This window comes from Aeromonas rivuli, from assembly GCF_000820045.1.
GTDB classification, from domain to species: Bacteria; Pseudomonadota; Gammaproteobacteria; order Enterobacterales; family Aeromonadaceae; genus Aeromonas; species Aeromonas rivuli.
On the sequence record NZ_CDBJ01000001.1, the window covers coordinates 3,438 to 61,108 of the forward strand.

Annotated in this window: 50 protein-coding genes and 2 pseudogenes (1 of these 52 only partly in view); 30 read left to right on the forward strand and 22 right to left on the reverse strand. The window is 56.3% G+C overall.

The features are described 5' to 3' along the window. Positions 1 to 668, forward strand: a 668-nt coding sequence (locus tag BN1130_RS22800) for a tetratricopeptide repeat protein (RefSeq protein WP_042039489.1), incomplete at its 5' end; no start/stop codon positions are given. 83 nt (positions 669 to 751) lie between these two features. Then, positions 752 to 1,576, forward strand: coding sequence for an MlaA family lipoprotein (locus BN1130_RS00025; protein WP_042039490.1), 825 nt, complete (start codon positions 752 to 754; stop codon positions 1,574 to 1,576). A gap of 102 nt (positions 1,577 to 1,678) precedes the next feature. On the opposite strand, the gene sodB is transcribed toward BN1130_RS00025, so the two are convergent. Then, positions 1,679 to 2,263: a superoxide dismutase [Fe] gene (gene sodB / locus BN1130_RS00030; RefSeq protein ID WP_042039491.1), complete on the reverse strand. Its 585-nt coding sequence runs from the start codon at positions 2,261 to 2,263 to the stop codon at positions 1,679 to 1,681. Positions 2,264 to 2,569: 306 nt separating this feature from the next. Between sodB and BN1130_RS00035 the strand changes: the two genes are divergently transcribed. Continuing rightward, positions 2,570 to 2,911 (forward strand): Grx4 family monothiol glutaredoxin, encoded by a 342-nt coding sequence (locus BN1130_RS00035; protein WP_042039492.1) that lies wholly within the window; start codon positions 2,570 to 2,572, stop codon positions 2,909 to 2,911. An 81-nt stretch (positions 2,912 to 2,992) separates the two neighbouring features. Here the strand turns inward: BN1130_RS00035 and BN1130_RS00040 are convergent, their stop codons facing one another. Beyond that, on the reverse strand, positions 2,993 to 4,204 hold the full coding sequence (locus BN1130_RS00040) for an RsmB/NOP family class I SAM-dependent RNA methyltransferase (RefSeq protein WP_042039493.1): 1,212 nt from the start codon (positions 4,202 to 4,204) through the stop codon (positions 2,993 to 2,995). Positions 4,205 to 4,431: 227 nt separating this feature from the next. Between BN1130_RS00040 and BN1130_RS00045 the strand changes: the two genes are divergently transcribed. The 5 genes from BN1130_RS00045 to BN1130_RS00065 all read left to right on the forward strand — a co-directional run bounded on the left by BN1130_RS00045 (position 4,432) and on the right by BN1130_RS00065 (position 9,349). Beyond that, positions 4,432 to 6,435 (forward strand): reprolysin-like metallopeptidase, encoded by a 2,004-nt coding sequence (locus BN1130_RS00045; protein WP_370736589.1) that lies wholly within the window; start codon positions 4,432 to 4,434, stop codon positions 6,433 to 6,435. Continuing rightward, on the forward strand, positions 6,432 to 6,791 hold the full coding sequence (locus BN1130_RS00050) for a hypothetical protein (protein ID WP_042039494.1): 360 nt from the start codon (positions 6,432 to 6,434) through the stop codon (positions 6,789 to 6,791). The genes BN1130_RS00045 and BN1130_RS00050 overlap by 4 nt, the downstream gene beginning before the upstream one ends. 184 nt (positions 6,792 to 6,975) lie before the next feature. After that, the gene (gene pdxH / locus BN1130_RS00055; protein WP_157013822.1) at positions 6,976 to 7,614 is read left to right on the forward strand and encodes a pyridoxamine 5'-phosphate oxidase; all 639 of its coding nucleotides are present in this window, start codon (positions 6,976 to 6,978) and stop codon (positions 7,612 to 7,614) included. A 68-nt stretch (positions 7,615 to 7,682) separates the two neighbouring features. Then, positions 7,683 to 8,666: a GNAT family N-acetyltransferase gene (locus tag BN1130_RS00060; RefSeq protein WP_052448150.1), complete on the forward strand. Its 984-nt coding sequence runs from the start codon at positions 7,683 to 7,685 to the stop codon at positions 8,664 to 8,666. 161 nt (positions 8,667 to 8,827) lie between these two features. Further along, on the forward strand, positions 8,828 to 9,349 hold the full coding sequence (locus BN1130_RS00065; RefSeq protein WP_042039495.1) for a GNAT family N-acetyltransferase: 522 nt from the start codon (positions 8,828 to 8,830) through the stop codon (positions 9,347 to 9,349). A gap of 78 nt (positions 9,350 to 9,427) precedes the next feature. Here BN1130_RS00065 and BN1130_RS00070 read toward each other — a convergent pair whose 3' ends face one another. The 10 genes from BN1130_RS00070 to BN1130_RS21415 form a co-directional block, all read right to left on the reverse strand. Next, positions 9,428 to 10,570 carry a ribosomal protein uL16 3-hydroxylase gene (locus BN1130_RS00070; protein WP_042039497.1) on the reverse strand — a complete coding sequence of 381 codons (1,143 nt, stop codon included), beginning with the start codon at positions 10,568 to 10,570 and terminating at the stop codon, positions 9,428 to 9,430. A 162-nt stretch (positions 10,571 to 10,732) separates the two neighbouring features. Further along, positions 10,733 to 12,103, reverse strand: coding sequence for an adenylosuccinate lyase (gene purB / locus BN1130_RS00075; protein WP_042039498.1), 1,371 nt, complete (start codon positions 12,101 to 12,103; stop codon positions 10,733 to 10,735). A gap of 26 nt (positions 12,104 to 12,129) precedes the next feature. Then, positions 12,130 to 12,741, reverse strand: coding sequence for a high frequency lysogenization protein HflD (hflD, locus tag BN1130_RS00080; RefSeq protein ID WP_042039499.1), 612 nt, complete (start codon positions 12,739 to 12,741; stop codon positions 12,130 to 12,132). 178 nt (positions 12,742 to 12,919) lie between these two features. Then, a complete protein-coding gene (gene mnmA, locus BN1130_RS00085) occupies positions 12,920 to 14,026 on the reverse strand; it encodes a tRNA 2-thiouridine(34) synthase MnmA (protein ID WP_042039501.1) in 1,107 nt (368 codons plus the stop codon). A gap of 166 nt (positions 14,027 to 14,192) precedes the next feature. Continuing rightward, a complete protein-coding gene (locus BN1130_RS00090; RefSeq protein ID WP_042039502.1) occupies positions 14,193 to 14,681 on the reverse strand; it encodes an NUDIX hydrolase in 489 nt (162 codons plus the stop codon). 259 nt (positions 14,682 to 14,940) lie between these two features. Then, entirely contained in the window at positions 14,941 to 15,759 is an 819-nt protein-coding gene (locus BN1130_RS00095; RefSeq protein WP_042039504.1) for a pseudouridine synthase, read from the reverse strand. A gap of 122 nt (positions 15,760 to 15,881) precedes the next feature. After that, on the reverse strand, positions 15,882 to 16,649 hold the full coding sequence (locus tag BN1130_RS00100) for a PTS sugar transporter subunit IIA (protein ID WP_042039505.1): 768 nt from the start codon (positions 16,647 to 16,649) through the stop codon (positions 15,882 to 15,884). Next, positions 16,649 to 16,945, reverse strand: a complete 297-nt coding sequence (locus BN1130_RS00105; RefSeq protein ID WP_042039506.1) for a PTS fructose transporter subunit IIB — start codon at positions 16,943 to 16,945, stop codon at positions 16,649 to 16,651. Before BN1130_RS00105 ends, BN1130_RS00100 begins: the two co-directional genes overlap by 1 nt. Positions 16,946 to 17,095: 150 nt before the next feature. Next, the gene (locus BN1130_RS00110) at positions 17,096 to 18,991 is read right to left on the reverse strand and encodes a fructose-specific PTS transporter subunit EIIC (RefSeq protein WP_042039507.1); all 1,896 of its coding nucleotides are present in this window, start codon (positions 18,989 to 18,991) and stop codon (positions 17,096 to 17,098) included. A 1,009-nt stretch (positions 18,992 to 20,000) separates the two neighbouring features. Beyond that, positions 20,001 to 20,414 carry a hypothetical protein gene (locus tag BN1130_RS21415; protein WP_084218076.1) on the reverse strand — a complete coding sequence of 138 codons (414 nt, stop codon included), beginning with the start codon at positions 20,412 to 20,414 and terminating at the stop codon, positions 20,001 to 20,003. A gap of 98 nt (positions 20,415 to 20,512) precedes the next feature. Between BN1130_RS21415 and BN1130_RS21420 the strand changes: the two genes are divergently transcribed. Further along, positions 20,513 to 21,391, forward strand: a complete 879-nt coding sequence (locus tag BN1130_RS21420) for a LysR substrate-binding domain-containing protein (RefSeq protein ID WP_084218077.1) — start codon at positions 20,513 to 20,515, stop codon at positions 21,389 to 21,391. A 542-nt stretch (positions 21,392 to 21,933) separates the two neighbouring features. Here BN1130_RS21420 and BN1130_RS00120 read toward each other — a convergent pair. Both BN1130_RS00120 and BN1130_RS00125 read right to left on the reverse strand, forming a co-directional pair. Then, the gene (locus BN1130_RS00120) at positions 21,934 to 22,203 is read right to left on the reverse strand and encodes a hypothetical protein (RefSeq protein ID WP_042039509.1); all 270 of its coding nucleotides are present in this window, start codon (positions 22,201 to 22,203) and stop codon (positions 21,934 to 21,936) included. Positions 22,204 to 22,379: 176 nt separating this feature from the next. Then, on the reverse strand, positions 22,380 to 23,417 hold the full coding sequence (locus tag BN1130_RS00125; protein ID WP_042039511.1) for a Mal regulon transcriptional regulator MalI: 1,038 nt from the start codon (positions 23,415 to 23,417) through the stop codon (positions 22,380 to 22,382). Positions 23,418 to 23,733: 316 nt separating this feature from the next. Between BN1130_RS00125 and malX the strand changes: the two genes are divergently transcribed. Together malX and BN1130_RS00135 are read left to right on the forward strand one after the other, a co-directional pair. Next, entirely contained in the window at positions 23,734 to 25,305 is a 1,572-nt protein-coding gene (gene malX / locus BN1130_RS00130; protein WP_042039513.1) for a maltose/glucose-specific PTS transporter subunit IIBC, read from the forward strand. Positions 25,306 to 25,395: 90 nt separating this feature from the next. Further along, positions 25,396 to 26,592, forward strand: a complete 1,197-nt coding sequence (locus BN1130_RS00135) for a MalY/PatB family protein (protein WP_042039559.1) — start codon at positions 25,396 to 25,398, stop codon at positions 26,590 to 26,592. 25 nt (positions 26,593 to 26,617) lie between these two features. Here the strand turns inward: BN1130_RS00135 and BN1130_RS00140 are convergent, their stop codons facing one another. The 4 genes from BN1130_RS00140 to manA all read right to left on the reverse strand — a co-directional run bounded on the left by BN1130_RS00140 (position 26,618) and on the right by manA (position 31,575). After that, positions 26,618 to 27,397: a hypothetical protein gene (locus BN1130_RS00140; protein ID WP_042039514.1), complete on the reverse strand. Its 780-nt coding sequence runs from the start codon at positions 27,395 to 27,397 to the stop codon at positions 26,618 to 26,620. Positions 27,398 to 27,436: 39 nt separating this feature from the next. Further along, positions 27,437 to 27,724 (reverse strand): hypothetical protein, encoded by a 288-nt coding sequence (locus BN1130_RS00145; RefSeq protein ID WP_052448151.1) that lies wholly within the window; start codon positions 27,722 to 27,724, stop codon positions 27,437 to 27,439. Between the two features lie 214 nt (positions 27,725 to 27,938). Then, on the reverse strand, positions 27,939 to 29,840 hold the full coding sequence (locus BN1130_RS00150) for a PTS fructose transporter subunit EIIC (RefSeq protein ID WP_042039515.1): 1,902 nt from the start codon (positions 29,838 to 29,840) through the stop codon (positions 27,939 to 27,941). 523 nt (positions 29,841 to 30,363) lie between these two features. Continuing rightward, positions 30,364 to 31,575, reverse strand: coding sequence for a mannose-6-phosphate isomerase, class I (gene manA, locus BN1130_RS00155; protein ID WP_042039516.1), 1,212 nt, complete (start codon positions 31,573 to 31,575; stop codon positions 30,364 to 30,366). Positions 31,576 to 31,704: 129 nt separating this feature from the next. Between manA and BN1130_RS00160 the strand changes: the two genes are divergently transcribed. Further along, positions 31,705 to 32,583, forward strand: coding sequence for a helix-turn-helix transcriptional regulator (locus BN1130_RS00160; protein ID WP_042039518.1), 879 nt, complete (start codon positions 31,705 to 31,707; stop codon positions 32,581 to 32,583). Positions 32,584 to 32,736: 153 nt separating this feature from the next. Here the strand turns inward: BN1130_RS00160 and BN1130_RS00165 are convergent, their stop codons facing one another. From BN1130_RS00165 to BN1130_RS00180, 4 genes are all read right to left on the reverse strand, one after another. Continuing rightward, entirely contained in the window at positions 32,737 to 33,966 is a 1,230-nt protein-coding gene (locus tag BN1130_RS00165) for an MFS transporter (protein ID WP_042039519.1), read from the reverse strand. Positions 33,967 to 34,027: 61 nt separating this feature from the next. Then, positions 34,028 to 34,798: an ABC transporter ATP-binding protein gene (locus tag BN1130_RS00170; protein WP_042039520.1), complete on the reverse strand. Its 771-nt coding sequence runs from the start codon at positions 34,796 to 34,798 to the stop codon at positions 34,028 to 34,030. Then, entirely contained in the window at positions 34,791 to 35,843 is a 1,053-nt protein-coding gene (locus BN1130_RS00175; RefSeq protein WP_042039521.1) for a FecCD family ABC transporter permease, read from the reverse strand. Before BN1130_RS00175 ends, BN1130_RS00170 begins: the two co-directional genes overlap by 8 nt. Before the next feature lie 119 nt (positions 35,844 to 35,962). Further along, the gene (locus BN1130_RS00180; protein ID WP_042039523.1) at positions 35,963 to 37,069 is read right to left on the reverse strand and encodes an ABC transporter substrate-binding protein; all 1,107 of its coding nucleotides are present in this window, start codon (positions 37,067 to 37,069) and stop codon (positions 35,963 to 35,965) included. Positions 37,070 to 37,479: 410 nt separating this feature from the next. Here BN1130_RS00180 and icd point away from each other — a divergent pair, with 410 nt between their 5' ends. From icd to rfbA, 18 genes and pseudogenes are all read left to right on the forward strand, one after another. Continuing rightward, positions 37,480 to 38,733 (forward strand): NADP-dependent isocitrate dehydrogenase, encoded by a 1,254-nt coding sequence (gene icd / locus BN1130_RS00185; RefSeq protein WP_042039561.1) that lies wholly within the window; start codon positions 37,480 to 37,482, stop codon positions 38,731 to 38,733. Positions 38,734 to 39,275: 542 nt separating this feature from the next. Beyond that, positions 39,276 to 40,322: pseudogene (gene rfbB, locus BN1130_RS00190) on the forward strand (dTDP-glucose 4,6-dehydratase); the annotation flags it as partial. 278 nt (positions 40,323 to 40,600) lie between these two features. Then, positions 40,601 to 41,899: a flippase gene (locus BN1130_RS00195; protein WP_042039525.1), complete on the forward strand. Its 1,299-nt coding sequence runs from the start codon at positions 40,601 to 40,603 to the stop codon at positions 41,897 to 41,899. A 7-nt stretch (positions 41,900 to 41,906) separates the two neighbouring features. Continuing rightward, positions 41,907 to 44,237, forward strand: coding sequence for a polysaccharide pyruvyl transferase family protein (locus tag BN1130_RS00205; RefSeq protein ID WP_198135203.1), 2,331 nt, complete (start codon positions 41,907 to 41,909; stop codon positions 44,235 to 44,237). Further along, positions 44,234 to 45,469 carry a glycosyltransferase gene (locus BN1130_RS00210; RefSeq protein ID WP_052448152.1) on the forward strand — a complete coding sequence of 412 codons (1,236 nt, stop codon included), beginning with the start codon at positions 44,234 to 44,236 and terminating at the stop codon, positions 45,467 to 45,469. Before BN1130_RS00205 ends, BN1130_RS00210 begins: the two co-directional genes overlap by 4 nt. Continuing rightward, complete coding sequence (locus BN1130_RS21990; RefSeq protein ID WP_157013824.1) at positions 45,453 to 46,655, forward strand: hypothetical protein; 1,203 nt, start codon at positions 45,453 to 45,455, stop codon at positions 46,653 to 46,655. Before BN1130_RS00210 ends, BN1130_RS21990 begins: the two co-directional genes overlap by 17 nt. 26 nt (positions 46,656 to 46,681) lie before the next feature. After that, the gene (locus BN1130_RS21425) at positions 46,682 to 47,428 is read left to right on the forward strand and encodes a glycosyltransferase family 2 protein (protein ID WP_084218079.1); all 747 of its coding nucleotides are present in this window, start codon (positions 46,682 to 46,684) and stop codon (positions 47,426 to 47,428) included. A 1-nt stretch (position 47,429) separates the two neighbouring features. After that, a complete protein-coding gene (locus BN1130_RS21995; RefSeq protein WP_157013825.1) occupies positions 47,430 to 48,308 on the forward strand; it encodes a hypothetical protein in 879 nt (292 codons plus the stop codon). Next, positions 48,308 to 49,414 (forward strand): GDP-mannose 4,6-dehydratase, encoded by a 1,107-nt coding sequence (gene gmd, locus BN1130_RS00215; RefSeq protein ID WP_042039528.1) that lies wholly within the window; start codon positions 48,308 to 48,310, stop codon positions 49,412 to 49,414. The genes BN1130_RS21995 and gmd overlap by 1 nt, the downstream gene beginning before the upstream one ends. 3 nt (positions 49,415 to 49,417) lie before the next feature. Continuing rightward, positions 49,418 to 50,398, forward strand: a complete 981-nt coding sequence (gene fcl, locus BN1130_RS00220; protein ID WP_042039529.1) for a GDP-L-fucose synthase — start codon at positions 49,418 to 49,420, stop codon at positions 50,396 to 50,398. After that, on the forward strand, positions 50,382 to 50,864 hold the full coding sequence (locus BN1130_RS00225; RefSeq protein WP_042039531.1) for a GDP-mannose mannosyl hydrolase: 483 nt from the start codon (positions 50,382 to 50,384) through the stop codon (positions 50,862 to 50,864). Before fcl ends, BN1130_RS00225 begins: the two co-directional genes overlap by 17 nt. A gap of 4 nt (positions 50,865 to 50,868) precedes the next feature. Beyond that, complete coding sequence (locus BN1130_RS00230) at positions 50,869 to 52,275, forward strand: mannose-1-phosphate guanylyltransferase/mannose-6-phosphate isomerase (RefSeq protein WP_042039532.1); 1,407 nt, start codon at positions 50,869 to 50,871, stop codon at positions 52,273 to 52,275. Further along, positions 52,275 to 53,018 carry a glycosyltransferase family 2 protein gene (locus BN1130_RS21430; RefSeq protein WP_084218080.1) on the forward strand — a complete coding sequence of 248 codons (744 nt, stop codon included), beginning with the start codon at positions 52,275 to 52,277 and terminating at the stop codon, positions 53,016 to 53,018. Before BN1130_RS00230 ends, BN1130_RS21430 begins: the two co-directional genes overlap by 1 nt. A 20-nt stretch (positions 53,019 to 53,038) precedes the next feature. Further along, positions 53,039 to 54,454 carry a phosphomannomutase gene (locus BN1130_RS21435; protein ID WP_084218081.1) on the forward strand — a complete coding sequence of 472 codons (1,416 nt, stop codon included), beginning with the start codon at positions 53,039 to 53,041 and terminating at the stop codon, positions 54,452 to 54,454. Between the two features lie 116 nt (positions 54,455 to 54,570). Beyond that, a pseudogene (locus BN1130_RS00240) lies at positions 54,571 to 55,487 on the forward strand (IS5 family transposase). A gap of 205 nt (positions 55,488 to 55,692) precedes the next feature. After that, positions 55,693 to 56,745: a UDP-N-acetylglucosamine--undecaprenyl-phosphate N-acetylglucosaminephosphotransferase gene (gene wecA / locus BN1130_RS00245; protein WP_157013826.1), complete on the forward strand. Its 1,053-nt coding sequence runs from the start codon at positions 55,693 to 55,695 to the stop codon at positions 56,743 to 56,745. Next, on the forward strand, positions 56,732 to 57,655 hold the full coding sequence (gene rfbD / locus BN1130_RS00250; protein WP_042039535.1) for a dTDP-4-dehydrorhamnose reductase: 924 nt from the start codon (positions 56,732 to 56,734) through the stop codon (positions 57,653 to 57,655). The genes wecA and rfbD overlap by 14 nt, the downstream gene beginning before the upstream one ends. 4 nt (positions 57,656 to 57,659) lie before the next feature. Beyond that, on the forward strand, positions 57,660 to 57,671 hold the 5' end (the start) of the coding sequence (gene rfbA, locus BN1130_RS00255; protein WP_042039536.1) for a glucose-1-phosphate thymidylyltransferase RfbA. The gene runs 924 nt beyond the window's last position; only the first 12 of its 936 coding nucleotides appear in the window; the start codon lies at positions 57,660 to 57,662; its stop codon lies off the right edge, out of view.

The window sequence follows — 57,671 nt, forward strand, 5'->3', positions numbered from 1 at the left end:
CGGTACCCTATGCCCAGGCGCTGATGATGAACGGTGATGAGGTGAAAGCCGACGCGCTGCTTCAGCAGGCCATCGCCAGGGATCCCCAGGATCTGGAGGCGCGCTCCACCTATGCCTTCATGGCGCTGCAAAAAGAGGACTTCAAGACGGCCCTCAGCCGTTGGCAGGCGATGTTGCCATTGATGGAGAAGGGGTCGAGCCGCTATCAGATGATAGAGCGCTCCATCGAGTACGCGGAGCAGCAACTGGCCAAGAGTGGTGGCCAGCTTGCTCCGAGTGCGGCCAGTGGCGACCCGCAAGGGGAGGTTAGCCTGGCGGTGAAGGCGGGTGAGTTCCCCATTCACATCACCCTGGCGCCAGGTATTCAGATGCCAGATGATCCTCACCTCTTCGTGTTTGCCGTGGTCCCCAATGGCCCGCCCATGCCGATCGCTGTCAAGCGGATCCGGGATCCCAAGTTGCCCGTCACCCTCTCTCTCGGTGATGGGGACGCGATGATCGAGGGCAGCAAGCTTGAAGTGAACCCCGAGCTGCAATTCAAGGCGAGGCTCTCTGCCGGTGGCAACGTCATGAACAAGGAGGGGGCCTTCGAAGGGGTATCGACAACGGTATCAACAGCGACAATTCCGACAGTGCCGATTGACATCCGTATCGATCGCGCCCTCTAATAGTCATCTTTACTCGGCCCCTCTGGGGCCGAGCCGCTTATAATAATCAAACAGTTCAAGTGACTTTCTCAAGGTAAATCAGTATGCAAGTGCGTTTAGGTGCATGGGGACTGGCATTGCTACTCGGTGGTTGTGCTGGCGGCCCACCCAAACCGGGACCCGCGAGTCTGGATGTCGGGCTCAGTAATCACAATGCCCCCGAGGCGGTCAGTACCGCCAGCGATCCCCAGGATCCCTTCCAGGGGGTGAACCGCGCCATGTGGGCGGTCAACTTTGATGTGCTCGAACCCTATGTCGCCCGCCCCGTCATTCACAGCTATGCCGATTATGTGCCGGACAGCGTCAAGGAGGGGGTAGACAACTTCGTCAACAACTTCGACGAGCCGAGCAGCATGGTCAACCACCTGATCAGCGGCGATCTGCCTGGTGCCGGCAACAATCTGGGTCGATTCACCCTCAATACCACCCTGGGTCTGTTCGGCATCTTCGACGTGGCCAAGCATGTGGGGCTGGAGCGCAACATGCTGGAGATGAGCACCCTCATCGGCCGTGCCGACATTGGCGAAGGAGGTTACTTGATGTTCCCCGTGTATGGGCCAACCACCACCCGGGATCTGATTGGCGACACCATAGATACCCTCTACTTCCCCTATGCGCTGCTGACCTTCCCGATGAGAGTGGTGCACTGGGCGCTGGATGGGGTCGGTACCCGATCCAAGCTTATCGATCAGGAGCGGGTGGTCGATAACTCCCTCGACCCTTACGCCTTCACCAAGGGCCTCTACCTGCAGTACGATCAGAGCAAGATAGAGGGGCGCAATGTGCCGTTTGGCGATGGGGCCAGACCCCAGACCGGCCGTCAGGACGAGGGTAATCTGGATGAGTATCTGGACGAGATAGACCAGTAACAGATACACANNCCCATGGGCGCCTCTCTCATTTTGATCGCTTGGCCAGCGCGGATAAAAAAACACCCCGCAGTGCGGGGTGTTTTGGCAAGAAGCGGCGGATTAGGCAGCCAGGTTCTTGGCCACGAATTCCCAGTTGACCAGGGTCCAGAAGGTTTCCATGTACTTGGGACGCATGTTGCGGAAATCGATGTAGTAGGCGTGCTCCCACAGGTCGACGGTCAACAGCGGCGTGGTACCGGCTTCGGTCAGCGGGCAACCGGCGTTGGAGGTGTTGACGATGGCCAGGGTGCCGTCGGCTTTTTTCACCAACCAGGTCCAGCTAGAACCAAAGTTGCCGATGGCAGACTTGGTGAAGGCATCCTTGAACTCGGCGAAGGAGCCGAATTGCTTGGTGATGGCATCGGCCAGGGCGCCAGTCGGCTCATTGCCGCCATTCGGGGAGAGGCAGTGCCAGTAGAAGGTGTGGTTCCAGATCTGGGCGGCGTTGTTGAAGATGCCGCCGGTGGAGGTCTTGATGATCTCTTCCAGGGACTTGCCTTCAAACTCGGTACCCGGCACCAGGTTGTTCAAGTTGACCACATAGGTGTTGTGGTGCTTGCCGTGGTGATATTCCAGGGTTTCCTGGGAGATGTGCGGTTCCAGAGCATTGATTGCGTAGGGCAGAGCGGGAAGTTCGAAAGCCATTTTCTACTCTCCATTGGCTGGCCGTGCGAAAGCGACGGTTGCAAGACATTGCATAGGCTTTTCTTGGGCGAAAAGCATTATTTTACGTGACTGGGCGAACGTCCTGAGGTTGCCGGACGGGCGCCCAATGGGCCGAATGATTGTAACAGCATCAAAGATGGGCTCACAACTCTTGATTCTCGCCATGACAGGGATCAAGTTGCCGCGTATTGAGTCGGGTGTAAATGACGCGTTTTCGGTTTGCCGGTTTGTGGTCGGCGGACTTTGCAGTAGAATGATCGGCGAAATCGCTCTAGTGAGGCACCTATGGAAACTATTGAAAAGATTAAACAGCAGCTGGCCGAGAACCCCATCATTCTCTACATGAAGGGATCCCCCAAGCTTCCGAGCTGCGGTTTCTCTGCCCAGGCCTCCCAGGCCATGATGTCTTGTGGCGAACCCTTCGCTTATGTGGACATCTTGCAGAACCCGGACATCCGCGCCGAGCTGCCCAAGTTTGCCAACTGGCCGACCTTCCCCCAGCTGTGGGTCGATGGTGAGCTGGTCGGTGGCTGCGACATCATGATTGAGATGTTCCAGGCAGGGGAACTGCAGACCCTGGTCAAAGAGACCGCCGCCAAGTACAAGTCGGAAGACGCCGCCGAATAAGCGCTGTTACCGGTTGCGAAATACAAAGAGGGGAGCCATTGGCTCCCCTCTTTCATGGGCAATGATGCCCTGCATTTCCCTTTAGGAAATACGCTCCAGACGAGCCATATAGAAGCCATCGAAGCCGGTCTGGCTCGGGCTGACATTATGATCGTCCAGCAGGCGGAAGTGCTCGTTGGCGGCCAGGAACTTGTCTATCTGCTGACGGTTCTCGGAGGGCAGTATGGAGCAGGTTGCATAGACCAGAATGCCACCTATCTTGGTCATCTGGCTGTAGCGCTGCAATATCTCTTCTTGCAGTGCCATCAGGATCGGCAGACGCTCGGCGGTGTCGCGCCACTTGGCATCCGGATTGCGCTTGAGTACGCCCAGGCCCGAGCAGGGTACGTCCAGCAGCACACGGTCTGCACTCTCTTTGAGGCGTTTGACGGTCTTGCTGCTGGTGATGACGCGGGTCTCCACGTTGTGGGCACCGGCGCGGCGGGCACGCTGCTTGAGGTTTTCCAGCTTCCACTCTTCCACGTCCATGGCGAGCAGGCGGCCCTTGCCCTCCATCAGGGCGGAGATGTGCAGCGTCTTGCCACCGGCACCGGCGCAGGCATCGATCACCTTCATACCCGGTTTGACGTCGAGGGCGGCCGCAACCAGCTGGGAGCCGGCATCCTGCTGTTCGAACCAGCCATCGGCAAAGGCCTTGGTGCGGAACAGGGCTGAGTCGGAGGTGACCTGCAGGGCGCTGTCGACACCCTCAACGGGGATGGTGCTCACATGCTCTTTGTTGAGTTGGGCTTGCAGCTGCGCCTTGGTGCACTTGAGGCTGTTGACGCGCAGGTAGCGCTTGGGCATCCAGGCCAGGGCGGCCCGTTCGGCAGGCCAGGCGTCGCCAAGTTGCTCGGCACCGAGCTTTTCCAGCCAGCTGGGGCAGCCATCCATCAGCACAGGGTTTTTCTTGGCTTCGGTCAGACGGCGACGAAACGCTTCTTCGTTGAAGCGATCCAGACTGGGGTGGTTGGGCATATCAATCTTGTGGAACGCATGCCAGCTGTGCAGCAGCGGCCAGACGTTCTTGGCGGCTTGACGCACCTGAATGCCGGACAGGTTGCAGTAGAGGCTGAGGCGACGCAGCAGATCGCCGGTGACCAGGGCAATCCTTGCCTGTTCTTGGGGTTTGAGTTCGATGCCGGAAAAATGACGGGCGTAGGCACGGTCCAGGGTGAGACCCTGCGTCAGTACGTCGTCAAGAATGGCATCAACCAGATCCCCGAAACGGGGTAACAGTGGGGATTTGAGCATGAGATTAACCTTGGCCGATGAAATCCGCGCAATGATAGGGGTTAGACCAGATTGGCGCAACCGCAGCGCTCGCGCTTTCCCTTGCTGGTGACGCCATAAACGGCCATGATCCCGTAATTGATGGGGACAGGGGCGGTCAACACACCGAGAGGTCACCATACTCATTCGCGTAGCAAGCCATGATGGCCCTGAGTGGCCCGGACGATAAGGATATCCAGATGATGTCGATGCGAACACTCCTGCTATTGATCCCCCTGATGGCCAGTCAGGTTCAGGCAGAACCCGCACCACACTGGCGCACCCTGGCCGCCAGGGGCCAGGAAGAGGCTGGGCTAGCGGTGCGGGCGCGGGCCTTTCGCCAGGTCGATGATGCCAGTGCGCAGCTGACGGCACTGGCCGATGGTGCGCGCACCCTGGTGCTGCCTCTGCCCGAGGGGGGAGAGGTTGGTTTCATATTGACGCTCAACGATCTGTTGCCTGCCGCTTTGGCGGCCAAGTATCCAGGGATCCTCACTTTCAGCGGCCAGAGCCTGCAGGATGAGCGGGATACCGGCCGTTTCGAGCTGGGGCCCCTGGGTTTTCACGGCATGTTTCACTATCAGGGTCGGCTCATCTTCGTCGATCCCCTGAGGAATGGGCTGGGTTATGTGGTCTACGACCAGCGCGATGCCCTGAGTCCCCTCGAGCAGCAGGCTGACGAGGTGCTGGGTCAGCCCCTCGCCGCCGCCCGGGCCGTGCTGGTGAGTGGCAACGAGCGTCGGCGCTACGTCATCGCCATCTCGGCATCGGGCGAGTACACCCAGTATCACACGGGGACCAAGGCCGGTGCACTGGCAGCCATCGCCACCCTGCTCAACCGGGTCAACGAGGTCTATCAGCGGGATCTCGGCGTGAACTTCCAATTGGTCGCCAACAACGATCTCGTCATCTACACCGACCCCGCCACTGACCCGTTCAGCAACGACAGCAGTGACATGGCCAAGAATCAGAGCGTGCAGGCGACGGCCCTTGGGGCGACCCCCTTTGATATAGGTCACGTGCTCAACACCGGGGGAGGGGGGCTGGCCGTGTTGGGCAGCCTGTGCGTCGCCAATCTGAAATCCCAGGGGATGACCGGCTCGAGTGCTCCGGTGGGGGATGCCTTCTTCATCGATTACGTGGCCCATGAACTCGGCCATCAGCTGGGGGCCGATCACACCTTCAATGGCACCAGCGGGGACTGCGGCAGCGGCAGTCGTATCGCAGCGCAGGCCTGGGAGCCCGGCAGCGGCAGCTCCATCATGGGCTACGCCGGTTTGTGCGGCGAGGAGGATCTGCAAGATGGCAGCCTGCCGTATTTCCACAGCAAGTCCATCGAGCAGATGCGCGAGCACATAGGGTTCTACCAGAGTTGCGGCATCCGGGAGGCGCTCAGCAACAATGCGCCTCAGGTCGCGGCGGGCAATGACTATGTGATCCCGGCCAATACCCCTTTCTTGCTCAATGGGGGTGGCTCGGATCTCGATGGCGACAGCCTGAGTTACAACTGGGAGCAGCTCGATCGCGGCGCCGCCTCCACCAGTCTGGCGACCATGGTCGATGATGGCAGCAGGCCCATCTTTCCCTTTGTGGCGCCCGGCACCTCGAGTCAGCGACTGTTGCCCAGCCTGAGTGCATTGCAAAGTGGCATCCTCGCCAAGGGAGAGTCGTGGCCGACCACCAACCGCACCCTGAATTTTCGCCTGACGGCCCGTGATGGCAAGGGCGGGGTGGGCAGTGACGAGATGCAGGTACAGGTGGTCGATACGGGATCCCCTTTCACACTGACCTCCCCGTTGAGTGGCACCCTGAGCGAGGGACAAGCGCTGGCCATTCGCTGGCAGGTGGCGGGCAGCCAGGCGGCCCCCATCTCTTGTGCCAGGGTCGATGTGGCCTTGAGCGCCAATGATGGCCATGCCTGGAGTCCGCTGGCCAGCGCCATCCCGAACAGTGGCAACGCCTCCCTGACGCTGCCGACCCTGCCCGTCACCAGCCAGGGGCGACTGAAGCTGAGTTGCAATGGCAATATCTTCTTCGCCCTGAGCCCCAGATTGAGCCTGACCGGCAGTGGCAGCACCATAGGCACGGTCAGTCCGGCACCAACAGTGCCCACTGATGACTCCAGCGGAGGCGGTGGTGGCGGCAGCCTGAGCCTCTGGAGCTTGTTGTTGCTCGCGCTGGGTGGTGCCATGCGACGTCGGGGTGACAGATGAGGGCCTTGTTGGCTCTGGGACTCTTGCTGCTGGCTGGCTGCCAGGCCGATGCCAGCCCCCAGGCCGGCACCAGGGCCGCCGTTGAGATTCCTGGCGTGGCGCAGGCCCTCAGTGAGCATCTGGCTCGCGGCGATCACCGGGTGATCATCCGGGCTGGTCGTGGCCAGATGGCGCCGGGCATTGCGGCCGAGCAGCAGGGGGCGGTCAAGGGGCGCTGTGGCATGCGCTATCTGGAGGGCCTGGGGGATCTGGTGAGGCCTGGGGAGGAGGCGCAACAGCAGGCGTTGACTGACTTTGCCGCAGCATATAATCGCCAGATAGTGACGCACTGCCCACGGGATGAGGGAGCAAGATAGCGCGCCAGGCCTCGCAGGATGCAGATGGGAAAAAGGGAGGGGGGCTATGGCCTCCCTTCGCAGTTGAGGCTTGTCGCAAGGCCGGGCTAGTCGCACAATGCCAACCAGGACATGACAGCCCCGAGGCAGGTACAGAGCCTTGGCGTCTTGCGCGGTCATGGAAAAATAAAGAAGGAAAAACAAGATGATGGATGTTGCTGATCTGCGCCGTGAATACAGCAAGGGTGGCCTGCACAGAGCCGATTTGCCTGTCGAGCCCCTGGCGCTGTTCGAGAAGTGGCTGGGGCAGGCCTGCGAAGCCAAGCTGTCGGATCCCACCGCCATGGTGGTCGCCACCGTCGATGCCAGCGGCCAGCCCTGGCAGCGCACCGTGTTGCTCAAACACTATGATGCGGCAGGCATGCTGTTCTACACCAACATGGGCAGTCGCAAGGCGCTGCAACTGGCGGGCAACCCCTGCATCAGCCTGCTCTTCCCCTGGCATATGCTGGACCGCCAGGTGCATGTCACAGGGCGCGTAGAGAAGCTGAGCACCTTGGAGGTGATGCGCTATTTCCACAGCAGACCCAAGGATAGCCAGATTGCGGCCTGGGTCTCGCAGCAGTCCTCCCGTATCAGCGCCCGTGGCGTGCTGGAGTCCAAGTTCATGGAGTTGAAGCAGAAATTCGCCAATGGCGAGGTGCCGCTGCCCAGCTTCTGGGGCGGCTACCGGGTGGTGATCGACAGCGTCGAGTTCTGGCAGGGGGGGGAGCACCGGCTGCACGATCGCTTCCTCTATCAGCGAGCAGGGGAGCGTTGGCAGATAGACAGATTGGCCCCCTGACAGCAGTGATCACTCACCCCTTTGATGACTCAGGGGCCTGGTCTGCTCAGGTGGAGAGACCGGGTGCCATGGGCCTGCTGATCGACAGGGATTTGCTCCAGGCTCACTGGCTCCCTGACGTGAGCGCCTGGCAGCGCGCCGGGCACAGCTGGTGGTTGCTGGGGCGGCGAGGAGATAACAATGCATGCTGCGGTGGCGCCTGGGAGCAGGAGAGTGCATTCCGCCCGGATGGGCGGCTCGATGCGTCCGCGCTGCTGGCTGACTGGCTGGCGCCTGCGGGGGGCCCGGCGCGTGCGAGTGGGGCCAAAGATCGGCAGATCTTGCTGAGCGCCTCCTCGGCCTTGCTGGTACTGGCCAAGGAGCAGGGCTTGCTGACCCTGGGGCCCAGTGGTGCAGATCACTCCCTGTCCCTCGCTCAGGGGCTGGGCCCCGCCTTGACGCGCCTGCTGGCAAGGCGCCTGACGCTGCCCTGGCTGCGAGAGCCGGCCCTCTCTCCAGAAGAGGCATCTCAGTCCCGGCGAGGGGCGCGGCTAGCCGGCGCCATCTGCCTGCGTCCTCTGGTGGCGAGGGATGCATCCTGGATAGCGGCTTACTGCCAGGATGCGGCCATTGCCCGTTATACCCTCAATATTCCCCACCCCTATCCCGAGGGGGCTGCCAGCGATTGGCTCCAGCTTTGCGGGCGCAAGCAAAGGCTGGGACAGGCATGGAGCTGGGCCATCTGGCTGGAGGGGAAAACGGAGGCGGCACCTGTGGGCACTGTGTCCCTGAGTTGCCAGGGCTCCCTGGCCTGGTGGGTCGGTGTGCTCTGGCAAGGGCTCGGCATCGCGACCAGGGCGGCGATACTGGTGCGAGACTTTGCCTTTGCGAGCGCTCACTTACCCGAGATCAACGGCTGCCACATGGCGGGCAACCTGGCCTCTGGCCGGGTGATGGCCAAACTGGGCATGAGCGATCTGGGGATGGCGCCTCTGGTCGAGCGTCCCGATTGCGTCGTGCGGCACTGGCGCTTGGGGCGCGGTGTCCGGGGAGATAATCCTGGTGCCCCTTGAGGCTGTGTTCGGGCAGGGGGAGAGGCGGGATGACCCCCAGGGATGGGGCGGGCTCTGTCACGTTTTCCTGGGGGAAAGCTCCCATTTCTGGTCAAAGGTGTTCCGGCCCGGCGGGATTTCTGTGGAATAATGGCGGCAAGTTGTATCAGGAGTCTGTCTTAATGCTGAGAACCGAGCGCCCCGGCGACATGTTACCCGTCTATGAGTTGGTGAGTGCCGCCTTTGGCCGCACCGATGAGGCCGACCTGGTCAACCGCCTGCGTGAATGCGGCGCTGCCGTGGTGACCCAGGTGGAAGAGGAGGACTATGAATTCATGGGCCACCTGCTGCTCAGCCCGGTGACCATCAATGGTCTGGAAGGGCCCTGGCTTGGCCTGGCACCGGTTGCCGTGCACCCGGACTGGCAGGGGCAGGGCATCGGCTCGGAGCTGATCCGCGAGGGGCTGGATACGGCGCTGGAGATGGACTGGAAGGCGGTGGTGGTGCTGGGCGATCCCGCCTACTACGCTCGTTTCGGGTTTCGTCCCGCCAGTGAATTCGGTCTGCACTGCTGCTATGAGGTGCCAAGCGAGCACTTCATGGCCATGGAGCTGCAGGCGGGTGGCCTGACCAATCTGCAAGGAGAGGTGCTCTACCACCCCTTGTTCGACGAGATCCCCGAAGAGAGTGCTGACGAAGAGTGATGCCTGGCGAGCAGTCAGCCACAGTTCCCCATCAAAAAGGCGCCATCAGGCGCCTTTTTTGTCTGTTCGGTTCGCGGCTCAGTCGAAGAACCAGTAACCGCGATTGACCAGGCGGGTGAACAGGTGCAGGAAGCCGGCCTGATCCGCGAGATCCACCATGTCGGACTGGGTCACCAGATCGCGATCGCACAGCAGCTTGAGGGCGGCGCCATCGGGTTCGCCCAGGGTCCAGGCCTCGCCATCGATGTAGCAGGTCTGGTTGTCGTCGCTAAACCAGACGCAGCGCAGACCAGGCACCCGCACCGCAGGCTGGCCCTGGGTCAGCAGATCGGCCACCTCATCGCTGCTGTAATCCGGGGCGTCGTCCTGAGGCAGAGGCATGACATCCAGATCGTGCTTGGCCTCGGAGATGGTGGCGCCGAACCACTCCTTGAACAGGGTTTCGTCATCCAGAGCCTGCTGCATAAGCTCGCGCAGGCGGTGCAGCTCGTGCTGCTGGATCTCGCCATGGTGGCGGCAGGGTTTGAGATCCGGGTCGGCATAGCGCTCGGTGCGGATCTCGTTGTCGATCAGGTGATCGGCAAAAGAGGTGAGCAGATCCCGGGCATCCGGGGCGCGGAACCCCACCGAGAAGTTCATGGAGGGCTCGATGGCGTAGCCCTCATGGGGGAATCCGGGCGGAATATAGAGGATGTCGCCGGGTTCCATCTCCACATCGATGATCGCCTCGAAGGGCCCGCAGTGACGCAGGGCGCGGTGCGCGGCGTACTCGGTGATCTGCTGGGCATCCCCCACCCGCCAGTGGCGCTTGCCGACCCCCTGGGTGATGAAGACATCGTACTGATCGATGTGGGGACCGACGCCGCCCCCCGGGGTGGAGAAACTCACCATGACGTCGTCGAAACGCCAGCCCGGGATGAACTGGAAGGGCACCGCCAGTTCATGGACCTCGGGAGCCCAATGGTTGCAGGCCTGGATAAGCAGGGTCCAGTCACGTTCGCCCAGCTGATCGTAATCTTCGAAGGGGCCGTGCTCGGCGGTCCACTGGTCATCTTTGCAGGTGACGAGGCGCGACTCTATCTCTTTCTCCATGGCCAGCCCGGCCAGTTCATCGGGGCTGATGGGATCCTGAAACTGCGTGAAGCCGCCCTTGATAAGCAGGGGGCGCTTCTGCCAATGATGTTCGAGGAAGTGAGCGATATCCAGATTGAGTTCGTACATGGGCTTCTCATACCTAATAAAAGTGGTCAGACAGAGGTCTTGATAAGGGCAGCGGCTGCGCTTATCGGGACATCCGCCCGGCGTTGCATGACGGTGTTGCCAGTGCGCAATGCCATGCCAAAACAACAGGGGCCCGGCGGGCCCCTGTTGGCAAGCGGGTACTTACTTCAGCTCATCAACCAGCTGCTTGGCGGCGCCAATATAGTTGGCCGGGGTCAGCTTCTTGAGCTCCACCTTGACGTGCTCGGGCAGTGCCAGGGTGTCGATAAAGGTGCGCATGCCCTCGGCATCGACGCGGCGGCCACGGGTCAACTCTTTGAGCTTCTCGTAGGGCTTCTCGATACCGTAGCGGCGCATCACGGTCTGGATGGGCTCGGCCAGCACTTCCCAGTTGGCATCCAGATCGGCGGCCATGGCGGCGGCGTTGGCTTCCAGCTTGGAGATGCCCTTCAGGGTCGCCTGATAGGCAATCAGGGAGTAACCCACTGCCACGCCGAGGTTGCGCAGCACGGTCGAATCGGTGAGATCTCGCTGCCAGCGGGAGATGGGCAGTTTGCTCGCCAGGTGCTGGAATACCGCATTGGCCAGACCCAGATTGCCTTCGGAGTTCTCGAAGTCGATGGGGTTGACCTTGTGGGGCATGGTGGAGGAGCCAATCTCGCCGGCGATGGTGCGCTGCTTGAAGTGACCCAGGGAGATGTAACCCCACACATCCCGGTCGAAATCGATGAGGATGGTGTTGAATCGGGCCATGGCATCGAACAGCTCGGCGATGTAGTCGTGGGGCTCGATCTGGGTGGTATAGGGGTTCCAGGACAGACCGAGAGAGGTGACGAACTCCTCGGCGAACTGGTGCCAGTTCACTTCCGGGTAGGCAGATATGTGGGCGTTGTAGTTACCGACCGCACCGTTGATCTTGCCGAGCAGTTCGACCGCCATGATCTGCTTGTACTGACGCTCCAGGCGATAGGCGACGTTGGCCATCTCCTTGCCCATGGTGCTCGGGGTTGCCGGTTGACCGTGGGTACGTGACAGCAGCGGCATGTCGCGATACTCATGGGCCAGACGCTTGATTTCACTGATCAACTGCTCGCAATAGGGTTTGATCACCTCTTCGCGGGCGGCCTTGAGCATCAGGCCGTGGGAGTTGTTGTTGATGTCTTCCGAGGTGCAGGCGAAGTGAATGAATTCGCTGACAGCCGCCAGCTCAGGGTTCACTTCCACCTTCTCCTTGAGGAAGTACTCAACGGCCTTCACATCATGGTTGGTGGTGCGCTCAATGGCTTTGATGCGAGCCGCATCCGCCTCGCTAAAGCCGTGGACTATGGCATCGAGCGCGGCATTGGCCTGGGCACTCAGGGTCGGGACTTCCGGGATCCCGGCGTGGCTGGCCAGTTTCTGCAACCAGCGCACCTCTACCTCGACGCGAAAACGCAGCAGACCGAATTCGGAGAAGATAGGGCGCAAGGCGGCGGCCTTGTCACCGTAGCGACCATCGATCGGGGATACAGCAGTCAGCGCTGACAACTCCATGGGGTGAACTCCTGATGTGTGGGGGATTAAAATCGTTTGGCCAGTTCCACCATCTTCTTGCGAGCGAAGATGATCTGGGTACGGCTGCCGCCAAGCTGGCGCCAGAGTACGGCGGCGCGGATGCCGGCGAGCAGCAGGGCGCGCACCTTGTGTTGTACCAGCGGCTGTTGCAGGAACAGCGGCGTGCCAGCGACCTGGATACGGGGCCCTATCGGGCTGATGAGATCGCTGTAGATGCTCGCCATGTTGGCCAGGATCTGCTCGTCGAGCAGATCGAAATGCTGTTGCTGGCGACCAATCTGGCTGATGCGCTCCCCCAGCATGCTGAGGATATCTTTGCGCTTGGCCAGCTTGCGCTCCAGGGCGATCAGGCTGACCACATAGCGGGTCAGCTCGGCATTCTTCTGGCTGCCATCGGCGCCGAGTTGCTCGACCAGGGCGCGGTAGCCATCGCGAATGGCGAGGTGGCTGCCAAACACTTCCAGGGGCTGCTTGGGATTAGTGACCAGCACGCTTTGCAGGCTCTCGCGCAGGGCGGCCTCGTCGCAGCTGCCGTCACGGGCCACTTTCTGCACCAGATAGGCCGCCTGGCAGATGCCGGCAAAGGCCATGGTTCTGTCTTGAAATTTATCGCTCATACATTCACGGCCCTGTTTTGTTCATTCACCGGCTGATGCCGCCGCAGACCATGATCCTGCCTTGAAATGTATTGTGCATATGGTCACGGTCTTGATCTGTTCGTGCGCACCGGCTGACTGCAGCACAGTGCCAGGTTACTGACGAGGGCCGCGCATGTGCGCGGCCCTCGTGATTCATTCACACCGAATGGTTGAAACGCTGCTCGATGATGCCGCCGCCCAGGCAATTCTCTCCGTCGTAGAAGACCGCCGACTGGCCCGGGGTCACCGCAGCCTGTTTCTCGTCGAAGATGACCCGAATGGTCTCGTCATCCATGGGCTGGATGAGGCAGGGGATATCCTGCTGGCGGTAGCGGGTCTTGACGGTGCAGCGCAGCGGCGCACGAATGGGGGTACGATCCACCCAGTGCAGCTGGCTGGCGATGAGGCCATCCGAATAGAGGCGGGGGTGATCCCCCTGGGCAACGATCAGGGTGTTGCGCTCGACCTCTTTGTCGACCACATACCATGCATCTTCCCCGGCATCCTTCATGCCGCCAATGCCCAATCCTTTACGCTGACCCAGGGTGTGATACATCAAGCCCTGGTGGGTGCCGATCACCTTGCCATCCACGGTTTCGATAGGACCTGGCTGGGCGGGCAGGAACTTGGCCAGGAAGTCCTTGAACTTGCGCTCGCCGATGAAGCAGATGCCGGTGGAGTCTTTCTTCTTGGCGGTGATGAGCTCGAGCTGCTCGGCGATGCGGCGCACCTCGGGTTTTTCCAGATTGCCGACCGGGAACAGGCTCTGACCCACCTGGGCTTCGCTCAGGGTGTAGAGGAAGTAGCTCTGATCCTTGTTGCTATCCAGGCCGCGCAGCAGGCGCGGGCGACCTGTGCTGTCATCCCGGCGCACATAGTGGCCGGTGGCGATGTAGGTGGCACCCAGCTCTTCGGCGGCAAACTCCAGGAACGCCTTGAACTTGATCTCCTTGTTGCAGAGGATGTCCGGGTTCGGGGTACGCCCCGCCTTGTACTCCTCGAGGAAATGTTCGAACACATTGTCCCAGTACTCGGCGGCGAAGTTGATGGTGTGCAGGTGCATGCCCAGCTTGTCGCAGACTGCCTGGGCATCAGCCAAATCCTGGGAGGCAGAGCAATACTCGTCCGTGTCGTCTTCTTCCCAGTTCTTCATGAACAAGCCTTCGACCTGGTAACCCTGCTGTTGCAGCAGGTAGGCCGAGACGGAAGAGTCCACACCGCCGGACATGCCGACGATCACCTTGATTTGGCTGTTATCTGTCATTGAGTGTCGTTACCAGTTCGTTTAAACGGGGCGTATTCTAACAGCATTTCGCGCCCTCGGTCACATATACAAATCATGATCCCGGGTTGAGCGGGGGGCGGCGAAATCGTTTGTCCCGAATTGGCGGCAGGGGCGGGCCTGGCTCTCCCGTGGCGGGGGTTGTTCGTCAGACGCCCGCCTGGGGCTTGCCATGGATGAAGGCTTGCAGGGCGCACAGGGGCAGCCGGGTGCCAGCCAGGTAATCCTGGATGCATTGCCAGACCAGGGGGCTGCGCAAGGCGGCTCTGCGCTCGGCTATCTCGGCCAGGGTAAACCAGTGGCAGGCGAGCACGTCCCCATCGGGATCGGCGGGCTGATGCTGGCCCGGATCGCTGTGAAGGTCGAACACCAGGGCGGTGCGCAGGAAGGTGGCCTCGCTGTCGGCGGGTTTGAACAGGTAGTTGCCGAGCCAGGCATTGGGCTGGGCCTCGAGCCCCGTCTCCTCTTTGAGCTCGCGCCGGGCCGCCTCAATCAGGGTCTCCCCCGCTTCCAGATGACCGGCGGGCTGGTTGAAGCGCCGCTCACCGTGGATCGCCTCCTCGACCAGCAAGAAGCGTCCCTGCCAGTGCACCAGGGCGGCGACCGTCAGGCGGGCGGGCAGATATTCGTGATCCATAACAAGGCTCCTGGGCAGATAGGCACCGCAAGGTGCAAGGGGGCAACTCGAGCTCGCTTAGATAATCGGGGGTTCGGCCCGGCTTGTCACCCGCTCTTTGCCCGCCAGGGTGGCGGTGATGGGGCAGCCTTGACTGAATCTCCCAGCTGGCAGGGGTAGGCGGCCGATCCCTGGGCTTGCCTGGGATGACCCTGTGATGGGGCGAGCACCACGCTCGGTGATCCCGCTCACCGCAACAGGTCCTCTGGTCAGCACAAAGTCAGGCTTTACGGGCCGGACGGCGCGCGCTGGCGCGGCCGGAACCCTTGCTGCTCGCTCCCGTGCTTGCCTTGTCGGTGGCGCGTGCTGGGGGCTGGCCCCTGGCAGGCGTCGACGCGGCCATGCGGGTTGGCGCCGCTCTGGGCGCGCGGGGACGAGGGGCGGGGGAGGGCATCTCGCCGGGGGTCAGGGCCCGGCTCTGGCCCGGGGCCAGCCCATCCAGGGTCCAGGCACCGATGGCGTAGCGAATGAGGCGCAGGGTCGGGTGGCCGATGTGGGCCGTCATGCGCCGCACCTGACGGTTGCGGCCTTCGACTATCTTGATCTCCAGCCAGCAGGTAGGAATGGCCTGGCGCGCGCGGATCGGCGGATTGCGCGGCCACACCTCAGGTTCCGCCATGATGCGTGCCTCGGCGGGCAGCGTCATGCCGTCATTGAGTTCAACCCCGGCGCGCAGGGCGGCCAGGGCCTCGTCACTCACCATCCCCTCAACTTGCACCCAATAGGTCTTGGGAGTCTTCTCTCCCGGCTGGGTGAGCTGGGCCTGCAACTTGCCGTCATTGGTGAGCAGCAAGAGCCCTTCGCTGTCGCGGTCCAGTCGGCCAGCGGCATAGATGCCGGGCTCCTTGACGTAATCCTTGAGGGTCTCTCGGCCCCCTTCGTCGGTGAACTGGCACAGCACCATGTAGGGCTTGTTGAGCAGCAATAAGGTGCGATCCTGCGCCGCCACGGGCGGGTTGGCGCCCCCGGTTTGAGTGCGCACCGGGGCGGCCGGGCGGGATGAGGGTCGTGGCGAGAGGAGAGGGCGGCTCGGTTTCATGGCATCTGGCATCAATAATGGCGGGGCCACAGTGTATCACAGGCCCCCGGCGGCGGGATCTGTCCCCCAGGCGTTGAGATTCACGAAGCGAGGTCTGAACCGGGCGGGCTGGTTTCGGCGGGCTAGCTCAGCAGTCCCTCGATGACGATGGCGTGACGGGCCTGATGAGTGCTGGCGTGGAGCAGGGCATGGGTCAGGGTCTCGTCCATCATGGCCCGGGCCAGCCGGGTCAGGGGTCTGAGCTGGGCGGGGGGCAACTGCCGGGGGGCGCAGAGCAGGATGATGTTGTGCACCGCCCCCAAGCTGGAACCCCAATCGACGGGCTCTGTGCTGTGCAACATGGCGAGGGCGGGCTGGCGGACGGCGGCACTGAGCACATGGGGCATGGCGATGCCCGCCCGGATGATGGTGGCGCTGACTTGCTCGCGGGCCATGAGTTCACTGTGCAGGCCAGGGCTCTCTTTGACCAGACTCTCTGGCAGGAGGCCTATCAGCTGCGCCAGCACCTGGGCCTTGGCGTGCGGGGCAGACAGGCTCGCCACCTGGGGCAAGGCAAAGTGGTAGTCGGGCTGGTGGGTGGCCAGGCGCTGCTCGGCGAGGTGCGCCGTCGCACTGCGGCCAAGGGGTTTGCCCAGCTCCACGCACCAGCAGTTGAACGCCATGTGGGCCAGTTCGGCATCCAGTCCTTCGATCAACAGCTGGCAGAGATCCCCGGGCTGGGTGGCTAAGGTGAGCAGGGCGAGCAGGCTGCTGGCCTCGGCGGTCTGGCGGCGACTGAGGTTGCTCAATTGGATATGCGACTTGAACAGGCCCGCCATGCGGCTCAGTTGCCGGGCCTGGCTGATGCTCAGGCCATGGCGGCAATAGAGGGTGATCTCGCGGGTCAGCATCAGGGCGCGGCGCTGAGCACGGCGACCGCATTGAGCAGAACAGACTCCAGTGAAACCTGGCGCTGGGGGCAGCCGAGGAAGCGCTCTTTCTGCTCTATCTCGATGTCGGAGGCGATCAGCACCAGATCGGCGCTTGCGATATCCCGGGCGGTGAGGATATTTTCCAGCCCCATGGCGCCCTGGGTCTCGACCTTGATCTTCAACCCGAGCTGGGCGGCCGCCTTTTGCAGCGCCTCGGCGGCCATATAGGTGTGGGCAATGCCGGTGGGACAGGCGGTAACGGCAACGATTTTCATGGGACCTCGCAAAAATGGGTAGCGCCGGGACAAGATAACGTCTGGCCTCGAAATGTCCAACGGACAGATAGGCCCGGCTAGCTTGCGGTGTGCCGCTGACAACACAAAGAGGCCCAGGAGGGCCTCTTTGTGGTTCGGGGCTTCTGTTGTTTAAGCGGGTACGGCAGCCAGCTTGCCCTTGCGCAATTTTTTCAGGGCAACGGCGACCACGCCGGTGACGATGGCACCGCAGATCATGCACAGCAGCGCCAGCAGCGGCTTGTTGACCGCGCCCAGCAGGGCCACGATGGGGCCACCGTGGGCCACGCTGTTGGTGATGCCGAACAGGAAGGCCATCACGGCGGCGGTCATGCTGCCCAGCACGTTGGCCGGAATGACCGCGAGCGGGTCACGGGCGGCAAACGGAATGGCCCCTTCGGAGATGCCCACCAGGCCCATGGCACCGGCGGCTTTGCCCGCTTCGATTTCGGAGGCATCGAACACATCCAGCTTGCGACCAATGAGGGTGGCGAAGGCCATGCCCAGTGGTGCGGCAGGAATGGCGCAGGCCATGGCGCCCATGAACTGGGTCTGGCCCGAGGCTATCATGCCCACCGAGAACAGGAAGGCGACCTTGTTGACCGGGCCCCCCATGTCAAAGCCCGCCATGCCACCCAGCACTATGCCCAGCAGCACCATGCTGCCGCCGCTCATGGAGAGCAGCATGTTGTTGAGGCCGGTCATCATGTCGGCGATGGGGGCGCCAATGATGAAGATGAACACCGCGGCAATGAACAGGGAACCGACGATGGGTGCAATCATGACCGGCACCAGGGGTTGCACCATCTTGCTGTAGTTGCGGGTCGCTATCCAGCGCACCAGGTAGCCGACCAGCAGGCCCGCGACGATGGCACCGATAAAGCCGGTGCCGGCGTCGGCGCCGTAGAAGCTGCCGTCATTGGCTATCCAGCCGCCGATAAAGCCCGGCGCCAGGGCGGGGCGGTCGGCAATGGCATAGGCGATGTAGGCCGAGAGCACGGGGATCATCAGCTTGAAGGCCACCACGCCGACGTTGAGGATCTGGTTCCACATGCTCCCTTCCGGGATCTGCATGCCGCTCGGGGTCGGGTGACCCCCGATGGCCAGTGCCAACGCAATCAGCAGGCCGCCGGTGACCACGAAGGGGATCATGTGGGAGACGCCGTTCATCAGGAAACGGTAGAGATCGCCGCTGCCGCCACCGGCGCTCTGCTCCTCGCCCTTCTTGTCCTCTTTGTCTGCCACATAGGCTGGCGCCTTGAGCGCCTGCTCGATCAGCCCCTTGCCATCCTTGATGGGGGCCTTGACCCCGGTCTTGATGAGCGGCTTGCCGTTGAAGCGGGTCATGTCCACCTGCTTGTCACAGGCCACCACGATGGCGCTGGCGCGGGCAATGTCGGCCGCAGTCGGGCTGTTCTTGACGCCGATGGAGCCGTTGGTCTCCACCTTTATCTCATAGCCCAGCTCCTTGGCGGCGCGCTCCAGGGACTCGGCGGCCAGATAGGTGTGGGCGATACCGGCCGGGCAGCCGGTGACGCCGATGATGAAGCCTTTGTCGGCGACTGGGGCGGCTTGCTCTTCTTTCTTCTCGAGCAGCAGGGCCAGTGCGGCGGCCGGGGTCTTGGCGGCCAGCAGTTTGGCGATAAAGCCCTCTTCGATCAGCTTGGCGGAGAGCTCGGCCAGCACCTCGATATGGTGGTTGGCGCCACCGGCCGGGGAGGCAATCATGAAGAACAATTTGGAGGGCTGCCCATCCTCGGCGCCGTAGTCGATGCCGGCTCGGCTGATGCCGATGGCCACCGCCGGGGTGCTCACCGCCGCGCTCTTGGCGTGGGGCAGGGCAACCCCCTCCTCGAAGCCGGTGTTGTCCAGCGCTTCCCGGGCCCACAGGTCCTTGATGAACTGCTGCTCATCGCTGACTTTTCCCTGGGCGACCAGCAATCGGGCCATCTCGCTGAAGACCTCCTCCTTGCATGTCGCTGTTAAATCGAGATTGATCAGATGCTCGTTGATAAGGGTGGTGATCATGGCGTTCTCCCTGCTCCTGGCCGGAGCCTGTTGGCATCTCTTCCCGGATTGCCGCCCGGGACATGCAGACAAAGTTGACACTCATATTATGGTGGCATAGCGGCCACTGCCCTATCGGACAAACATGCTGTTTACTGGATTTTTGTGCGGTAAAATCCTGAATGTGAGCCTGATCCCAAAGCGAGCTATTGGTCTAAGATAGTAAGGTGTTTGTATTTTTACACATAAAATCATGATGTTAGTTTATGTATAGTTGTGGTGCTATCGCTGTAGCCCTACCAGTCTGGGCGAGAGAGAGAAGCCTGTTCTGTAAATTTGTGAGGGTTTATGATGGGGTTAGATGTGAGCCAACGCACATAAATGGCAGCCGTCAGGGGGAGGCAGGTGGAGAAGAGGGAGGGCAAGCTGGAGAAATGGAGGCAAGCGGAGATCGGCGCAACAGAGCATCAATGGGCAGCCGTAGGGTGCAATGAACGGAGAGAATTGCACCGCCGAGCACGGTGGCAAGAATGGGCATCGCGGTGCAATGCGCGTTGCTTATTGCACCCTGCCTGGCTTATTAGCCCTGCGGTTGCCGCCGGTTGGCAATGCGATGCACTAACCCTACAATCCCTGCATAACGGCCGCGACACCGATCACGATCAGAGAGAGACGTCCCACCTCTCGCTAAAGCAAATCCATATGAATATCCTGCCGGATAAATTCCGGGTTCAAGCCGAGTGGCGCCGCAATGGCCAGACGGGATATGAATTTCACAAGTAATCTGGTTTAGTTTTTGGGGGACGTCCGTATTGATTTATTCTTGTATCATCCAGTTAGCTATATTGGGGAAAGTAAGGACACGCTTTAATTTGGACACTTTTCAGCTTGCTCTTTCGACACAAACATCAGGCGCCATTGAATTAAGCATCAGCCTACTCCGCTGAAGGTTGCCGTGGCGTTCGAAAATTCAATATCCAAGCTACGCCAATACCCGGATCAGCTTTGCTAGTCGAATATAAGGGCGCTATTATTTACGTGGCATCATCATCCATAGACCGCAGAGGGCGACACCCATGCCCAGCAATCGAGTGACTGAAAAAGCTTCTCGAAAAAACAACAGTCCAATAGGTAAAAGCAAGAGTGTACCTGCCGCATTGGTCAGGAATGAAGATATCCCCAGATGGCCACCTGCTCGATATAGCAACAAGAAGCCAAGCTCAATCCCTAAAATTCCCAGCGCCACGCCAGCAACACTCCAGTTTAATATTTGGACGCTGCGACTACCGTCATAAAAATAAATGCCAGGTAAACATAATAAAAGGGCGATGCCATAACTCAAGGACAAAGATAAAAATGGATTGACACCACTAGGTACAAATTTAATCGAAAGGTGGTATACGACCGAACCTGCGATAGCAAGAATGACAGCTAAAACGTACATCGTGAACTCCAGCTAAAAAATAAAAGCATGCTCACTCTAGCGGATGCCATAGCTCATAGGTAGACTGCAAAAATGAATGGCAGTTATAAGATTCCTTTATGACAAATGACTTTGATACCGCGCTGCTGCGCTCTTTCGTGAGTGTTGTACGATGTGGCAGCATTAACCGGGCCGCAATATTGCAAGGGAAAACCCAGCCAGCGCTTAGCCAGCAAATTCAGCGTTTAGAGCAGCAACTAGGCCATGCATTGCTGCTTCGATCCAACAGAGGAATACGTTTAAGTACGGAGGGGGAGGCGTTATTACCTTATGCAGAACGCATTTTGAGTCTGACCGATCAACTGAGTCTAAAGCCTGCATCACAAGGTAAACTGCATTGCAGTATTGGTTTGGTTGAAGATCTGGTGAGTAATCACTTTACCCGCGTATTAGCAGACTTTGCTTGTGTGCATCCTGGATTAAGCTTGCGGGTTGAGGTGACCAATAAGCAGTCGCTATTTGCTGCGTTTGAACGTGGTGAGTTGGATGTGTTGGTCAGCATGCCGATTGCCAATGCACCAGCACCCATTCAGGAATTTAGTTTTCCACTTTATTGGTTTGCAGCTAATGGGTTCGTACATCAAGGTGAATCATTACCTTTAGTCATTTTTAGTCAACCTTGCTCATGGCGTAATCGTACATTAGAGGCATTGAATAGAAACGGTATTCCTTGGCATATAGTATTTGAGAGCAGTAGCCTTGCAGCTTTACAGGCTGCTACAGAGGCTGGGCTGGGCGTCGTCGCTTTATTTTCTCAAACACCCCCACATCATAGCCAGAGATTGACCCAGCTCCCTGCACTCCCAAATATTACAATTGCAGTTTATCGCCAGCGGGGAGACATGGATAAAACGGTTCAAGATTTAACCAATCTGTTTCTAAGAGAAATGCAGCATAATCATAATGTTGTAACGCTAAATGATGGTGAAGGACAGTAGATCACTGAAGAAAGGGGGCTCAGCCCAGTTTGTGCGATCAGGAAGCGCTTCATGGGCCACGAGCCACCGTTTCGATTGCCGTCTCGTTAGATATATGGCTCATCTCATATCCTGGGCTAAAAATCATGAGCTGGTGCTGAACGAAGTGAAGCCAAGGTTTACCGCGACATGTATCGTTAATTCTGGTGTGCCAATTTCTTGCATCCACGTTTATTCCGTTCTGGCTGGCGCAATAATGCTCCCCTGTCGGGACTCACTACGCTCTGCGCCACCCTAAAAACCACGCGACCACCTGTGATGACAGCCTCCAGTCTGCTGCGGTTAATCGGTGATATAGCGGGACATGGCCGTTCGATGACCTTGTTGCGGCACAGGCTGCGATCCCGAGGGAGTCTGGTTGCAAGTGGGGCATAGCAAGCGGTGGTAGAAGGGGTAAACGGCGCTTTGCGAGCAACTGGCCGGGGATCAACACATGAGTGAGAGTGCGGGCATATTTGTGCAGCAGCAGGCTGATCACCCCCTTTAGTGGATGCAACTGGCGTTCAATACTCGAGAAATTTCTCGCCGCAGCGCTCGCAAATCAGGTGCTTCACATGGGTGGCCTGATAGGCGAGGGTCTCGCCAAATACCCAGTTGGTGATGCTGCTGGCGCGAAAGGCTTGCCAGAAGGCCTTGCGCGGCTCCTTGGGCATGATGTCCTGGCTGTGGTCTCGGGCAACCAGCACCACGATATGGTGAGTGCGCTCCCCGCACTGGTCGCAGCGATGGACTTCGCTCTGTGGTTCGGTCTGTGCCTGCTGTGTTGTTACCATGACATCGACTCCCGCTCTGGATGGCGCGCCCATCATAGGTTTATTCACTGGCCTCTCAACCCCCAATGTGGGGGAGTCAGCCATGGGGGGAGGGCGCCTCTTGAACTCGGTCTGCATGGCCAGGGGATGACGCGCTGGTGCCAGCGAATGGGCAGCCAGGAAGCCTTGCCTGAGCCTCAGGCCGATTCTCGTTTTTGCAGGTTGGGGGTGATGATATGGCGGTTGGGGGCGAGATCCGGTTGCTGCATCCGGGTCAGCAGCCGCTGGGCGGCCTGGCGGCCAATCTCCCGGGCCGGTGAGCTGACGAAGGTGAGGGCGGGGGAGGTGAGTTCCGCCTCCGCCACGTCGTCAAAGCCGAGCAGCGCCACTTGCTGGCCGATGTAGTTGTCCTTGCCGACGCTGCGCCCGCTCGCCTCCACCCCGTAGATGCCCCCCAGCGCCACCTCGGGATAGTGACAGAGGATGGCGGTCACCTTGGGATGCTGATGCAGCAGCTGGGCTATGGTGTCGGCGGCGCTGCGCTGGGTGCGCTCGCACTCCAATATCCACTCGGGTTTGAAGGGCAGGCCATATTGCAGCAGGCTGGCGCAGTAGCCGCCGATCCGCTCGGCGCGGGCCAGGGAGTCGGCCCGTCCCCCCACGTAGGCGATATGGCGATGACCCTGCTCGATGAGATAGGTGGTGGCCTGCTGGGCGGCGTGGCTGTTGTCCGGGCCGATAAAGTCCACATCATCGCGATAGTAGGAGCGGGCGGCGCACACCACCGGCAATTGCGAGTCGAGCAGGGTCTGCAGCGTCTTGGCCGCCGCGCCGCGCACCGGATTGAAGATGATGCCAGCCACCCCCTGGCGCGACAGGGACTGGATGCTCTGCTGCAACCGCTCCGGGCTGTGGCCGCACTGGGTCAGAAACAGCAGATAGCCCTGCTGCTCCAGCACCTCACTCACCCCGGCGGTCACCTCGGTATAGAAGGGGTCGGTGATGTCGCGCAGGATCAAGCCCACCAGATTGGAGTGCTGGCTGCGCAGGTTGGCGGCGGCGCTGTTGGGCACATAATCGAGTTGCCTGATGGCCTGCTGCACCCGCTCTGCGGTGGCGGGGGAGATACGCCCCTTGCCGTTGAGCACCATGGAGACGGTGGTGACCGAGACCCCCGCCAGCTCTGCCACGTCGGTGATCTTGGCCAGTTTCGCAGCTTGCGGTCTGGGCGACATAGGATTGGATGGCATGGAGTGTGACGACATAGAGCGCGCGTTGCAGCCAGGGACAAGAGATCAGATAGCCACAGCATAACCCCTCATATCCCCAAGTGAAACGTTACATCCCGCGGGCATGGATCTGCCTCACAGATTTGCGACAGGCTGCCATCTTTGCCCATGATTCTGTGATCTTGTCGGCACTTGTGAGTTGATAAAACGTTTTATCATCCATAAAACCTGATGGGACTCCGCCCCTGCTTGCGTTTATCAACCAGGGGGGTGAAGAAGAGCGACATCGGGACCTGACCTTCAACTCACAAGGATCCGTCACATGGCCAAGTCCCCCGCCAAATCCACGATATGGGAGTTCCTGCAGAGTCTCGGCAAGACCTTTATGCTGCCGGTGGCCCTGCTCGCCTTCTCCGGCATCCTGCTCGGGGTCGGCAGCTCCCTCACCAGCGATGCGGTGAAGCAGAGCATGCCCTTCCTCGACAACATGGTGTTGCAGCTGCTCTTCCTCTGGATGACCAAGGTGGGGCTGGTGGCCTTCATCTATCTGCCGGTGATGTTTGCGGTCGCCATTCCGCTCGGATTGGCGCGGGAAGAGAAGGGGGTGGCGGCCTTTGCCGGTTTCGTCGGTTATGCGGCACTCAACCTCTCCATCAACTTCTACCTGACGGTGGCCAATGTGATCGGTGACGGGGCGGCGGAGAAAGCCTACGGGGTGAAATCGATCCTCGGTATCAGCTCCATCGATACCGGTATTCTGGGGGCCATCATCGTCGGGGTCATCGTCGCCAAGCTGCATGCCCGTTTCTACACCTACCGGATGCCGGATGCGCTGGCCTTCTTCGGCGGTGCCCGGTTCGTGCCCATCATCACGGCGCTGGTACTGGGGGTAGTCGGTCTGGTGGTGCCTCTGGTCTGGCCCTGGTTCGCCGCCGGTATCAACGGCATCGGTGCCGTCATCTCCCACGCAGGCCCCTTCGGTCCCTTCCTGTTCGGAACCGGTGAGCGTCTGCTGCTGCCCCTCGGCCTGCACCACATTCTGGTGGCGCTCATTCGCTTCACCGAAGCGGGCGGCACCCAGTTGGTGTGCGGCAACGAGGTGAGCGGCGCCCTCAACATCTTCTACTCCGAGCTCTCCTGCGCCGACACCACCGGCTTCTCGGTCTCCGCCACCTCCTTCCTGTCACAGGGCAAGATGCCCGCCTTCCTCGGCGGTCTGCCGGGGGCGGCACTGGCCATGTATCACTGCGCCCGACCGGAGAATCGCGGCAAGATCAAGGCGCTGCTGGTGTCCGGGGTGGTGGCCTGCGTCATCGGTGGCATCACTGAGCCGCTGGAGTTCCTGTTCCTGTTCGTGGCGCCGGTGCTCTACTTCATCCACGCCATCCTGACCGGTCTGGGTTTCATGACCATGGGGCTCCTGGGGGTCACCATCGGCAACACCGATGGCAATCTCATCGATTTTCTGGTGTTCGGGGTGCTGCAGGGCACCGCGACCAAGTGGTATCTGGTGCCCGTGGTCGCCGGGATCTGGTTTGCCGTTTACTACGGCGTGTTCCGCTTTGCCATCGCCCGCTTCAACCTCAAGACCCCGGGCCGCGAGATTGAGAGCAACGACGCCCCGCAACCGGCGGGCAAACCCGCGGGCAGCAGCGGTTACAACGGCGAGATCATCCTCAATGCCCTGGGGGGCGCCGACAACATACTGGCGCTGGACAACTGCATCACCCGGCTGCGGATGTCGGTGCAGGACATGAGCCGAGTCGATGACAAGCTGCTCAAAGCCAATGGCGCCATCGGGGTGATCAAGCTCGACGAGCACAACCTGCAGGTGGTGATAGGCCCTCAGGTGCACCTGGTGAAAAACCAGCTGCAGAGCCTGATGGGGACCTGATCGTCCGCGCCAGCAAGATAATGTCGGGGGCTGATGCCCCCTTATCCATTCTTCCTGGCCATTCGCCGCATTGATGGAGAAAAAAATAGCATGCATGAGACTTATGACTTCGAGCGCCCGGTCGATCGCCACGGCACCTACTGTACCCAGTGGGACTATGTGGCAGACCGCTTCGGCCATGCCGACTTGCTCCCCTTCACCATCTCGGACATGGATCTTGAGACAGCCCCCTGCATACGCGCGGCGCTGGCCAAGCGGCTGGAACACGGGGTGTTTGGCTACAGCCGCTGGAACCACAGTGACTTCAAGGGGGCGGTGAGCGGCTGGTTTGCCCGCCGTCATGGCGCCAGCCTCGACCCCGAGACCCTGGTCTATGGCCCCTCGGTCATCTATGTGGTCGCTCAGTTGGTGAGCCTCTGGTCGGCGCCGGGGGAGGGCGTGCTGGTGCACACCCCCGCCTACGACGCCTTCGGCAATATGCTGGCGGCCAGCGATCGGGTATTGCTTCCCTGCCCGCTGCAAAAGAGGGAGGGGCGTTATCAGATCGACTGGATCTTTTTTGAGCAACAAGCCGCTCGCCCCGATTGCCGCATCCTGCTGCTGTGCAGCCCCCACAACCCCACAGGCCGGGTCTGGAGCCGGGATGAACTGTCCCGCATGGCCGCCATCTGTCAACGTCATGGGGTCAGGGTGATCTCGGACGACATCCATATGGATATAAGCTTTTCCCCCTACCTGCCCTGGAGCGAGGTGGCGGTGGATGATGGCTGGGCGCAGGTGAGCTCGGGCTCCAAATCCTTCAATATTCCGGCCCTTGGCGGCGCCTATGCCTTTATCCCTGAGGTGGCGAGCCGGGAAGGGTATTTACGGCAACTCAAGGCCGCCCATGGCCTCTCCTCCCCACCCATTCTCGGCATCCTGGCCCATATCAGCGCCTACCGGGATGGCGATGGCTGGCTCGATGCCCTGAAGCGCCATCTGCATGGCAATCTGGCGCACGTTGCCGAGCGGCTCAATGCCGCCTTCCCGGCCATCGACTACCAAGTGCCCGAGGGCACCTACCTCGCCTGGATTGATCTCAACGGACTCGGCATCGACAGGGCGGAAAAGATGGATGCCCTGCAAAGCTTGCTGGTGGAGAAATACCGGGTCGCCATCATGCGCGGCGACACCTACGGCCCCGAGGGAACAGGCTTTATCCGCCTCAATGTGGGCTGTGCCAGGCAAAAACTCGACAAGGGGCTCGATGCCCTGATAAGCGCGCTGGGGGAGCTGCACGCCAGATAAATCAAGCCGCCTCGGGGCGGCTTGTTCATTTCGAGGCCGCCTTTTCAGGCTGGTAGCGGGTCTGCTCAATCTGATCGAAGCGCAGGATCAGGGTGTCGCCCCCCTTGAGGCGATAGGCGCAGTGGGAGCCATTGCAGGCGATGCGGATATGGGGCTCATCCCCCAGCAGAGGAGATTGGCTATGGGCCTCTGTAAGCGGCCACTTGCCTTGTTCGAGGCGGGTTGTTTGGCTTTGTGCTTCTGAGGCACCTCGAAGGAAAAAGGCCAGAGCTAGCCAAATAGGCAACAGCACTGCTAAAAACAGGAAGGCGAACTTGTTGTAGTTGTTCCCTAGCCAGACAAGTGTTCGGAAAAGAAATGGCGCTGGGTAGCGCCCAATTTTTTTCGCTCTTTTGATCAGCCAACGATAGAACATTGAGCTTTGCCACAGCCATGTGAGATGAATTCGCCAGCGGGGGCAGATGAGTAGAGTGATCGTCACTGAAAAAATCGTGAATATGCTACCCAACACAGGCCACATCCAGGGTTTGAGCATATTGAGAGTAGAGAGGAGGCCAAACGCCAGAAGATAATCTGCTGGCGGAGAAAACTCGGCATAGTCGAGGTTAAACGCCAGGGTATAGCCATAGTGATAGGCCATACCCAAGAGGTAGGTCGCTGCTGTCAGGGCAGGAATGGCCGCCATGACCAATCCCGCGAAGCGCCAAGTCGTCCCCTTGTCTTCGGCTTCCTGCTCAGAATTATGCAATGTTTTTATATGCTGGCGCAGCCAGCGCCAACGGGCTGCGGCTGTTCGGTCATTCACTGGACGTTCCTTCACTCATCTACTTGATACCTCAATTTGTCAGAGAATGGCGCGGCTGCGAAACAGCACCTTGCCGCAGGCAAGGCAGGTGTGCAGCAGGTGGTAATCTCCGGCGCCGGTCAGCGGGCTGAACAGCACCTTGTGTGAATCGCAGGCGTAGCAGCTGGCGTTCTCGTCATCCGCGGTGACGCACTCGGGATGCAGGCTGAGGTGCTCGGGCAGGGTGGGCAGCTTGTTCCAGTTGGGCTGAGTGACAGAGCGGTTCTTGAGAATGATGCTGGAGGTGACCAGACCCGCCAGGGTGAGCACTACGTCAGTCAATTCCATGAGCTTAAAGGCTCCGTCCGTGAGGGGCCGCAGGGCCGTGGGGCATGCGCAGGTGCATTATGGTGCCTATCCTATCGGGTCGCAGGCTGGGTGCGCTATCCCCGTCCGGGTAGCCGGTACGGCTCGAAGGTTGGCTCCGTTCTCTTTAGCTGGTGTTGAAATAAACGAAGGGGCCCTCGGCCCCTCCTGTTGCAAATCAGATAAAGTGCCCTCGTCAGGCAACCTTGCTGCTGCCTGTCAGGGTACGGGCCAGCAATCCTTCCGGGTTGTGGATGGCCTCCTTGGTCTTCACATCGATGATCTCGATCTCCTTGAAGCGCTCCCGGTTCTTGATGGCGACGTCGTGGGCCAGGATGACGTAGCGGGCGTTGGCCACGTCCTTGGCGGTGATGCGGTTGATGATGCCGTTGGCGCCCTGGGTCTCGACTTTCAGCTTGATTCCCTGTTTGGCGGCCGCCTTTTGCAGGCTCTTGGCGGCGAGGAAGGTGTGGGCCACGCCGGACGGGCAGGCGGTGATGGCGAGCACGTCCGCTTCCCCTTCCGCTTCGATGATCTGGTAGCCGCTATCGGCGGTTGTCACTGTCTCATCCTCGGTCACCGGCTTTTTCAGCAGATTGACGATCAGCGCCGTGGTCAGGGCACCGAGCAGGGTGCCCAGGATGTAGCCCATCTTGCCTTCCACCACAGGCAGCACTATCCAGCCGCCCCAGGGGGCGTGGTTGATGCTGTGCATCATGAAGCCGGTGATGTTGCCGACGATGCCGCCTGCGACGATGGCCGGGATGACCCGCACCGGGTCGGCGGCGGCAAAGGGAATGGCCCCCTCGCTGATGCCGATCATGCCCATGATGGCTGCGGCTTTACCCGCTTCACGCTCTTCTTTCTTGTAGCGACGGGGGGAGAGCAGGGTCGCCAGCGCCATGCCAAGGGGCGGCACGCAGATGGCGATGCCGACGCCCCCCATCAGCCAGGGCTGGGTGTTGACCTGGGTCTGGGCAAACAGGGTGGCGACCTTGTTGACCGGGCCGCCCATGTCAAAGGCGGTCATGCCGCCGAGGATGGCCCCCAGCATCACCTTGCCGGAGCCTGCCATGCTGGAGAGCCAGTGGTTCATCCCGTCCATCATGGCGGCGATGGGGGCGCCTATCACCCACATCACTATGCCGCACACCAGGAAGGTACCGATCAGCGGATAGATGAAGATGGAGCCGAGCGAACTCATGGAATCCGGTAGTTTTATTCGCTTGAGCTGATTGACGATAAGCCCGGCGATGAAGCCCACCAGGATGGCGCCGAGAAAACCGGTGTGGAAGTGCTGCACCGCGATCCAGGAGCCGATCATGCCGGGCGCCAGGCCTGGCTTGTCCGCCATGGAGTAGGCGATGTAGCCGCCGAGCACGGCGGTAAAGAGGGTGAGCCCCGCTATCCCCATGTCGGCCATGTCCTTGAGCACACCCGCCTCGGGCACGGCGCCCTTGCCGCTCATCATCACCGAGAGCGACAGCAGCACGCCCCCCGCCACTATGAAGGGGATCATGTGGGAGGTGCCAAACAGCAGGTGCTGCTTGAGGGTGCCGAGCTGGGCCTTGATGCTGCGATCCTGGGGCTCAGGCACGCTGGGTTGCGGCGCCCTGATCTGGGCTGGCTTGTTGCCGGCCGCACTGGTGGGAGCCTGGGCCGCCAGCAGTTTGAGCACCTCGGTCTTGCTGGTGGCCGCCTGCATCCGGGGGATAAAGCCCGGCTCCAGCAGCTTGGTGGAGAGTTCGGCCAGCACCTCGATATGGTGATTGGCGCCCCCCGCTGGGGAGGCAATCATGAAGAAGAGTTTGGAGGGCAGCCCATCCTCAGCGCCGTAGTCGATGCCCTGCGGGCTGATGCCGATGACGATGGCGGGCTGGAGTACCGCCTCGCTCTTGGCGTGGGGCAGGGCGACCCCCTGTTCAAACCCGGTATTGTCGAGGTTTTCCCGCGCCCAGAGATCGCGCACGAACTGATCCTGATTGCTTATCTTGCCGCTCGATTTAAGCCGGGCAGCCAGTTCCACAAAGAGCCCTTCTTTGTCTTTGGCCGCGATGTCGAGGCAGATCAGTCCTTCATCTATCAACGAGGTGAGCATGCGCATCTCCTGGCTCCGTCATGAAGCCGTTGTTATGGGGAAGTAATTGACCTGCCTATTGTTTCGCCCTTGCCTTCATGTGGATATCGGACATATGTGCCCTTTACTGGATTTTTGTGCCAAGGCGGGGAGCCTGTGATCCTGTTCGCATTTTTATATGGTTTGGCTGAGGGGAAGGAATTTACTTAATTTTGTTTAAAAACAGTTAGTTAATGAAGTTATGTTAAGGATGAGGCGACCATGCCATGGTTGGCAGGTAAAACAGGATGGAGATTTGTGTGCCATCACCACGGCCAAAAATGTGAGCGCTATAGCAAAAATGCGCTGGTGTAACAGGATATGGCGCTGTTGTTGTGCGTCGGCAGCCCCGGGGAGGGATCGGCGCCACACCACAGACCCTTGGTTCATCCGATGGATGGCGAGCGACCCGATCTGCACATCCACGCAGCAGAAGAGGGAGGGGGCGGATAAAACAAGGGCCATCTTCTGATGGCCCTTGTGCATTCAGGGGTCATGGCACCCCTTAGCTGCGATTGCCGGCGCGGGCGACCCGCCCCTCGGCCAGCAGCTGGTAGCTGCCGGTGGCGGCGGGGACGAAGGCGGACTGGCCCTTTTCGAGGCGCAGTGACTGCTTACCTTGCTGGAGGGTCACTGTGCCATCGATGGCAAACAGGATCTCGGCGCTGGTGGTGATGAGCTGGTGCCCACCGGCCGGGTAGACGCTGAAGGTGAAGTCAGGTACCGGCACCTCGAAGTGCAGTACAGCACCGTCGAGGCGAGGGGCCAGCAGGATCTGGTCATCCGGTTTGGCCACAAAACGGGTGCAATCGAGCAGCTCTGCCACGTCTATGTATTTCGGGGTGAGCCCTGCCCGCAGCACGTTGTCGGAGTTGGCCATGATCTCGAGGCCGGTGCCGCGCACATAGGCATGGGGGGTGCAGGCATCGAGGAACATGGCCTGACCCGGCTTGAGGGTCACCACGTTCAGCAAGAGCGGCGAGAAGAGGCCCACGTCTCCCGGATACTGGGCGGTCAGGCTGGTGATGAGGGCAAAGGTCTCCTCATCCTGATGGGCGGCGGCATAGCTCAGCAGGCCCGCCAGGGCGGCTTCTTTGCGCGCGCCCTCCAGCACCAGCAACTGGTGGAAGAAGTGCTGCAACCCGGCTTCACCCTGATCCGCTGCGTGAGCGGCGGCGAGGGCCGCTACCAGATCGGCGATAGCCGCCAGCTTGACTCGCTCGAACAGCGCCAGGATGGCGGGAATGGCGCGAAAGCCGTTCATCGCCTGATAGGGGGTGAGGGCAAACACCAGCTCCGGCTTGTGGTTCGGGTCTTTGTAGTTGCGATTGCTCGCCTTGGGCGAGATGCCGGCGGCCTCTTCCTTGGCAAAGCCCGCTTCGGCCTGGGATTTGCTGGGGTGTACCTGGATGGAGAGGGCCTTCTCGGCGCAGAGCACCTTGAACAGGAACGGCAGGCTGCCGAAACGGGTGAGGGTGGCCTCGCCCAGCACGGCGCTGGGGGCGGCCTCGATAACGGCGGAAAGCTTCTGCGCACCGCCCGCTAGGCTCACTTCGGAGCAGCCATTGGGGTGAGCCCCCATCCACAGCTCGGCCTGAGGGTTGCCGTCCGGATTCGGGATACCAAACAGGGTGGTGAGGGCGGCACGGCTGCCCCATTCGTAGCCCTGGATCGGGTTTTTCATCAACAGAAAGGAGGGAAGATCACGACAACTCATAAGGGACGCCTCATTTAGTTTGAAGAAAGTTGTTTGAAGAAAAGGGTGGAATTGACGGTCCGGCCCGGACTATAACATGGGCGGTTGCGGCGGCCGCAACCGCTTGCCTCTCTCTTGACCGGGATCATCATGTCACTCATCTTCAGCCAACTGCTCGACGACGCCATCACTGAGCAGGCCCCCTTCGAGCGAGTCTGGTTTGCCAGTGAGCAGGGGGTGCCGCCCAGCTTCAGCTACCAGGTCAACTTTCCCCGCCTCGAGCTGGTGTTCAGCGGCGAGTATGTCAATCAGGTCTGGGACAAGGGGCAGGGCAGCCAGGAGATCCGGATATTGCCGGGGCAGGCGCTCTATATTCCGCCCAACGGCTGGAACAAGCCGCAGTGGAGCACGGATTGCTCGGTGCTGAGCCTGCTGTTTGGCAAGCGCCAGCTTGGCTTCAGCCTGGTGAGCAAACGCCGGGAAGATCCCGATTTCTTCGATGTGCAAAAACACAGCATCATGGCCCGGGCCGGTCATGTGACAGAGCATATTCTGGCGGCCCTCAACGTGTTGACCGAGGATCCCGGCCGCTCCCCCACCGACAACCATCTGCTGCTGGCGCTGCTGACCAGTGCCCAGCAACTGCTTGGCACATCGGCGACCGAGCGGCCCCGGGGTGCGGACTTGTTTCATGGCATCTGCATCTATATCCAGGAAAATTTTCACCGCCCCATCAGTCGTGACTCCATCGCCCACCGCTTCAACCTGTCGGCCAGTCATCTCTCCCACCTGTTTCGTGAGCAGGGTCATATGCGGCTGGCGGATTACATCAGCTGGGTGCGGATCGACAGAGCCAAGTTCATGCTCAAGAAGTACCGCTTCCGCCTGGAAGAGGTGGCCAATCGATGTGGCTACGGCGATGTGAATTACTTCTGCCGGGTGTTCAAGCAAAAAACCGGATTGACCCCCTCCCAATACCGCGCCCTGAGCCAGCCTCAGGGGGAGGGCCAGCCCCTGACGGGAGCGTGAGTGGCCCAGACTGCGATGATGGAAAAGAGGAGGGGGAGAACTGTCCCGGGGCATCCCGTAGCGGGGTTGTTGGCCGCATTCCCGGTTGGCGGATGAGGCTGATATCGGGCGCCAGATGAGGGCTACCTGCCTCGTCAGATCACCTGCGAGTCATCATGGCGAAGAGGTGGCTCGGGCTGCCATGCCCGATCTCAGGTGCGCATAGAGGCCTGCCCCGGCCAAGATCCCGGTCAGGGCCAGCAGCAGCCAGATGGCCGTGCTAGGGCGAGTGCCCGCATCCCCCAGCATAAAGCCGATCAACAGGTTGCCAAACAGCGCCATGCAGCCGCCGGCGCTGGCATAGAAGCCGTAGTAGCTGGCGAGCTGGTCGGGGGGGGCGTAGCGGGGCAGCTGGGCGGCAAAGAGCGGGAAGCAGAGGATGGAGCCCAAGGAGAGCAGGGCCACCTGGGCCAATACCCCCACAGTGGGCCAAGGAGCCAGCAGGGGCAGAGCCAGATAGCTCAATCCCATCAGCCCAATCCCCAGCCCCATTGCCAGAGGGACGCCAAGATGGCGCTCCACCAGGCGCGAGGCCGGCAGCTGGAGCAGGACGCCGATCACCGCCGAGAGGGTGAACACGCCGCCGAGCAGCTCGGTGGCGTCCGGCAGGCTCTGGATATGGGCGGGCAGGGCCAGATAGAGCTGGTGGAACAGGATCTGATAGCTGCCTGCCAGCAGGGTGAACATCATGAAGGGGCGCTGACGCAAAATGGTGCCCCATTGGCGCAAGATGGCGCCGCGGGGGGCCTGATTGGCCACCGGGCGTTTGGGCAGTACCCGATACTGCAGCACCCCGAGCAGGGCGAACAGGCTAGCCGCCAGAATACCCGTCAGGGCATAGCTCTGCTGGGTCAGAGTCAGGCCGACCAGGGGACCGAGCAGCATGCCCGCCTGGCTGGCGAGGTTGTGCAGGGCGAAGGCGCGCTGGCGCTGGCTCGGGGTGTCGCATTCGCTCGCCAGATAGGCCTGGGCGCAGGGGGTGAACAGGGCCCCGGCAAAGCCGGTCAGGGCCGCCGCCAGCAGCAGTATGGGCAGGGACTCGGCCCAGCCCAGCAGTACGAAACCGACCGATCGCACCAGGCAACCCCAGACGATGGCGGGGTGATAGCCGATGCGATCCCCCAGCGTTCCCCCCAGCAAAAACAGCCCCTGCTGGCTGAAGACCCGCATCCCCATCACCAGGCCGCAGGCCCAGCCGGCGAGGCCAAGGCCGCTGCCCATGTGCTGGGCGAGGAAGGGCAGCATCATGTAGAAGCCGAGATTGAACGCCAGGCCATTGATGATGAGCAGGCGGGCGGCCAGGCTCATGCCCTGCCAGTCCCGCCAGTAGGAGGCGCCGTTCATGTTGCGTGCATCCGGGGGCCGGTTGCGGGCCAGGCCGCAGGCGCTGTCATGGGAAGTCTCGTCATGATTGTCTTCGCAGGGTACGAAGGAAGGGGATGCCGCTCTGATCGTGGCTTATCTGCACCGGCACCTGATAGAGGCGCTCGATGAGGTCGGCGTCGAGCACCTGGGAGGGGGGGCCGAAGGCCTGCAGATCGCCCCCTGCCAGCACGATCAGCTGATCGGCAAACTGGGCCGCCAGGTTGAGATCGTGCAGCACCACCAGGGTGATCCACTGCTGCTCCCGGGTCTGCTGGCAGAGGTGCTCCATCAGTTGCATCTGGTGGTGAAGGTCGAGGGCGCTGACCGGCTCGTCCAGCATCATGATGCGGGGGTCGCGCAGCAGCACCTGGGCGAACAGCACCATCTGCCGCTGGCCGCCGCTTAAGGAGTAGAGGGGGCGATCCGCCAGATGAGCGATGCCGAGGGCCTGCAAGGCGCGGGCGGCGGCCAGGATATCCTCGTCCGCGAGGCGCATGGAGAGGCTGTCGAGGCGCCCCAGCACCACCACTTCGATGACGCTCAAGTCCAGCTCCAGCTGGATATTCTGGGGCATGTAGCCAAATTGCTGACGCCACTTGGCCTGGGTCATCTGGCGGGCGCTCTGGCCCCCCAGACGGATGTCGCCAGCGGCCGGGGTCAGTTCCCCAAAGAGGGCGCGCAGCAATGAGGTCTTGCCGGTCCCGTTCGGGCCGATGATCACATGAACCTGACCCGGGTGCAGGGTGAGGCTCAGATCCCGCAGCAGGGTCTGCTGGCCTATGGCGAGGGAGAGTCGGGATATTTCAAGCACGTTTACGCCCCCTGCCGAGGATCAGCCAGATGAAGAAGGGCACGCCAATGAGCGCAGTGACGATGCCGATGGGGAAGAGGGCCCCCGGAATGATGGACTTGGAGAGCACCGAAGCGGCCGACAGCATGCAGGCGCCGCACAGGGCCGACAGCGGGATCAGGAAGCGCTGATCTTCCCCCACCAGCATGCGGGCTATGTGGGGGGCCACCAGGCCGACGAAGCCGATGATGCCGACGAAGCTGGTGGCGGTGGCGGTGAGCAGGGCCACCAGGATCAGGGTCTTGAGGCGCAGTCTGTCCACATTGACTCCGAGGCTGCGGGCGCGAGCCTCGCCGAGCCGCAGGCTGGTGAGGGCCCAGGCATCCCGATAGATGAGCACGCTGCAGATCAGGGTGACGGCGGCCGTGATCAGCAAGGCATCCCAGCTGGTGCGCATCAGGCTGCCAAACAGCCAGAACATGATCTGCTGGTTGAGCTCGGGGGAGGAGAGGAACTGCAGCAGGGAGAGCAGGGACTGGAACAGGAACAGCAGGGCTATGCCCGCCAGGATCAGGGTCTGGCTGCTGATGTTGCGCATCATGGCCAGACCAAACAAGAGGCTGGCGGCAAACATGCACAGGATGAAGGCACCGGCCGGAATGGCAATCAGGGGCGGCAGACCAAGACCGCCGGTATAGAGCGCCAGTGCCGCGCCAAGCCCGGCCGCGGCCGCGAGCCCCAGGGTGTAGGGGCTGGCCAGGGGGTTGTCCAGCAGGGTCTGCATCTGCACGCCGCCAAGCCCGAGGGAGGCGCCGACCACCAGCGCCATCAGGGCGATGGGCAGGCGCATGTCAAAGACGATGGTGCGGGTCATGGAGTCCGCCTGGGCGGGGGAGAGCAGGGCATCGATCACTTCCCCAAGGGGCAGCAGGGAGGGGCCGGTGGCGATGTCGAGCACCAGGGTAATGCACAGCACCAGGGTGAGCAGCGTCAGCCAGTGCCAGCGGCGGCGCTCCCGTTGCCGCTGGCGGGTGAGGGTCTGCTGCAGGGCAGCCAAATCATTCATGATAACCATCCTGAAACGGGCGCTCTCAAGGGGCGCCCGCAAGGGTTGAAGAGGGATGACGAAGAGGGACTTTCCCGACTCGGGTCGGGACAGTCCGGCCCGTCAGGTTCAACCAGCCATTACTTGATACCCAGCATAAAGGTGCCCTGGGGACGAATGGGCAGATAGCTGCGGTAGAAGCCCTGATAGGTGGCCAGGGGATCGAGATCCTGGAACAAGTCGGGGTAGAGCGCCTTGGCCATGAACTCGATGAGGGCGGCATCCATGATGCTGCGGGTGGCGCCGTGATAGACGGCGTAGAGGCGACCCTGCTGCACGGCGGGCAACTCGCTCCAGCCCGGACGGGCGGCAAAGCCCTGCAGACGCTGGCGCACCGTCTCGGCCGAGACGTCCTGACCGACCTGCATCGCCTCTGCGCTGCTCACGCTCTCGTAGCCCGCCATCAGGATCACCTCGGGTTTGCTCGCCAGCAGCTGCTCAGGGTGTATGGGGCCCCAGCGTTCGACGAAGGGGGCCGCGACGTTGTCACCGCCGGCCAGCAGGGCCATGGCGCCCCACATGTCCTTGCCATAGGTGTAGCTGTACTCGGCCGGGCCCTTGTCCCCCAGCTCGATATAGACCCGGGGCGGCTGGCGCTTCGCCTGGGCAACCCGGGAAGTGATGGTGTCAATCCTGGCCTTGTATTCGTCGGCCATCTTCTGGGCACGGGCCTCCTGGCCGGTCACCTTGCCAAGCAGCAGGGTGCTTGCCATGTGGCGGGCCAGGGTCTGGGCGTTGTAGTCCACCACCACCACCGGGATGCCTGCCTGCTCGAGGCGCGGCAGATCCGGGGCCAGGGCCTCGTATTGCCACTGGGCCAGGATCACCAGATCGGGTTTGACCGCCAGGGTCTTCTCGATGGAGAAGCTCTGATCCTGCACGTTGCCAAGGTCGGGCACCTTGGCCAGTTGTGGCAGGCTGGCCACATAGAGGGACCAGATGGCGGGGCGGGACTTGACGAACCAGCCACGGGACATGCCCACCAGGCGATCGGCGCCCCCTTCACCGGCCACAGCCAGGTAATCCTCGGGATAGAAACCGAGCACGATGCGGCTCGCGGGCAGGCTCAGGGAGACCTTGCGGCCCATCACATCTTCCACTTCAACGGGGGCGGCGGCCTGTGCCATCCAGCTCATCAGGACGAGCTGGCCTAACAGCAACACTCTTGCCAGGGGGTGACGAAACATCTTGTACAACCTCGGGGGGACACGGCTTAAAAAGAAAGTGAGAACTATTACTATTTAATGTTCAAAAAGCAATGAGGTTCTACATGGTCAGTCCTCTCTTTTTCTCCCCGGGAGGGGCGTTTGCGTGGTCTAATCCCGCCCCCCGCGAGGGCCTGCCTTTCTCTGAACGGGCTGATTTTTGACCCCAGGGGGAGGGCGATGCAACCATGGCGCCCCGAGTGCGTACTGCTGAGGAAGGGGAGTGAAAAAGCCCGGACTCATCTTCTTCTTTGGGTCGGCGCAGTCGCATTGTGATCCAGTGCGCGACTATGGTCCGCGCAGTGTGCTCACCATTTGATTATGTAAAAGGATGGGCTAAGATGGCCGCGGAAACGATCAGATTGATAACAAAAGGAAGTTAGGAGATGCCGATGGAAAGCAAAGTAGTAGTCCCGACCCAGGGCCAGAAAATCACAGTAGCAGCCGATGGCAAGCTGACCGTACCGAACAATCCCATCATTCCTTTTATCGAAGGGGATGGTATCGGTGTGGACGTGACCCCTGCCATGCTGAACGTGGTCAATGCCGCGGTCGAGAAGGCTTACAAAGGCGAGCGCAAAATCGCCTGGATGGAAATCTACACCGGTGAGAAGTCGACTCACATCTATGGCGAAGGTGCCTGGCTGCCTGCCGAAACCCTGGATTTCATTCGTGAATACCATGTGGCCATCAAGGGCCCGCTGACCACCCCGGTCGGTGGCGGCATTCGCTCTCTCAACGTGGCCCTGCGTCAGGAGCTGGATCTCTACGTCTGCCTGCGCCCGGTCCGTTACTACCAGGGCACTCCTAGCCCGGTCAAGCGTCCTGACTTGACCGACATGGTGATCTTCCGCGAAAACGCCGAAGACATCTACGCTGGCATCGAGTGGAAAGCGGATAGCGATGAGGCCAAAAAGGTCATCGCCTTCCTGCAAAACGAGATGGGCGTGAAGAAAATTCGCTTCCCCGAGTCTTGCGGCATCGGCATCAAGCCCATGTCCAAAGCCGGTACCGAGCGCCTGGTGCGTGCCGCCATCGAGTACGCAATCGACAACGATCGTGACTCCGTGACCCTGGTCCACAAGGGCAACATCATGAAGTTCACCGAAGGTGCCTTCAAGGATTGGGGCTATGCCCTGGCCCAGAAAGAGTACGATGCCCAGTTGATCGACGGCGGCCCCTGGTGCTCCTTCAAAAACCCGAAGACCGGCAAGGTCATCACCGTCAAAGACGTCATCGCCGATGCCTTCCTGCAACAGATCCTGCTGCGCCCGGCCGAGTATGATGTCATCGCTTGTATGAACCTCAACGGCGACTACATCTCCGACGCTCTGGCCGCTCAGGTCGGCGGCATCGGCATCGCTCCTGGCGCCAACATCGGCGACGGTGTGGCCCTGTTTGAAGCAACTCACGGCACCGCGCCCAAGTATGCAGGCCAGGACAAGGTCAACCCGGGCTCCCTCATCCTCTCCGCCGAGATGATGTTGCGCCACCTCGGCTGGGTCGAAGCGGCAGATCTGGTCGTGAAGGGGATGGAACAAGCCATCGCCAACAAGACGGTCACCTATGACTTCGAGCGACTGATGGAAGGGGCCACGCTGCGCTCTTGCTCCGAGTTCGCTCAGGACATGATTGATCAGATGTAATCTATTGATTTCTTTGACATTTAAAGGCCGCCATCAGATGATGGCGGCCTTTTTCATTGAGGCAATACCGCCAGTTGATGAGCCATGGGCCAGATGTTGGCAATGACGTTGCTAGTCCAAAGGAAAGATTCCAATGACACCTGGTTAATTGCCTGTAAACCAACCAAACGGACCCTGATAATTTCCTTTTCTGTACTCTTGGGAGAGGGAGGATGCTAGAATCCGAAGCTGATTTTAAGCGCCATCTGTGGGCACCTTTGACATTCTTTGCCCATGGCTAATCAATAGTGTGTCAGCTCGTCTCAGAGCCCCGATGCTCCGCCTTGCAGTTCAACGTGTCACCTGAGGTCAACATCATGATCCGTGCGCACACACAATCTGGTCAAAAGCAGCAAACTGGGGGCTGTCACCCAGGGGCGGTAGCCTGCGTTTTTGGTAGCGTTTCGAGGCAAGCGGTTATATTTCAGACATATTTATTGCGAATGAATATCTTTCATTATTTCCCTACTCAGCTAGTCGGTAGCATGAGCAGATCCAGATAAATGAAGATACTCGTAACGGGTGGATCCGGTTTCATCGGTTCGGCGCTGATCCGTCATATTATTCGACAGACCCAAGATGAGGTGGTCAATGTCGATGCGTTGACCTATGCCGCCAATACTGCCGCCCTGGAAGAGTGTGCCGACTCACCCCGCTATCAATTTGAACACGCCAACATTTGTGATGGCGCTGCCATGGCACGTATTTTTTCAGTACACCAGCCTGATGTTGTCATGCATCTCGCCGCCGAAAGCCATGTGGATCGTTCCATCACCGAGCCGGCCAGCTTTATTCAAACCAACATCATCGGTACCTATACCCTGTTGGAGGCGGCAAGAACCTATTGGGATGGTTTACCTGCGGAGCGTCAGGCAAGGTTTCGCCTGCAGCATGTCTCGACCGATGAGGTGTATGGTGACCTGCCTCATCCGGATGAGTTTTCTGTTTCTTCTTCCCTTGCGAAAGGGAGTCGAAGTGAGGCAGAAACATTGCCGCTCTTTACCGAAACCACAGCCTATGCACCGAGCAGCCCTTACTCTGCCGCCAAGGCATCGAGTGACCATCTGGTGCGTGCCTGGCACCGAACCTACGGGCTGCCAATCCTGGTGACCAATTGCTCTAACAATTACGGACCCTGGCAACATGCGGAGAAACTGATCCCGCAAACTATCAACAATGCCTTGGCCGGCAAGCCAATCCCCCTTTATGGCAAGGGAGACCAGATCCGTGACTGGCTCTATGTGGATGATCATGTCCGTGCCCTTTATCTGGTACTGACTGAGGGGAAGGTCGGCGAGACCTACAACATCGGCGGCCACAATGAGAAGCGGAATCTAGAGGTGATGCAGACCATCTGTGATCTGCTTGATAAGCTGGTACCCAAAACAGGCTCTTATCGTGATCAGATCACACTTGTGGCAGACCGCTTAGGTCACGATCGTCGCTATGCTATCAATGCAAGAAAAATAAAATTAGATTTGAACTGGCAGCCTCAAGATAATTTTGAGTCAGGCATTAGAAAAACAGTAATTTTTTTGATAAACAGTCAGTAAAGCCTGTCAGTTCATAATATGCAGCATAGCTTATTATATTTATTGGAAACATAAATTAATAATCATTTTTATAATTTAGTTTCCTTTGATTAGTAGAAAATATAGCTCCCCTGCACAGTAGTATTTTATTAGTCATAATTACTCTAACTAACTTTTAATTTTCACTAAATTAGTAATATTAGCTATGATTATTTAGGCGTTTTATTTGTATGGTGAAAACTGTTTTGTCTTTATTATCGTGGATGGCAAACAATGTTGAATATTAACGTGGCATTATGTTGAAAAATAAAGTACTAAGTAATTCTCTTTGGATGATGCTAGAAAAAATTAGTCGCCTCGTTATCGGTGTTTTAGTCAGTAGTTTAATGGCTCGAAGTTTGGGGCCGGATGGGTTCGGACAGTTAAATTTTTTTATTTCTTTGCTGACAATTTCCTCGGTACTCAGTTCGCTTGGCCTGAATCGCATCATCGTACGAGACGTTGTCAATCATATTGAGGACAAGTTGTTTTGTCAAAACACAGTTGTAACCACATTTTATCTGAGGCTAGCCGTCTCCTTAATTTTGTGGATTACGATAGCGGTTGTCAGCTCGCTGTTTTGGCCTGATAACATATTGTTTGTTGTAATTATTTTTGCCTCGCTATTTTTTATCGCATTTGATGTTTTTGATTTTTACGCTCAAGGAATATCCGATTTCAAAATAATTAGCCTCTGTCGTCTGAGCACTTTTTTGATTACATCTTTGCTCAAGATTGGAGTCATCTTTCTGGGGGGAGGGCTAGAGGCCTTTGTCTGGTTGGTGATGATAGAATACCTACTTGTTGCAGTTCTCTTCTATTTGTTTTTTGTTCGCAGGCGGCATCTTGAATTACAGCCAAAACAGATTAGGGTTCAACGAGGGGCTGAGTTGGTTATGGAGTCCTGGCCCGAAATTATAGCGGGTTTCGGTGCGATACTGTTCATGCGCCTTGATCAGATATTCCTTCAATGGTTGTCTGGTGATGTTAGTGTTGGGATCTATTCTGCTGCAACTCGGATCACTGAAGCATGGTATTTTTTACCGTCTGTTATCATTGCAACAACATTTCCAAAGCTGGTGTCGTTACGCAGTTCTTCATATGAGCGTTATTTTGAGGGAATTCGGGCGCTGATGTCATTTCTGGTAATGATATCTGTGGTCGTGGCATTGTTTTTCAGTTTTACAGCAGACTGGATTGTCACATTTCTATTTGGCCCGGCTTATGCCGAGAGCGCTAATGTCATTGTACTACACACTTGGGGAGGAGTTTTCTTATGTATGGGTATTACCTCTGGCTCTTGGTTAGTAGCAGAACGAAAGCTGAAGCTCAATTTACAGCGTAACTTGTTCGGCCTAGCAGTGAGCGCAGTAACAAACTGGACGTTGATCCCGCTTTATGGGGTTACAGGCTCAGCCATTGCAACAGTTGCGGGACTTGGTGCTGCATTCTACTTGTTTGATCTGCTGCATCCTCAGCTTAGACCTATGTTCTGGCTCAAGAGCAGCGCACTTATACCGACTCATCTTTATCACTTTATCCGTGACCGGAAATAATTTAATTATGAAGCTTAAGTCTATTTATCATCACGTACGCCACTCGCTTTTTCGACACAGCACCACATTGGAAAAACCCCTGGTTATTCAGTTTCCGATCATTGATATTTGCAATTCTCGTTGTCAGATGTGCCGTATCTGGGAGAATAAAAAAAGTCATGACATTACTGTTGATAATTTGCGAAAAGGTTTGAGCAGTGAGCTGTTCAGCCGTGTTGAAGGGATAGGCTTTAATGGTGGCGAGCCTACCTTGCGTGATGACTTGATTGAGCTGGTTGAGGTAGTGCTCGATCAGTTACCTAATCTTAAGCAAGTATCTCTTATCACTAATGCCTACAAATATCTGCAAGTGATCGAGCAGATTGAAAAAATGGGGCGCCTTGTTAAATCCCGTGGTAAGCATTTCGATGTAATGGTATCGCTGGATGGCTTTGGTGATGTCCATGACCGTGTGCGCGGCCGCAGCGGAAATTTTGAGAATGCCAAGAAAGTATTGGCATATCTCAGCGACTTTGATGGGGTGGACAACGTTCGAATTGGTTGCACTGTTATTCGGGAGAATGTCTTCCATCTAGCCGACTTGTTCGAGTTTTGCGTCAGTCGTGGCCTGTATATAAAGTATCGTCAAGGGGTTCCCCATCAGCGGCTCTATACGGAAAATTTACTGGATCCGTATGCATTGACTGTTGAAGAGAAATACGAGTTTGTCGAGTTTCTTGAGGGTCTGATCAAGTATTACGAACCAAGCCCGCTGCAATGCTTCTTCTATCGCTCACTGATCGATCAGATCCTGTATGACAAACCGCGGGCGGCGGGATGTGACTGGCAGCATCGTGGGGCCACGATTACCGCCAAAGGGGAACTCGCCTATTGTGCGGTCAAAAGTAAAGCCCTGATGAGCAACATTGCCGATGGGGACCCCATGCAAGCCTATTTTGGCAACCAGGCTCATTTGCACGAGATCCTCGCCAACGAGTGTGCCAACTGTCACCATGACTATGTGGGCTTGCCCAGTCCAGCAGTCTATCGCCGGATAATGGTGGCGCGCATAGATGAGCGTTTTGGCCTTAAAGACAAGTTGCGCCGGGTGCCAGGATTTGCAACGCTCAATCGTTATCGTCAACGTCATGGCTACAGCAAGCAGCTCCAATACTATCAAACCCAGAGCGATCGCCCGCTGATGTCCACAGAAGGCAAACAAGTGCTTATCTGTGGCTGGTATGGTACCGAAACCCTGGGAGACAAGGGGATCATCGGAGGGGTGATGCATGCGCTGAGGCGTCAGCTTGGGGAAGATACCCGCTTTGTCGTCGTAGCCCTCAATCCCTATATCAGCGAGATGACTCGCCGCCAGATGCCGGAATTTCGTAATACCCGTATTGTGACTCCGGAAGAAGGGATCGGCCTTGCCCGTCACATGGATTATGTGGTGTTCGGTGGCGGTCCCTTGATGGCAATCGATTCATTGGCACCCATGCAAGCTATCTTTGAGCGCGCCAAGCAGGGGCGAGCTCGTACTATAGTGGCTGGCTGCGGTGTCGGGCCACTTGGGGATGCTTGGCACAATGACAGCATTGCTACCATTTTGCGATTGGCTGATATCAGGGTCTACCGGGATGCCCGTTCACGCGACTATGCACAGCAAATCGGTGTTGATGCAGCGCAAGATCCGGTGGCAGAAGATCCGGCCTTTACTTGGTTGGCCAGCATTGCCGAACAGCTGCCAAGCAAGACGTCAGACCCCGACCGCCAAGTCCTGTTGCTGGGACTACGTGACTTCCCCTATCAGGAATATGCTCGTCACATCCCGCTTGTTCAGGCATTGGCCATTCGTGACAACTATGAGCGAGTCGTAGTGGATGCCCTGATCCAGCTGGCTGCCAAACGGCCGAATCTGGTGATCCGGCCACTACCTATGTGCACCAATCACTTCGGGTCGGATGATCGCTGGTTCTATCGTCGCCTGTTCCGTCAGCAGCCAAAACTTGAGGCTGCTCTGGATTATTCATTGCTGGGGCCAGAGATGGCGCCACAGCACTATTGCGAGGCTTTCAGGGCCGCCGATGCGTTGCTTGCCATGCGATTCCACTCGTTGGTGTTTGGCTTGGGGCTGGGGGTGAACTCGGTTGGTATGGACTACACCCTGGGCAAGGGCAAGGTCCGTTCTCTGGCTGAGCGCTTTGGCGCGCCTCTGCTGAGCATGACAGATCTCAAAGTCGATGAATTGGTGACTGCGCTAGAAAGTGCACTCGATGCTCCTTCTACCCCTCCTATCGGCATGGAACAGCTCGGTTTTGTCCCGGCGTTGTTGGCTAAATTGCAGGAGGCAGAAGCATGAGAATCCTGCATGTTTGCTATAGCGACCTGGATGGTGGCGCCGCACGCGCCGCCTTTCGTTTGCACCAGGCCCAGCGCAGCCAAGGCCTCGATAGCCACATGCTGGTGATCAATAAGTGCTCGGACGATCCCTTCGTGCATACGGTCTCTGGTTTAAAGCAATTGAGGATCAAGCTAGCCTCTGCATTGAGCCGCTTGCTTCTGCGTTGCCAGAAAACCTCCAATTCGGTATATCACTCTCTCAACCTGTTTCCCTCAGGCCTGCTGCGTGAAGTAGACAGATTGGCCCCCGATGTGGTCAACCTGCACTGGTTGGGGGGAGAGATGCTGTCGGTAGGGGAAATCGGCCGTATTCGTCAGCCAGTGGTCTGGACGCTGCACGATATGTGGGCCTTTAGCGGGGCCGAGCACTACGACGATGACAAGCTGTCGGAGCGTTATCGCACAGGATATAGCCGTGAGAGTCGCCATGAGCAACATGGCGGGATGGATCTCGATCGCTGGACATTTCTGCGCAAGCAAAGGGCATGGGCTGGCAAGTCATTTCAGATTGTCACCCCCAGCCACTGGCTGGCTGATTGCGTTCGGCAAAGCACCCTGTTTGCCGGCTTGCCGGTGTCGGTGATCAGCAACTGTATCGATCACACCGTTTACCGCCCGCTGCCCCGCGAGCTGGCCCGTGAAGCGCTGGGGTTGCCGCAAGACAAGCAGTTGCTGTTGTTTGGCGCCATGTCGAGCACCTCGGATCCCCGCAAGGGTTATCACCTGCTGATCCCTGCGTTGCAGCAGCTGAGTGCCGAGGGCAAGGCGAAGCAGATCGAACTGGTGGTCTTTGGTGCCAGCCGCGGTGATGCCGAACAAGTCACTGGGATCAAGACCCACTATATGGGGCGCCTGCATGACGATATCAGTCTCTGTCTGCTCTATAACGCCGCAGACCTCTTTGTCGCCCCCTCGCTGCAGGACAATCTGCCTAATACCTTGGTCGAATCGTTGGCCTGTGGTACGCCTTGTGTTGCATTTGATATTGGGGGAATGAGAGATCTCATTTTTGGTGAACATGAAGGTGAATTAATTAATGAGATTTCATTCAATGAGCTGAGTTGTACACTTGATAGTATTTTTCGGAAAACATATAATAAAGATATTATATATCAAAGAAGTCTGAATCGTAGGTCATTATGTAAGGTTGTTAAGCTTTATTCTGAGGCTTATTATGAAATTAATAAGTAGCTTTGGCTTACTTAAATTGAAAATGACCCCTTTTTTATTTTTGTTGGCTGTGTTGGTATCGCTATCTCCACTATTTATTTCTTTTGTTTCTATACCTGGAAATGTGTTTTTTATATTGGCTCTTTCCTGCATTTTAATGCTAAATCATGATTTCCATTTTGACAAAAAAGTCATGATTTTGGTTTTATTCATTGTTTTTTCATCAATATTGCTTGGATTAGTATGGCAAAATGCTAAGTTAGTTACTATCAGTATATATTGCACTCTCTCACTCATTGTCGCCAAAGTGATATGTGAACGTCACCTATCTGATACGGTGGAATTATTAACCTTTTCATTGTTGGTTATTTCCTTATTATCATGGGGAGGTTTTATATATGCTCTTAATGGTGGAAAAAGCATACTGGAAGTTATTAACCCTGATGGGCGTCACGGTTTTCTATATTTGACAACCATGACAAATTATAAAGTTGGAAACTTAATCAGACCTTCTGGTTTTTTTGATGAGCCTGGTGCACTATCCTTTTTTATATGTGTCACGGCTTATTTGCGCGATTCTTTAAGTAAAAACCAAAAAATCACATATATATTATTGGCCCTCGGGGCTGTAACATTTAGCTTGGCACATTTTATATTCATATTTTTATTTTTCTTTTCTTCAAACAGAATTTTATTAAAAAATAAATTGTATGTATTGTTGGCTGCAATTTTAGTTGGCTTTTTGACATTGCCATACTTATATAAGACTGAGGCTTTTGATACCTTTATTATGTCTAGAGTCGAAGTTAATCAAGATGGTTCTATTTCTGGAGATAATAGGTCTGAGCGAGTAACTAATGCTCTCAATCTGATAGATGCTTATCCCCGAACTCTCTTATTCGGTCTAGATGAAAAATGTATATCTGGTGATCGTTTGTGCTCCAGCTTATATCCACCATATGGTGAGAATTTTCTATTTCCATTGGTCCATTATGGAATTTTAAATTCATTTTATTATTATTTCGTTATCGGTGGGCTTTTAATTACGGCAATTTATCGAAGAGATGGAAGATTAAATTTAATCAATTTAGCTGTAGTCGCATTGCTTTTGCAACGTCCATATGCATATTCATATGGGTATTCTCTGGTTATAGCAGTATGTTTCTTAGTTGGGGTTTGGGGATATGAAAAAAAACGCTATAAATAAAATCTTAAATTCATGCGGTATTTTGTATGCCTAAACTAAGCATTATTACTGTAAATTATAATGATTCTGTCGGCCTGTTAAAAACGATTAAAAGTTTACGTTCATCTAAGATATTAAAAACAGATAATCTGGAGCTTGTAATTGTTGATGGCGCATCAACGGATGACTCGTTATCTGTGATTCGACAAAATATAATTGAGAACGACGTGTTTGTGTCTGAACCCGATAAGGGGATATATGATGCAATGAATAAAGGTATCGTTCTTTCCACCGGAGATTGGATATATTTTTTGAATTCAGGGGATGTATTCGATAGTCATAAAGCACTATCCAACATATTGGATGAACTTGGAAGAGTATCAAAGGATGTTAATATGCTCTATGGTGCCTATCGTGCGGATGGGATACTGCAGAGTCAAAGTTGTACATTGCCATTTTTGATCTCTCATATGTTAAATCACCAAAGTATGATTTATCATCGTTCTCTTTTAGAACATGGATATGATATTCGTTATCGTTTTTGCGCCGATTATGCACATCTGCTTTCAGTATGGCCGCGTCTTAAACCCAAGGCGCTGGATCTCTGTATTGCTAATTTTGATACCACAGGCGTCAGTTCACAAGCATCCAATAAAGCACGCATGTGGCAGGAGCGATTGCAGGCAGTATGGCGCTCCGACCTGAATATTTTTAAAAAAATACTTCTCAGCAGTCGTGGTTTTATTGCTTGGCCATATCACGTTATAAAAATTAAATTTAACAAGGTAAGATGAAATGGAGGCGCTAGACGATACAGTTCGCCTTCTTGTTGGTGTTTGTGTCACCAAGCAAGATTGGATAACTTATCACCGTTCACTATATGACTCTTTTTCTAATATCGCGAAGCATTGGGAAAATAAAGTTCTTTTCTATGTTGTTTTGCAAGGTGTGAGCAATGATGAAGATTTTCCTAAATTTGATACTAGTGCAGCACCAAACGTAGAAATATTCAATACAACATTTATGGGTGTTTCAAGAGCCAGGAACATTTGTATTGACAAGGCAAAGCACATAAACTCAGAATTTATATTGTTTCATGATGCTTCAATATTTTGGACATCATCCGCGGCTAAATTTATTGCTCATCATTGTAATAATGAGCTTGTTACTAAGGTCAAGGTGAGTTTTTCCGCTACGACTAGAGAGAGAAATCTCCCTCTCAATCAGTGTTCATCTCCTGCTGCAGTGCGAAAAATTAATCCATTTTACGATGCTTATGTTTGGTCATATTTATTTAGTGTAGCGAAACTGCAAGATGTTAAATTTGATGAGCGATTCGGACCAGGCCAAGAAACTTTTTTTAAAAGCGGGGAAGATGTCAGTTTTTTGTTTGAGTATTTCTCAAAAATAAAGACATTTTCTGTGCTAGAGGCAAGCAGCGCGTTTGTTTGTCATCCTCCCAGAACGGCTGATTTTGATAAACATCTAACTTATGCATCTGGTCAGGGAAAAATCTTTAGTTTGCTGGTAAGGAAATATCCATCCTGGCGAATATATATCGATTTGGGATTGTTTTTTGGTAATGCAGCATTCCGTTGTTTACTGTTAAAGCCAAATGCATTTAAAATTTTAAAACAGCGTTTGAACGGTTTTTTTGATAGAGGTGTTAAATAATGAAAGTCGCTTTGATTACGGGTATCACTGGCCAAGATGGTTCTTATTTGGCTGAATTGTTGGCAGAGAAAGGCTATGAAGTCCATGGCTTGATTCGCCGCGCCTCTTCTTATAATACATCGCGTATTGATCTGCTTTGCAATACGCAAAAAAGTATCAAGCTCCATTATGGTGACCTCTCAGATAGTTCAAATCTGATCCGTTTGGTTAAAGAGATCCAGCCGGATGAAATTTATAATCTGGCGGCCATGTCTCATGTCGCCGTCTCTTTTGAATCACCGGAATATACTGCTGATGTAGATGCGCTTGGCACGCTGCGCCTGCTGGAAGCGATCCGTATCAACGGGCTGGAGAAGAAGACCCGTTTTTATCAAGCTTCCACCTCTGAGTTGTATGGCCTGGTACAAGAGATCCCACAACGGGAAACAACCCCGTTCTACCCCCGTTCCCCCTATGCGGTGGCCAAGATGTACGCCTACTGGATCACGGTTAACTATCGTGAGTCTTATGGCATGTATGCCTGCAACGGCATTCTGTTTAACCACGAGTCACCACGTCGTGGTGAAACCTTTGTGACCCGCAAGATCACCCGTGCCATCGCCAATATTGCCCAAGGTATCGAGCACTGCCTCTACTTGGGCAATATGGACTCTCTGCGTGATTGGGGCCATGCCAAGGATTATGTGCGGATGCAGTGGATGATGCTGCAACAGGCGTCGGCAGAAGATTTCGTTATCGCCACTGGCAAACAGATCTCCGTTCGCGAGTTTGTACGGATGTCAGCCAAAGAGGCCGGGATTGAGCTTGAGTTCAGCGGTGAGGGCGTTGATGAGATTGCTACCGTGTCGGCGGTCACTGGCACCAATGCTTCCGCAGTAAACGTGGGAGATGTGATAGTACGGGTTGATCCGCGTTATTTCCGCCCGGCAGAAGTAGAAACCTTGCTGGGAGACCCTGCCAAGGCCAAAGCCAAATTGGGCTGGGTACCCGAGATCACCGTCGAAGAGATGTGTGCCGAAATGGTGGCCAATGATCTGCAACAAGCGAAGCAGCATGCGTTGCTCAAGGCCAATGGTTTTGATGTAACAATTTCACTGGAGAATTGAGCTATGACCGTAAAGGACACCACTAACAAACGGGTGTTTGTGGCGGGTCATCGGGGGATGGTCGGGTCGGCCATCTGCCGTCAGTTGCTCCTTCGTGGCGATGTGGAGCTTGTTGTGCGCTCCCGCCGCGAGCTGGATCTGACTCGCCAGGAGGCAGTTGAACGTTTCTTTGCAGAGGAAGCGATCGACGAGGTCTATTTGGCTGCGGCCAAGGTGGGCGGGATCCATGCCAATAATACGTATCCCGCCGAGTTTATTTATGAAAACTTGGTCATGGAGTGCAACATCATTAATGCCGCACATCAGGCGGGTGTGCAGAAGTTATTATTTTTGGGTTCTTCCTGTATATATCCCAAGCTGGCCGAGCAGCCAATGACAGAGGCTGCGCTGCTGACGGGGACTCTGGAAGCCACAAACGAGCCTTATGCCATCGCCAAGATCGCGGGTATCAAGTTGTGTGAATCGTATAACCGCCAATATGGTCGCGATTATCGCAGCGTAATGCCCACAAATCTGTATGGCGAGAATGACAATTTCCATCCTGAAAACTCCCATGTGATCCCGGCTCTGTTGCGCCGCTTCCATGAAGCCAAGCTGGGTGGTGATAGTGAAGTGGTGGTGTGGGGAAGTGGTACGCCGATGCGTGAGTTCTTGCATGTAGATGATATGGCGGCCGCCAGCATTCATGTGATGGAACTGGCGAACGAGGTATATCAGGCCAATACCCAGCCGATGCTCTCCCATATCAATGTGGGGACTGGGGTCGATTGTACGATCCGGGAGTTGGCAGAGACCATGGCCAAGGTGGTGGGATTTGCTGGCGAGGTGGTATTCGATGTCACTAAGCCTGATGGTACCCCGCGCAAACTGATGGATGTAAGCCGCTTGGCTAACCTGGGTTGGCATTATACGCATTCGTTGGAAGCAGGCTTGACCCTGACTTATCAATGGTTCCTGGAGCACCAAGATGAGTTTCGCAAATAGCCCTAATCACTGGTTAGATAAGGCGCAATTTAAACAGATAGTGGCGGTGACGCCACTTATCTCGATTGATTTGATTGTACGCAACGAGCTTGGACAGGTACTGCTTGGGCGCCGCTTGAACCGCCCGGCGCAAGGCTTCTGGTTTGTTCCTGGTGGTCGGGTGCGTAAAGACGAACGCTTAAATGACGCTTTCTGGCGTTTAACCGAGGAAGAGTTAGGGGTCGCGGCTAGCCGTGGCAGTGCCCGGTTCCTTGGTCCCTATGAACACTTTTATGACGATAACTTCTCGGGCGAAGAATTTTCAACCCATTACGTGGTGTTGGGGTATGAAGTTACGTGGCAAGGACGGCAAGAAGCATTGCCAGTAAGCCAGCATGACCAATATCGCTGGTATAGCGTCAATGAGTTGCTGCAAGACCCGAGTGTGCATCAGCACACCAAAGATTATTTTTTAGAAAGGACGTAATGCCATGTTATTGCCAGTTGTAATGGCCGGGGGCTCGGGTACTCGCTTGTGGCCCTTGTCGCGGGCCCTGTTCCCCAAGCAGTTTTTATCGCTCACCAGTTCGGCCACCATGCTGCAAGAGACCTTGCAGCGTCTCACCCCTCTGGCCCATCAGCCGGCGTTTATCATCTGCAATCAGGAGCACCGTTTTATCGTGGCCGAGCAGTTGCGCAAGGCCACACTGGCACACGGTGGCATTGCCTTAGAGCCGGTTGGGCGAAATACCGCCCCTGCTGTGGCTATTGCTGCACTGCATGCTCGCGCCAATGGTAATGACCCCTTACTGTTGGTGTTGGCCGCCGATCATGTGATTGCGCAGCCAGCGGCATTTTGCCTAGCGGTGCAAGCGGCCATGCCACTGGCCGAGCAGGGCAAACTGGTGACCTTTGGCATTGTGCCCACAGCGGCAGAGACCGGGTATGGCTATATCCAGCAAGGGGATGTCGCCGGTCAGGGGGCAAGCACGGTTGCAGCCTTTGTCGAAAAACCCAACCTTGAACTGGCGCAGCAATATGTGGCAGATGGTCGCTATTTGTGGAATAGCGGCATGTTTTTATTCAAGGCGTCGGTCTATTTGCACGAGCTTGCCCAGCATTGCCCGCAGATGCTTGAGCAGTGTCAGCTGGCATTGCAGTTAGCGCAGGACGATCTCGATTTTATCCGGCTTGATCCGGATGCCTTTGCCGCCTGCCCGGATGATTCCATTGACTATGCCGTCATGGAAAAAACTGCCAATGCGGTAGTGATGCCACTAGATGCCAGGTGGAGCGATGTGGGCTCTTGGTCTGCCTTGTGGGAAGTGAGTGAGAAAGATGCTCAGGGTAATGTGTTGCAAGGCGATGTATTAACCGAGCAGACCCATAACAGCTTTATTTATGCCCAGCATCGTTTAACCGCCACAGTGGGGCTCAATGATGTGGTTGTGGTAGAAACCAAAGATGCTGTGTTGGTTGCCCATAAAGATCGGGTGCAAGATATTAAAGGGATTGTTAACCAATTAAAGGCGGCTAATCGCCCAGAGCAGTTGCAGCACCGTGAAGTATTTCGCCCTTGGGGTAGCCACGATGCTATTGCTGATGGACAGCGTTATCATGTTAAGCAGGTGATGGTGAAACCCGGCCAAAAAACAGCAGTGCAAATTCATTATCATCGCGCCGAACATTGGGTGATTGTCTCAGGTACGGCACGAGTGACTCGTGGTGATGATACCTATATCGTGTCGGAGAATGAATCAACCTATATTCCTGTCGGTGTTGCCCATGCCATTGAAAACCCTGGGAAAATACCCTTGGAGATGATTGAGGTGAGAACCGGTGTCTATCTTGCGGAAGATGATATTGTACGAGTACCATCGACTGGGGTGGGTTATTGATGAAGGTTAGTATTATTACCGCAACTTATAATAGTGCGGCGACTATTCGCGATACTTTAGCGTCACTGGAATGCCAAACCTACCCGGATATAGAATATATTATTGTTGACGGTGCTTCACAGGATAATACACTTGAAGTCATTTTGGAACAATGTAGCAGAGTTAGCAAAATAATATCTGAACCCGATCGTGGAATTTATGATGCGCTTAATAAAGGCATTGCGATTGCTACCGGAAATATTATTGGTTTCCTGCATTCAGATGATATTTTTGCCTCATCAGACTCAGTGGAAAAACTAGTGTCAATCTTCTCTTCGGGTGATCATAATGCAGTTTATGCTGATCTTGATTATGTGGAGAAAAATAATACAAATAAAGTTGTTCGGCATTGGGTTAGCGGCTATTTTAGACCAGTTAAATTACAGTTTGGGTGGATGCCTGCACACCCTACATTCTATATGACTAAAGCCATGTATGAAAAGTTGGGTAATTTTAGTTTGGAATATCCTATAGCTTCTGATTATGACTCTATATTACGTTATTTTAGTAGTGGAGATTTAAAAGCAGTATACCTGCCACAAGTGCTTATAAAAATGCGGGTAGGTGGAGCTAGTAATAATACACTTCTAAATATCAAGAGAAAGATAAAGGAAGAGGTGGTTATTATGCGTCGTAATGGTGTATTTTTCCCATTGGCGTTATTTATGAAGCGATTAACAAAAATACATCAGTATTTTAACTAAATTTATCGAGCTGCTAATCTATGATTACTAAACAAGTTATTGCCAATAGTAATGTTGCCTTTGGTACCAGTGGTGCTCGCGGTCTTGTGGTGGATTTTACACCCGAAGTGTGCGCAGCCTTTACCCATGCTTTTGTTGCTGTACTGCGTAATGAGTTTGATGTTAACCAATTAGCTCTGGCAATTGATAATCGCCCAAGTAGTTATGCCATGGCGAAAGCCTGTGCAGTTGCTTTGCAGCAGGTAGGTATTGAACCTATTTACTACGGAATAATCCCGACCCCTGCGCTAGCTTATCAGGCGATGCAGGGTAATATGCCGTGTATAATGGTCACTGGTAGCCACATTCCGTTTGATCGTAATGGTTTGAAATTCTATCGCCCAGATGGGGAAATAACTAAAACCGACGAACAAAAAATTTTGGCATCAGAAGTATATTTTTCTGCATTGCCAGCACTCCCTGAGTTAGTGGCTAATCTACAGGCGGGTAAGGAATATTGTTCACGTTATCGCTCCTTATTTTCGGCTGATTTTTTAGCAGGAAAACGGATAGGTGTTTATGAACACTCCAGTGCAGGCCGTGATCTCTATGCTCCGCTATTTGAGTCCTTGGGGGCTGAAGTAATCCGCATCGAGCGTAGCGATCAATTTGTGCCTATCGATACGGAAGCTGTCGGTGAGGATGATAAAGCTAGAGCTCGTCGATGGTCTGCCGAGTATCAACTCGATGCTATTTTTTCGACTGATGGTGATGGTGATCGGCCACTCGTTGCTGATGAGTTCGGTGAATGGTTGCGTGGTGATATTCTGGGGCTGTTGTGTGCCTATGCTCTGCATATTGAGGCGCTGGCTATACCTGTGAGCAGTAATACAGTGATTGCAAGTTGTGGGTATTTTAATAAAATAAAACTGACTAAAATAGGCTCACCTTATGTAATAGCTGAATTTTCTGAACTTGCTAAGAATTATCGATGTATAGCTGGTTTTGAAGCCAATGGTGGTTTTTTGTTAGGGAGTAATATCGAGATCAATGGTCAGCCTTTAGCTGCGTTACCCACTCGTGATGCGGTGTTGCCTTTCTTGATGCTGTTTGTAGCAGCAGGCAAGGGGGCAATTTCTTCCTTGGTGGCAACACTGCCAGCGCGGTATACTCATTCTGATCGTATCAAAAATTTTTCCAGCGAACGTAGCCAGAGTATTTTGACTCAAGCATCTGCCGATCCCCAAGTATTGCTCTTGCGACTTGGTTTCTCTGATCAGTATGTGATCAATATGGATACCACCGATGGTCTACGCCTTACTTTGAGTGATGGTTGCATTATTCATCTACGTCCTTCTGGGAACGCACCAGAATTGCGTTGTTATGCCGAAGCCAGTGATATAGAGCATGCCCAGCAGTTGGTCTTTACTGTGCTGGAGCAGTTGCAGACGGTATGATTTTAAAAACATTGTTAGTGTTTTAATGGGCGTTGTTTCCCAAATCGATGCAGTTTGAATGGAACTAACTGAAGGCGTGGTGATCTGATCACCACCATCCTCTTCAAGTCTGCATCATGGGCAAGTCGCTTCACCCCATCACCAACTGGCCTCAATACAACAAGTCTCTGATTTCTCGTGGCTCTCTCACCTTCTGGGTTGATGCAGACGCCATGGACAACTGGTTCCACCACGACCATCACGGGCGACGGGGACGTAGCCAGCTCTACACTGACCAGACCATCGCTACCTTCTTGATGCTCAAGGGGATTTTCAGCCCCTCCCTGCGAGCCACCCAAGGGCTATTTGACTCTCTGTTTGAGTTGATGAATGTGCCGCTGTGCGCCCCGATTACAGCGGTGTCAGCAAGCGGGCCCGTACGGTGAAGGTGGCCTATCGGCCCCCATCTAAAGGGACGATTACCGACCTGGTTATCGACTCAACTGGCCTGAAGGTGTTTGGCAAAGGCGAGTGGAAAGTCAGGAAACACGGCGCTGAGAAATGGCGAGTCTGGCGCAAGTTACATCTGGCGGTTGACCCGGCGACCCACGATATCGTGGCGGCAGAAGTGTCGCTGGAAAACGTTCATGACGCTGAGGTACTGCCGACGCTGCTCAATCCACTGCGACGAAAGCTGGGCACCATTTATGCGGATGGTGCCTATGACAGCAAAGCCAGCCATCAGCTGATAGCGCGCAAAAGGGCGGCATCTTGTATCCCGCCTCGCAAGAATGCGGGGTTATGGGAAAAGGAACATCCGAGAAATGAGGCGGTGCTGGTGATACGCAAGGAAGGGTTGGCGTACTGGAAGAAGAAATCGGGGTATCACTGTCGCTCGTTGGCAGAGACGGCGATGTGCCGGTTCAAACAGCTGATGGTGGGAAAAATCAGTCTGCGAAACTACAACGGCCAGGTGGGGGAAGTGATGGCGTATGTGAGTGCGATAAACAAACTGAACACCCTTGGTCTGCCTGTCAGAAAGCCCCAAGTGTAACGGTCACTTGGGGCTGGGGAAGCTACGTTCTTACGGCTGATTTGGGAAACAACGCCTCCACAGTATGCAAAAATAGTATGGAAAGGAAGGGAATAGTCAGCTTATGACCAAGCAAGATACCTAACGATTTTTTTAAAATATTCGAAGCCCATATTTTTATAGGGCTCAAACATATAATTATAATTTTATACTTATGGAGTTTTGGATGGAGTATATTTTATTCTTTCTTGTTTCTTTTGTTATTCTTTTCTTTTTTAGAAAATTAGCAAAAAATATAAATCTGGTTGACCGTCCGAATGAACGAAAACTACATCAGGGGCTTGTTCCTTTGGTGGGGGGGATTTCAATTTATTTCACTCTGATGCTGGTGCTTTGGTTTAAACCAGAGTTGCTTATTAATTCGGATGTATATGTGCTTTGTGCCTCAGTTTTGGTGATGATGGGTGCCATTGATGATAAGTATGACGTTGATTATCGTGTCAGGTTAGTGGTACAAATTCTTATCTCTTGTGCAATGATTTTTGCGGCTGGACTTTCGTTAAAAAGTCTTGGTTATATTCTATTTAGTTATGAGATAAATCTGGGACCTCTTGGTTATATTTTTACTATTTTTGCTGTTCTTGGTGCTATTAATGCGTTTAATATGGTCGATGGTATCGATGGGTTATTGGGTGGGTTGACGATGGTCACCTTTGGTGCGCTATCTTATATCCACTACGCTGATGGGCAACTGCCGTTAGCCCGCTTCTGTATATTGATAATGATCGTAGTGATCCCTTATATCTGCCTGAATTTAGGTTTCCCTTTTGGGGGGAGAAAAAAGGTTTTTATGGGGGATGCGGGCAGCATGCTGATCGGTTTTACCGTCATTTGGGTATTGTTGCAGGGAACTCAAGGGCCCAAGGCACAAATGAATCCTGTTACTGCGCTTTGGCTTATTGCCATCCCGCTGATGGATATGACTTGCATTATGGTTCGACGTATACGTAAAGGTGCCTCACCATTTAAGCCTGATCGCGAACATTTACATCATATCTGCTTGCGGGCCGGGCTCTCATCCCATCAGGCGTTGGTGGTTATCTGCGGTGTTGCGACATTGCTGGCTGTCGTGGGTATTGCCCTTGAATATGGTGGTGTGCCTGAGTGGATTAGTTTGTTGCTTTTTGTTCTGGTGTTTTTCCTCTATTACCAGTTGCTAAATAATATCTGGCGTATTCTGGCAAAGCTAAGGCCAAAAATTACCAATGAGTCTCGTTGAATTACTTTCACCTTTTATTTTCCAATCGTCACCCTTGGTATTGTTGGGAGGTAATGGTCAGCTCGGATGGGCAATACGCCAACGATTAGAATCTGTTCCATCGTTAGCACCTTTGCGGACGGAGGCCGATTATTTGCAACCTGAACGGTTGGTTGCTTTGGTGGCGCGACTACGACCACGAGTGATCATCAACGCCGCCGCCTATACTCTGGTCGATCAAGCGGAAACTGAACCAGAGCTGGCCTATCAAATCAATGCGCAGGCGGTGGCGGCATTGGCTGAAGCCGCCAGGCGGGTCGGTGCTCTATTGGTGCACTTTTCCACAGACTATGTCTTCGATGGCAATGGTAGAAAGCCTTGGCGAGAAGAGGATAAACCTGCCCCCCTTAATGTTTATGGATTGAGCAAGTTGCAAGGAGAGCAAGCCATATTAGCAAGCGGTTGCGAACATCTGATATTCAGAACTAGCTGGTTACATAGTCCATATAGGCAGAATTTTTTAAAAACCATGTTACATCTTGGGCAAGAAAAAAAGTCTCTTTCTGTCGTAAGTGATCAGATTGGGGCACCTACCTCTGCTGTTATGCTGGGCGCAGTTACTTTACGGGCGATCGAGCAGACTTTGGTTAATCCAGCACTATGTGGGCTCTACCATGTAACGGCGACAGGAGAGACCAGCTGGTACGACTATGCTCGCTTCACCTTTGATGAGGCTAAGGAGTTGGGATATGAATTCACATTGAACGAACTAAAACCGGTACAGAGCCAAAATTATCCCACCACAGCGAGCAGGCCGCTTAACTCTCGCCTTGATACGACCAAGTTTTGTTCAACCTTCGACGTCGCGTTACCAGATTGGCGGGACGGAGTGAAGGAAACACTTTGGCAGCTCACCAAGGGAATAAGTTAATTCAATGGTTTTGACC

Coding starts and splice junctions, on each gene's coding strand:
- BN1130_RS00025 (WP_042039490.1), top strand. CDS start 752: ATGCAAGTGCGTTTAGGTGCATGGGGACTGGCATTGCTACTCGGTGGT.
- fcl (WP_042039529.1), top strand. CDS start 49,418: ATGACCGTAAAGGACACCACTAACAAACGGGTGTTTGTGGCGGGTCAT.
- BN1130_RS00165 (WP_042039519.1), bottom strand. CDS start 33,966: ATGAACGGCGCCTCCTACTGGCGGGACTGGCAGGGCATGAGCCTGGCC.
- BN1130_RS00065 (WP_042039495.1), top strand. CDS start 8,828: ATGCTGAGAACCGAGCGCCCCGGCGACATGTTACCCGTCTATGAGTTG.
- BN1130_RS00195 (WP_042039525.1), top strand. CDS start 40,601: ATGTTGAAAAATAAAGTACTAAGTAATTCTCTTTGGATGATGCTAGAA.
- BN1130_RS00045 (WP_370736589.1), top strand. CDS start 4,432: ATGCGAACACTCCTGCTATTGATCCCCCTGATGGCCAGTCAGGTTCAG.
- BN1130_RS00180 (WP_042039523.1), bottom strand. CDS start 37,069: ATGTTTCGTCACCCCCTGGCAAGAGTGTTGCTGTTAGGCCAGCTCGTC.
- BN1130_RS00050 (WP_042039494.1), top strand. CDS start 6,432: ATGAGGGCCTTGTTGGCTCTGGGACTCTTGCTGCTGGCTGGCTGCCAG.
- BN1130_RS00210 (WP_052448152.1), top strand. CDS start 44,234: ATGAGAATCCTGCATGTTTGCTATAGCGACCTGGATGGTGGCGCCGCA.
- BN1130_RS21995 (WP_157013825.1), top strand. CDS start 47,430: ATGGAGGCGCTAGACGATACAGTTCGCCTTCTTGTTGGTGTTTGTGTC.
- purB (WP_042039498.1), bottom strand. CDS start 12,103: ATGGAGTTGTCAGCGCTGACTGCTGTATCCCCGATCGATGGTCGCTAC.
- hflD (WP_042039499.1), bottom strand. CDS start 12,741: ATGAGCGATAAATTTCAAGACAGAACCATGGCCTTTGCCGGCATCTGC.
- BN1130_RS00205 (WP_198135203.1), top strand. CDS start 41,907: ATGAAGCTTAAGTCTATTTATCATCACGTACGCCACTCGCTTTTTCGA.
- BN1130_RS00175 (WP_042039521.1), bottom strand. CDS start 35,843: ATGAATGATTTGGCTGCCCTGCAGCAGACCCTCACCCGCCAGCGGCAA.
- BN1130_RS00090 (WP_042039502.1), bottom strand. CDS start 14,681: ATGGATCACGAATATCTGCCCGCCCGCCTGACGGTCGCCGCCCTGGTG.
- icd (WP_042039561.1), top strand. CDS start 37,480: ATGGAAAGCAAAGTAGTAGTCCCGACCCAGGGCCAGAAAATCACAGTA.
- BN1130_RS00145 (WP_052448151.1), bottom strand. CDS start 27,724: ATGGAATTGACTGACGTAGTGCTCACCCTGGCGGGTCTGGTCACCTCC.
- BN1130_RS21430 (WP_084218080.1), top strand. CDS start 52,275: ATGAAGGTTAGTATTATTACCGCAACTTATAATAGTGCGGCGACTATT.
- wecA (WP_157013826.1), top strand. CDS start 55,693: ATGGAGTATATTTTATTCTTTCTTGTTTCTTTTGTTATTCTTTTCTTT.
- BN1130_RS00070 (WP_042039497.1), bottom strand. CDS start 10,570: ATGTACGAACTCAATCTGGATATCGCTCACTTCCTCGAACATCATTGG.
- rfbD (WP_042039535.1), top strand. CDS start 56,732: ATGAGTCTCGTTGAATTACTTTCACCTTTTATTTTCCAATCGTCACCC.
- manA (WP_042039516.1), bottom strand. CDS start 31,575: ATGAGTTGTCGTGATCTTCCCTCCTTTCTGTTGATGAAAAACCCGATC.
- malX (WP_042039513.1), top strand. CDS start 23,734: ATGGCCAAGTCCCCCGCCAAATCCACGATATGGGAGTTCCTGCAGAGT.
- sodB (WP_042039491.1), bottom strand. CDS start 2,263: ATGGCTTTCGAACTTCCCGCTCTGCCCTACGCAATCAATGCTCTGGAA.
- BN1130_RS00110 (WP_042039507.1), bottom strand. CDS start 18,991: ATGATCACCACCCTTATCAACGAGCATCTGATCAATCTCGATTTAACA.
- BN1130_RS00125 (WP_042039511.1), bottom strand. CDS start 23,417: ATGTCGCCCAGACCGCAAGCTGCGAAACTGGCCAAGATCACCGACGTG.
- BN1130_RS00105 (WP_042039506.1), bottom strand. CDS start 16,945: ATGAAAATCGTTGCCGTTACCGCCTGTCCCACCGGCATTGCCCACACC.
- mnmA (WP_042039501.1), bottom strand. CDS start 14,026: ATGACAGATAACAGCCAAATCAAGGTGATCGTCGGCATGTCCGGCGGT.
- gmd (WP_042039528.1), top strand. CDS start 48,308: ATGAAAGTCGCTTTGATTACGGGTATCACTGGCCAAGATGGTTCTTAT.
- BN1130_RS00060 (WP_052448150.1), top strand. CDS start 7,683: ATGGGCCTGCTGATCGACAGGGATTTGCTCCAGGCTCACTGGCTCCCT.
- BN1130_RS00095 (WP_042039504.1), bottom strand. CDS start 15,759: ATGAAACCGAGCCGCCCTCTCCTCTCGCCACGACCCTCATCCCGCCCG.
- BN1130_RS21425 (WP_084218079.1), top strand. CDS start 46,682: ATGCCTAAACTAAGCATTATTACTGTAAATTATAATGATTCTGTCGGC.
- BN1130_RS00100 (WP_042039505.1), bottom strand. CDS start 16,649: ATGCTGACCCGCGAGATCACCCTCTATTGCCGCCATGGCCTGAGCATC.
- BN1130_RS00230 (WP_042039532.1), top strand. CDS start 50,869: ATGTTATTGCCAGTTGTAATGGCCGGGGGCTCGGGTACTCGCTTGTGG.
- pdxH (WP_157013822.1), top strand. CDS start 6,976: ATGATGGATGTTGCTGATCTGCGCCGTGAATACAGCAAGGGTGGCCTG.
- BN1130_RS00225 (WP_042039531.1), top strand. CDS start 50,382: ATGAGTTTCGCAAATAGCCCTAATCACTGGTTAGATAAGGCGCAATTT.
- BN1130_RS21415 (WP_084218076.1), bottom strand. CDS start 20,414: ATGTACGTTTTAGCTGTCATTCTTGCTATCGCAGGTTCGGTCGTATAC.
- BN1130_RS21420 (WP_084218077.1), top strand. CDS start 20,513: ATGACAAATGACTTTGATACCGCGCTGCTGCGCTCTTTCGTGAGTGTT.
- BN1130_RS00135 (WP_042039559.1), top strand. CDS start 25,396: ATGCATGAGACTTATGACTTCGAGCGCCCGGTCGATCGCCACGGCACC.
- BN1130_RS00150 (WP_042039515.1), bottom strand. CDS start 29,840: ATGCTCACCTCGTTGATAGATGAAGGACTGATCTGCCTCGACATCGCG.
- BN1130_RS00120 (WP_042039509.1), bottom strand. CDS start 22,203: ATGGTAACAACACAGCAGGCACAGACCGAACCACAGAGCGAAGTCCAT.
- BN1130_RS00040 (WP_042039493.1), bottom strand. CDS start 4,204: ATGCTCAAATCCCCACTGTTACCCCGTTTCGGGGATCTGGTTGATGCC.
- BN1130_RS00035 (WP_042039492.1), top strand. CDS start 2,570: ATGGAAACTATTGAAAAGATTAAACAGCAGCTGGCCGAGAACCCCATC.
- BN1130_RS21990 (WP_157013824.1), top strand. CDS start 45,453: ATGAAATTAATAAGTAGCTTTGGCTTACTTAAATTGAAAATGACCCCT.
- BN1130_RS21435 (WP_084218081.1), top strand. CDS start 53,039: ATGATTACTAAACAAGTTATTGCCAATAGTAATGTTGCCTTTGGTACC.
- BN1130_RS00160 (WP_042039518.1), top strand. CDS start 31,705: ATGTCACTCATCTTCAGCCAACTGCTCGACGACGCCATCACTGAGCAG.